The 57671-nt window shown below is 65.6% G+C and carries 51 protein-coding genes (1 of these 51 only partly in view); 16 read left to right on the top strand and 35 right to left on the bottom strand.

The features are described from left to right. From I55_RS23245 to I55_RS23230, 4 genes are all read right to left on the bottom strand, one after another. Positions 1-1500, bottom strand: the 5' portion of a protein-coding gene (locus tag I55_RS23245) for a TonB-dependent receptor (RefSeq protein WP_252181280.1). 861 nt of this gene lie to the left of the window's left edge; the window shows 1500 of its 2361 coding nt (coding positions 1-1500); the start codon lies at positions 1498-1500; the stop codon falls past the left edge of the window. Between the two features lie 195 nt (positions 1501-1695). Further along, positions 1696-2982, bottom strand: coding sequence for a CynX/NimT family MFS transporter (locus I55_RS23240; RefSeq protein ID WP_083901360.1), 1287 nt, complete (start codon positions 2980-2982; stop codon positions 1696-1698). 203 nt (positions 2983-3185) lie between these two features. Next, entirely contained in the window at positions 3186-4568 is a 1383-nt protein-coding gene (locus I55_RS23235) for an amidohydrolase family protein (protein ID WP_044563030.1), read from the bottom strand. Between the two features lie 2 nt (positions 4569-4570). Continuing rightward, positions 4571-5869: a peptidase M20 gene (locus I55_RS23230; RefSeq protein WP_044562961.1), complete on the bottom strand. Its 1299-nt coding sequence runs from the start codon at positions 5867-5869 to the stop codon at positions 4571-4573. Positions 5870-6128: 259 nt separating this feature from the next. On the opposite strand from I55_RS23230, the gene I55_RS23225 reads away from it, so the two are divergent. The 4 genes from I55_RS23225 to I55_RS23210 all read left to right on the top strand — a co-directional run bounded on the left by I55_RS23225 (position 6129) and on the right by I55_RS23210 (position 10418). Beyond that, positions 6129-7208 (top strand): acetamidase/formamidase family protein, encoded by a 1080-nt coding sequence (locus I55_RS23225; protein ID WP_044562960.1) that lies wholly within the window; start codon positions 6129-6131, stop codon positions 7206-7208. Positions 7209-7308: 100 nt separating this feature from the next. Beyond that, positions 7309-8496 carry an aromatic ring-hydroxylating dioxygenase subunit alpha gene (locus I55_RS23220; protein WP_044562958.1) on the top strand — a complete coding sequence of 396 codons (1188 nt, stop codon included), beginning with the start codon at positions 7309-7311 and terminating at the stop codon, positions 8494-8496. A 160-nt stretch (positions 8497-8656) separates the two neighbouring features. Then, positions 8657-9442, top strand: a complete 786-nt coding sequence (ygiD, locus tag I55_RS23215; RefSeq protein WP_044562957.1) for a 4,5-DOPA dioxygenase extradiol — start codon at positions 8657-8659, stop codon at positions 9440-9442. 13 nt (positions 9443-9455) lie between these two features. Continuing rightward, positions 9456-10418, top strand: a complete 963-nt coding sequence (locus I55_RS23210; RefSeq protein ID WP_044563029.1) for a PDR/VanB family oxidoreductase — start codon at positions 9456-9458, stop codon at positions 10416-10418. 88 nt (positions 10419-10506) lie between these two features. Here the strand turns inward: I55_RS23210 and I55_RS23205 are convergent, their stop codons facing one another. The 12 genes from I55_RS23205 to I55_RS23150 form a co-directional block, all read right to left on the bottom strand. Beyond that, a complete protein-coding gene (locus tag I55_RS23205; RefSeq protein ID WP_049974415.1) occupies positions 10507-11517 on the bottom strand; it encodes an AraC family transcriptional regulator in 1011 nt (336 codons plus the stop codon). Positions 11518-11796: 279 nt separating this feature from the next. Continuing rightward, the gene (locus I55_RS23200) at positions 11797-12639 is read right to left on the bottom strand and encodes a hypothetical protein (protein WP_044562955.1); all 843 of its coding nucleotides are present in this window, start codon (positions 12637-12639) and stop codon (positions 11797-11799) included. Beyond that, the gene (gene gspD / locus I55_RS23195) at positions 12636-14879 is read right to left on the bottom strand and encodes a type II secretion system secretin GspD (protein ID WP_049974414.1); all 2244 of its coding nucleotides are present in this window, start codon (positions 14877-14879) and stop codon (positions 12636-12638) included. The genes I55_RS23200 and gspD overlap by 4 nt, the downstream gene beginning before the upstream one ends. Beyond that, positions 14876-15601 carry a hypothetical protein gene (locus I55_RS23190; RefSeq protein ID WP_044562954.1) on the bottom strand — a complete coding sequence of 242 codons (726 nt, stop codon included), beginning with the start codon at positions 15599-15601 and terminating at the stop codon, positions 14876-14878. The genes gspD and I55_RS23190 overlap by 4 nt, the downstream gene beginning before the upstream one ends. Further along, positions 15579-16193, bottom strand: coding sequence for a GspMb/PilO family protein (locus tag I55_RS23185; RefSeq protein WP_044562952.1), 615 nt, complete (start codon positions 16191-16193; stop codon positions 15579-15581). Before I55_RS23185 ends, I55_RS23190 begins: the two co-directional genes overlap by 23 nt. Further along, entirely contained in the window at positions 16190-17197 is a 1008-nt protein-coding gene (locus I55_RS23180) for a PilN domain-containing protein (RefSeq protein WP_148293922.1), read from the bottom strand. Before I55_RS23180 ends, I55_RS23185 begins: the two co-directional genes overlap by 4 nt. Next, positions 17194-17862, bottom strand: a complete 669-nt coding sequence (locus I55_RS23175) for a prepilin-type N-terminal cleavage/methylation domain-containing protein (RefSeq protein WP_083901359.1) — start codon at positions 17860-17862, stop codon at positions 17194-17196. The genes I55_RS23180 and I55_RS23175 overlap by 4 nt, the downstream gene beginning before the upstream one ends. Next, positions 17859-18272, bottom strand: a complete 414-nt coding sequence (locus I55_RS23170; protein ID WP_044562949.1) for a type II secretion system protein — start codon at positions 18270-18272, stop codon at positions 17859-17861. The genes I55_RS23175 and I55_RS23170 overlap by 4 nt, the downstream gene beginning before the upstream one ends. An 11-nt stretch (positions 18273-18283) precedes the next feature. Then, the gene (locus tag I55_RS23165) at positions 18284-18730 is read right to left on the bottom strand and encodes a prepilin-type N-terminal cleavage/methylation domain-containing protein (protein ID WP_044562948.1); all 447 of its coding nucleotides are present in this window, start codon (positions 18728-18730) and stop codon (positions 18284-18286) included. A 9-nt stretch (positions 18731-18739) separates the two neighbouring features. Then, complete coding sequence (gspG, locus tag I55_RS23160; RefSeq protein ID WP_083901358.1) at positions 18740-19201, bottom strand: type II secretion system major pseudopilin GspG; 462 nt, start codon at positions 19199-19201, stop codon at positions 18740-18742. Next, positions 19185-20414, bottom strand: coding sequence for a type II secretion system F family protein (locus I55_RS23155; RefSeq protein WP_083901357.1), 1230 nt, complete (start codon positions 20412-20414; stop codon positions 19185-19187). Before I55_RS23155 ends, gspG begins: the two co-directional genes overlap by 17 nt. 58 nt (positions 20415-20472) lie before the next feature. Then, entirely contained in the window at positions 20473-22164 is a 1692-nt protein-coding gene (locus I55_RS23150; protein ID WP_049974413.1) for a GspE/PulE family protein, read from the bottom strand. A 461-nt stretch (positions 22165-22625) separates the two neighbouring features. Between I55_RS23150 and I55_RS39135 the strand changes: the two genes are divergently transcribed. Beyond that, on the top strand, positions 22626-23024 hold the full coding sequence (locus I55_RS39135) for an integrase core domain-containing protein (protein WP_083901356.1): 399 nt from the start codon (positions 22626-22628) through the stop codon (positions 23022-23024). 37 nt (positions 23025-23061) lie between these two features. Here I55_RS39135 and I55_RS23140 read toward each other — a convergent pair whose 3' ends face one another. The 10 genes from I55_RS23140 to I55_RS23090 form a co-directional block, all read right to left on the bottom strand. After that, positions 23062-24510: an NAD-dependent succinate-semialdehyde dehydrogenase gene (locus I55_RS23140; protein WP_252181278.1), complete on the bottom strand. Its 1449-nt coding sequence runs from the start codon at positions 24508-24510 to the stop codon at positions 23062-23064. Positions 24511-24550: 40 nt separating this feature from the next. Continuing rightward, positions 24551-25066: a cytochrome b gene (locus I55_RS23135; RefSeq protein WP_252181284.1), complete on the bottom strand. Its 516-nt coding sequence runs from the start codon at positions 25064-25066 to the stop codon at positions 24551-24553. Positions 25067-25177: 111 nt separating this feature from the next. Further along, on the bottom strand, positions 25178-26044 hold the full coding sequence (locus I55_RS35020) for a TonB-dependent receptor domain-containing protein (protein ID WP_159107260.1): 867 nt from the start codon (positions 26042-26044) through the stop codon (positions 25178-25180). Continuing rightward, positions 25989-27437: a TonB-dependent receptor gene (locus I55_RS23125; RefSeq protein WP_159107259.1), complete on the bottom strand. Its 1449-nt coding sequence runs from the start codon at positions 27435-27437 to the stop codon at positions 25989-25991. Before I55_RS23125 ends, I55_RS35020 begins: the two co-directional genes overlap by 56 nt. Before the next feature lie 279 nt (positions 27438-27716). Continuing rightward, positions 27717-29288, bottom strand: coding sequence for an acetolactate synthase large subunit (locus I55_RS23115; protein ID WP_044562940.1), 1572 nt, complete (start codon positions 29286-29288; stop codon positions 27717-27719). After that, complete coding sequence (locus I55_RS23110; RefSeq protein WP_044563020.1) at positions 29285-30655, bottom strand: aminotransferase; 1371 nt, start codon at positions 30653-30655, stop codon at positions 29285-29287. Before I55_RS23110 ends, I55_RS23115 begins: the two co-directional genes overlap by 4 nt. Positions 30656-30667: 12 nt before the next feature. Beyond that, complete coding sequence (locus I55_RS23105) at positions 30668-31585, bottom strand: alpha/beta fold hydrolase (protein ID WP_083901352.1); 918 nt, start codon at positions 31583-31585, stop codon at positions 30668-30670. 12 nt (positions 31586-31597) lie between these two features. Continuing rightward, positions 31598-32206, bottom strand: coding sequence for an amino acid synthesis family protein (locus I55_RS23100; protein ID WP_044562938.1), 609 nt, complete (start codon positions 32204-32206; stop codon positions 31598-31600). A gap of 114 nt (positions 32207-32320) precedes the next feature. Beyond that, on the bottom strand, positions 32321-33124 hold the full coding sequence (locus tag I55_RS23095; protein ID WP_083901351.1) for an SDR family NAD(P)-dependent oxidoreductase: 804 nt from the start codon (positions 33122-33124) through the stop codon (positions 32321-32323). Next, the gene (locus I55_RS23090) at positions 33121-33927 is read right to left on the bottom strand and encodes a 2-keto-4-pentenoate hydratase (protein ID WP_044562937.1); all 807 of its coding nucleotides are present in this window, start codon (positions 33925-33927) and stop codon (positions 33121-33123) included. The genes I55_RS23095 and I55_RS23090 overlap by 4 nt, the downstream gene beginning before the upstream one ends. Positions 33928-34094: 167 nt before the next feature. Between I55_RS23090 and I55_RS23085 the strand changes: the two genes are divergently transcribed. The 4 genes from I55_RS23085 (at position 34095) to I55_RS23070 (ending at position 38288) form a co-directional block, all read left to right on the top strand. Beyond that, positions 34095-35600: an aldehyde dehydrogenase gene (locus I55_RS23085; RefSeq protein ID WP_044562936.1), complete on the top strand. Its 1506-nt coding sequence runs from the start codon at positions 34095-34097 to the stop codon at positions 35598-35600. 44 nt (positions 35601-35644) lie between these two features. After that, on the top strand, positions 35645-36673 hold the full coding sequence (locus tag I55_RS23080; RefSeq protein ID WP_186455684.1) for a glycosyl hydrolase: 1029 nt from the start codon (positions 35645-35647) through the stop codon (positions 36671-36673). Further along, the gene (locus I55_RS23075; RefSeq protein ID WP_044562935.1) at positions 36657-37133 is read left to right on the top strand and encodes a VOC family protein; all 477 of its coding nucleotides are present in this window, start codon (positions 36657-36659) and stop codon (positions 37131-37133) included. The genes I55_RS23080 and I55_RS23075 overlap by 17 nt, the downstream gene beginning before the upstream one ends. A 213-nt stretch (positions 37134-37346) precedes the next feature. Beyond that, positions 37347-38288 (top strand): LysR family transcriptional regulator, encoded by a 942-nt coding sequence (locus I55_RS23070; RefSeq protein WP_044562934.1) that lies wholly within the window; start codon positions 37347-37349, stop codon positions 38286-38288. A 42-nt stretch (positions 38289-38330) separates the two neighbouring features. Here I55_RS23070 and I55_RS23065 read toward each other — a convergent pair whose 3' ends face one another. From I55_RS23065 to I55_RS23055, 3 genes are read right to left on the bottom strand one after another with little or no spacing between them, the layout of a single operon-like run. Next, positions 38331-39575 (bottom strand): acyl-CoA dehydrogenase family protein, encoded by a 1245-nt coding sequence (locus I55_RS23065; protein ID WP_083901350.1) that lies wholly within the window; start codon positions 39573-39575, stop codon positions 38331-38333. Positions 39576-39586: 11 nt separating this feature from the next. Then, positions 39587-40381 (bottom strand): SDR family oxidoreductase, encoded by a 795-nt coding sequence (locus tag I55_RS23060; protein ID WP_044562931.1) that lies wholly within the window; start codon positions 40379-40381, stop codon positions 39587-39589. 26 nt (positions 40382-40407) lie between these two features. Next, positions 40408-41574 carry an MFS transporter gene (locus I55_RS23055; protein ID WP_148293921.1) on the bottom strand — a complete coding sequence of 389 codons (1167 nt, stop codon included), beginning with the start codon at positions 41572-41574 and terminating at the stop codon, positions 40408-40410. A 228-nt stretch (positions 41575-41802) separates the two neighbouring features. Between I55_RS23055 and I55_RS23050 the strand changes: the two genes are divergently transcribed. Then, the gene (locus I55_RS23050; RefSeq protein ID WP_049974412.1) at positions 41803-42321 is read left to right on the top strand and encodes a flavin reductase; all 519 of its coding nucleotides are present in this window, start codon (positions 41803-41805) and stop codon (positions 42319-42321) included. Between the two features lie 12 nt (positions 42322-42333). Here the strand turns inward: I55_RS23050 and I55_RS23045 are convergent, their stop codons facing one another. The 3 genes from I55_RS23045 to I55_RS23035 form a co-directional block, all read right to left on the bottom strand. Continuing rightward, complete coding sequence (locus I55_RS23045; RefSeq protein WP_049974411.1) at positions 42334-42993, bottom strand: hypothetical protein; 660 nt, start codon at positions 42991-42993, stop codon at positions 42334-42336. Positions 42994-43261: 268 nt separating this feature from the next. Continuing rightward, positions 43262-45667: a TonB-dependent receptor gene (locus I55_RS23040; RefSeq protein ID WP_044562928.1), complete on the bottom strand. Its 2406-nt coding sequence runs from the start codon at positions 45665-45667 to the stop codon at positions 43262-43264. 502 nt (positions 45668-46169) lie between these two features. Continuing rightward, positions 46170-47108, bottom strand: coding sequence for a carbon-nitrogen hydrolase family protein (locus I55_RS23035; RefSeq protein WP_044562927.1), 939 nt, complete (start codon positions 47106-47108; stop codon positions 46170-46172). 387 nt (positions 47109-47495) lie between these two features. On the opposite strand from I55_RS23035, the gene I55_RS23030 reads away from it, so the two are divergent. Both I55_RS23030 and I55_RS23025 read left to right on the top strand, forming a co-directional pair. Next, positions 47496-48986, top strand: a complete 1491-nt coding sequence (locus tag I55_RS23030; protein WP_044562926.1) for an APC family permease — start codon at positions 47496-47498, stop codon at positions 48984-48986. 61 nt (positions 48987-49047) lie between these two features. Continuing rightward, the gene (locus tag I55_RS23025; protein WP_049974428.1) at positions 49048-50586 is read left to right on the top strand and encodes an aldehyde dehydrogenase; all 1539 of its coding nucleotides are present in this window, start codon (positions 49048-49050) and stop codon (positions 50584-50586) included. Positions 50587-50701: 115 nt separating this feature from the next. On the opposite strand, the gene I55_RS23020 is transcribed toward I55_RS23025, so the two are convergent. From I55_RS23020 to I55_RS23010, 3 genes are read right to left on the bottom strand one after another with little or no spacing between them, the layout of a single operon-like run. Further along, positions 50702-51994: an FAD-binding oxidoreductase gene (locus I55_RS23020; protein ID WP_044562925.1), complete on the bottom strand. Its 1293-nt coding sequence runs from the start codon at positions 51992-51994 to the stop codon at positions 50702-50704. Positions 51995-52029: 35 nt separating this feature from the next. Beyond that, positions 52030-52452: a Rid family hydrolase gene (locus I55_RS23015; protein ID WP_044562924.1), complete on the bottom strand. Its 423-nt coding sequence runs from the start codon at positions 52450-52452 to the stop codon at positions 52030-52032. 50 nt (positions 52453-52502) lie between these two features. After that, positions 52503-53642, bottom strand: coding sequence for a tyramine oxidase subunit B (locus tag I55_RS23010; RefSeq protein ID WP_044562923.1), 1140 nt, complete (start codon positions 53640-53642; stop codon positions 52503-52505). 279 nt (positions 53643-53921) lie between these two features. On the opposite strand from I55_RS23010, the gene I55_RS23005 reads away from it, so the two are divergent. The 4 genes from I55_RS23005 (at position 53922) to I55_RS22990 (ending at position 57598) form a co-directional block, all read left to right on the top strand. Then, positions 53922-54989 carry an AraC family transcriptional regulator gene (locus I55_RS23005; protein WP_049974410.1) on the top strand — a complete coding sequence of 356 codons (1068 nt, stop codon included), beginning with the start codon at positions 53922-53924 and terminating at the stop codon, positions 54987-54989. A gap of 225 nt (positions 54990-55214) precedes the next feature. Further along, entirely contained in the window at positions 55215-56501 is a 1287-nt protein-coding gene (locus tag I55_RS23000; RefSeq protein WP_148293920.1) for a hypothetical protein, read from the top strand. A gap of 196 nt (positions 56502-56697) precedes the next feature. Further along, a complete protein-coding gene (locus tag I55_RS22995) occupies positions 56698-57180 on the top strand; it encodes a MarR family winged helix-turn-helix transcriptional regulator (protein ID WP_044562921.1) in 483 nt (160 codons plus the stop codon). A 1-nt stretch (position 57181) separates the two neighbouring features. After that, the gene (locus I55_RS22990; protein WP_044562920.1) at positions 57182-57598 is read left to right on the top strand and encodes a thioesterase family protein; all 417 of its coding nucleotides are present in this window, start codon (positions 57182-57184) and stop codon (positions 57596-57598) included. Positions 57599-57671: the final 73 nt, after the last annotated feature.

The following is a 57671-nucleotide window of genomic DNA, read 5'->3' as shown; positions in this document are numbered from 1 at the left end:
CTCGGCCTTGCCGGTCAGGGCGTAGACGTTGGTGGAGCGGGGCGAGGGCGTGCCGTAGTAGTCGGAGCCCCAGCCGTCATATTGGTCGACGTTATAGCGGACGCCGCCGGTGAGGCGCAGCCGGTCGCTCAGGTGATAGGTGCCCTGGATGAAGGGCGCCACGCTGTCGCGGTCGACCGAGGACAGGTTCTCATAGCTGAGGTTGCTGGGGATGGCGGAGGGCGAGGTGCTGGTGGGCAGCACCGGTGTCGGGTCGCTGCCGTCGGTGCCCTTGTACTCCACCACGTACTGGCTGCTATGGCTGTGCATGTAGAAGACGCCGGCGATCCAGTCCAGGTCCGTGCCGGGGTTGGAGCTCAGCGTCACCTCCTCCATCAGCGCGCGGCTCTTGGTGTTCCAGGCGGCCACGGTGTCATAGCCGCCGAATAGCGCCACGGTGCTGCGGTCGCTGTCGAAAGATTGCTTGGCGTCCATGTACTGGTAGCTGCTGATGGACTTCAGGTTGCCGAACGGCAGCGAATAGTTGACCGTCAGCGTATCGACATCCATGGCCAGCTTGAACTTGGCCGGATAATCCTGGGTCACCTGGCGCGGATCGGGGTTGGGATCGTCCAGCGCCTTCAGGGCGGAGCCGTGGTGGTCGTCGTCGAAATGCTGGCCCGTCAGGGTGACGGTCAGGTTGTCGGTGGGCTGCCACAGGCCGGACAGCTTGTAATTGACGTTGTTGGCGTCATCCAGGGCATAACCGCCGGCCACCCCGGTGGCGGTGGAATAGCCGTCGTGGCTGGTCTTCTGCACCACGGCGCGGATGGCGGCGGTGTCGCCTACCGGCACGTTCAGCGCGGCCTTGCCCATGGCGTAGCTGTAGTTGCCGAAGGTGGCGGTGACGTCGCCCCCCAGCTTGCCCAGTTCCGGCTGCTTGCTGATCACATTGATGGCGCCGCCGGTGGAGCTCTGGCCGAACACGGTGCCCTGCGGCCCGCGCAGCACCTCGACATGGTCGACGTCCAGGAAGCCCAGGTTCAGGGCGATGTTGTTGGGGATGTAGACGTTGTCGATATGGAAGGACACGCCCGGCTGGGTGAAGAAGTTCTCCGGCGTCTGCGAACCCACGCCGCGGATGGAGACGATGACCTCCGCCCCGCCGCTGGGGGTGATCTGCAGGCCGGGGACATAACCGTTCAGACCCAGCGGCCCGGTGACGTTGCCCTTCTCCAGCGCGTCGGCGGAGATGGCGGTGACGGACAGGGCGGCCTTCTGCAGGTCCACCTGGCGCTTTTCCGCCGTGACGATGATCGGTTCCAGCGCGTCCAGGTCGGCGTCGCTGGCGGCGCCCGCCGGGGCGTCCACTGGCGCGGGTGGGGTCTGAGCGTAGGCGGACGCGGCCGTCATCATCGCCGCCGCCAGCGCGCCCTGCCAATACCGCAGCTTCATATCTCTCAACATGCCCGACCCCCATTCTTGGTAGATGACGATGTGCATCGTCTTGGGGGCAAGCATGCGGGCATCCGGTAAAGTATTCTTGTTATAGGACGCCCGGGAAATTGCCTGAATTCACCATTCCCCATGCCCACCATCACCCCTGCCAAAGCCCATTATTCATCTTGTCCGGGAAGGCATGAGGGCGCCACCCGCAGATACCCTGCGGATGGCGCCCTGATCGCCCCATTTGATATTTTTATTCTTTGAACGCGTTCAGCTCGCCTGCGCCTGCGGCACCACGCCTTCGGCCTCCGGGCCGCGCCGGACGAAAGGGCCGGCACCACTCAGCATCGGCCGTCCCAGCATCGCCAGGGGCACGATGGCCGCCACCATCAGCACGGCATAGAGGTAGAAGATGGGGGCGAAGGTGCCGATCTGGTCGGCAATGGCGCCGGCCGCCACCGGCCCCGCCGCCGCCACGGTGGTGATGGTCCACACCATGCCCAACACCTGCGACCCGATGTCCTTGCCGAAATACTCCAGCAGCAGGACGCTGGCGGCCAGATAGGCCAAGCCCCAGCCGATGCCGAAAGCCAGCGCGAAGGCGCCAATGCCGATCATCGTGCCGGCATGGGCGAACAGGGCGATACCCACCACCTGCAATGCCAGGCCGACCACCAGCAGCCGCCGGGTGGACATGATCTCGCACAAGGGGCCGGCCACCCCCTTGGCCACCGTCATGACCAGGGCCATGGCGGCCAGGGCGAAGGCCGCCGTGTCGGGCGCCACGCCCAGGATGCCCAGGTGGTTCAGCGCCACGCTGTTGATGGTGGTGACGCAGGCCATGGTCATGGTCATGGAAGCGGCGACGGCCAGGAACTGCGGTGTGGCGATGGCGGTGCGGTAGGTCCAGCCGGTGGCCGTCGCCTCCGCCGGGCTGGCGGCGGCGTCTCCCGCAGAGTCCCCCGCACAGTCCCCCACTGGGGCGTCGGCCTCGATGGCGCGGTCGCGCAGGCACAGCAGGTTGACCACGGTGACGGCCACGGCCACGCCGGCCATTTCCATCCAATAGACACGCCAGTCGGAACTGAAGGAAACGATGGCGCGGGCCAGCGGCGGGCCCACCACGCCACCAAAGGCGCCAATCATCAGGTACAGCCCGATCATGCGGGCCGAACGGCGCGGGAACCAACAAGCGATGGCATAGATGGCCGGCACGTTGCCGGTCAGCGAATAACCCAGGCCCAGCAGCAGCATGGCCGCGTAGAACGCCAGCAGGCCGTGGGTGTATGAGGCCAGCATGTAGGCCGCCACCAGCACGACACCGCCCAGCGCCATGGTGTAGCGGGGGCCGATGCGCTTCATCAGCGTGGTGGGGAAGACGCTGGACAAGCCGCAGGCGATGCCCAGCAGGGAAAAGCTGAAACCGGCCGCCTTGAAGGACCAGTGCAATTCGCCGACCATGGTGTAGAGCACCACGCCCAGCGAGGCGAACGTCGCGGCGTTGAGGAAAAAGAAGCTCAACGACACCGCCGCCAAGACCAACCACTCTCGCCGCATCAGGAAACTCCCGGGCCATGGTGTTAAGTCATCACCGAAACGCTATCAGCCGATGCGGTCGCCGCGCTTGCCAACAGGCGAACAAACTTATGCTGAAAACGTCCGCCCACTGTGATGATAGGCACACTTAATGGTTCTAGCGCCTAAAAAAACAGCGATATTAAAAATGCTCAATAATTAACCATGTCAGCGGGGTGTTTTGGTCAGCGGACCGGCCAGGCGCCACGCGGCGTCAGCCCCGCCCGGACCAGCAGGGCGGCCTGCGACGCCCGCGCCTCAAGCCTCAGCGCATCCTCGTCCACCGTCAGGCAGCGGCCCTCACGCACGACGACGCGCCCATCCACCACCACGTCACGGACCGATCGGCCATCCGTGCCCCACACCAGCTGCAGGGCAGGATCGCCGGCCACCATGAAGGGGGCGGCCTTGGGGTCGTGCACCACCAGGTCGGCGCGCTTGCCCACCTCCAGCGAGCCGATGCGGTCGGCCATGCCAATGGCCCGCGCACCGTCGACGGTGGCCAGGGCGAAGACCGTATCGGCGCCGAAACGATGAGCGTCCAGGCTCATGTCCCGGGCCAGGCCGGCGGCCAGGGCGGCAGCGCGGTGGATGTCCGGCAGGTCGCCGGCGTTGGGCGCGTCGCACCCCAGCGCCACCCGCCCGCCGCGCAGCACCATCTCCGCATGCCGCCCGGCCCGGCTGACGCCCTGGGCCAAGCGCAGGTAGGCCCAGGGGCAATAGGCCACCGCCGTGTCGCTGGCCAGCAGGGCGTCCATCTCCGCATCGTCCAGCCAGACGGCATGGGCCAGCAGCAGGTGCGGACCCAGCACGCCCAAGTCGGCCAGGTGCAGCAGCGGCCGCCGGCCCGACCGGCGCAGGTAGGCCGCCACGTCCGCCTCGGTGGGGGAGATGTGCATGGTCATCCCCACACCCCGCCGCCGCGCCAGGTCGGCGGCGCCGGCCAGCAGGACGTCGCTGGCCAGGTCGTGCCCCACCAGGGTGACCCAGCCTTCCACCAATCCCCCGCCCTTGGGCAGGCCGTCGAGCACGGCCGTCTGGCGGGCCAGCACCTCATCCGCCGGGGCGGCATAAGGGGCGTTGTCGACGTCCCAGCCCCAGCAACCGACGGCGCCCCGGATGCCCACCCCGGCCAAGCCGGCGGCGACACGGGATGGATGGGCCACGGTCCCGGCCTCCACCAGCGTGGTGGTACCGTATTTCAGGGATTCCACGGCGCTCAGCGTGGCCGACAGCTCATCATCATCAGCGGTGTGGGCGCCATGGATGGGCACGGCCCAGCCGAAGATGGACTCGTCCGACGACTGCCGGTCGGGGATCAGGCTGCGCACCAGCGGGTCGCCCGTCAGGTGCTGGTGCGCGTTGATCAGACCGGGGGTGATCAGTCCGCCGCCAGCCTCCAGCACCGGTGCGTAGGGCCAGCGCGCCCGCAAGGCCGCCGCCTTGTCCACCGCAATGATCGCGCCATCGGCGATGGCGACACCGCCGTCGCGCCACACCGCGCGGTCGGCATCCATGGTGACGACATCGCCACCCAGGACCAACAGGTCGGGGACGGTGCCCTCCATGCTCAGGCCCGGCCGCACAACGCCAGGGCCGCCAGGGCATACAGGCGGGTGCAGTCCACCAGGTCGTCGATGCTGGGCCGCCACCGCCGCGGGCCCATGGTCACCGAGGGAATGCGGTTCATGTTGAAGACGTTGTGGTCGCGCCACATGCTGGAATAGACGGAAGCGCTGATGGGCTGGGGCCCGCCCCGCACCCGGCCATGGGCGTGGTCCAGCGCCATCCGCAGGGGCTGCACCGCCTGCGGGTCGGCGGTATAGCCGTGGCGCACAGTGTAGGGCTGGATCTTGACGTCACCAAACCCGGCGTCACGGAAGGCGCGCTTCAGGTCGCGGTCCACGGCGGCGATGGTCTGCACCGGCGTCAGCGCCACCTGGACGTAGATGTTGCACACCTCGCTGGCGGCACCCATCGCCTGGGGCGTGCCGCCCCGGATGGCGCCGATCTGCACCTTGGGCACGGCGGTGCCGCCGGGGCCCTCATAGCGGTGCTTCACCTCATACTCCCGCGCCCAGCGCTGGATGATCTCAATGGCCGGGGCCACCTTGACCAGGGGGCTGGGGTGGTCGGCCAGCGACTCCGGGTGGGTCAGCAGGGGGGTGAACACCCCCTGGCCGTAGAGGGTGACGCGAAAGTCGGCGTAGCCGCAGGCCGTCCAGTTCACGCCGAAATCCGTGCCCTCGGCCGAAATGACGTAGTCCGGCGCCACCCCGCCGTGGGACATCAGATAGCAGGCGCCCAGTTCCTTGCCCAGGTAGTCGACACCGCCCCGCTCCTCCGCCGGTTCCGGCCCGATCTCCCCCGGGCACGCCGTCAGGTACATCAGACCGCTGAGGTCGATGCCGGCCTTTTTCAGCGCCTTCGCCGCCATCAGGAAACAGGCCATCGGGCCCCGGTCGTTGCCCACGGCGTGGCCGAAGAAGGTCTCCCCTTCCAGCCAGGCGCCCAGCCACTGGGGATCCTTCACCGTTTCCGGGCGGTAGGTGTACTGGTCCGTCTCATCATAGAACGGGCTCTCGGTATCAAGATGGCTGGTGAACAGCAGGTTGGGACCGTCGCCCTTGCCGCCATAGGTGCCGATGACGTTGAAGCGGTGCTCCACCAGCCCGGCCTTACGGGGCGCGAAGCCGTTCTCCGCCATCCAGTCATGGACGAACTCACCCGCCCGCCGCTCCTGCCGCATGGGCGAGGGGATGCCGCACAGGTCCAGCACCAGCTTCACCAGTTCATCCCGGTCGATGGCGGCGCCAATGGCGGCCGCGTCCTCATCGGAAACCGTCCACGGGACGTCATGCATCGTCATACCCAATCCCCTGCCCCTGTGTTGATACCCGCCTTCGCGTGCGGGTGCTTTCTACAGGGGATGATAGGTGCTGGCCCCGCCCCCGCTCTTGCCGATTAACGCATGAAAGCTTGCACGCGGGGAATGGGCCGGCGGGGCGTCGCCCCAGCGAAAGCGGCCATGCGCGTGCAGGCAAGATCGGCGCATCCGCCGGCCCTAAGGTTTCCCCCATGAGGCGCCCCGCCAGGGGCCGCCGGGACCGCATGAACCAGGGGGAACAATGACCGTGCAATTGGATCGCGCCGCTGCGGCGGAACGGCACAGGATCCGGCCCACGCTGCACCTGCTGCCGGCCACGCCGCGCACTGTGCACTGGGGCTACTTCACCCCCACCCAGGCGCCGGCCCTCACGGTCAAGAGTGGCGACATCATCCAGGCCGAAGCCATCACCCATCATGCCGGCGACGCGCCCGACCTGATGATGGATGAGGCGGTGACCCGCATCTTCACGGAAATCGCCGAGGCCGACCGCAACCCCGGCGTCCACATCATGACCGGCCCCATTTATGTCGAGGGCGCCAAGCCCGGCGACATGCTGGAGGTCCACTACCTGAAGATGACGCCCCGCACCCGCTACGGTTCGAACCTGGCGGCCAACTGGGGCCACCTGTTCAAGGAGATGGGGGAGAAGGAGCGGGTGACGATCTACGAGATCGACGCCATGAGCCAGCAGGCGCACGCCCTCTACGCCTATGACTTTCCCGGCCGCTACGACGTCCCGGGCAAGATCACCAACTGCCCGGAATGCGACCGGCAGTCGGCCCTGCCCGGCGTGCGCGTGCCGGTGCGGCCGCACCTGGGCACCGCCGGCGTGGCGCCGGACGTGGCCGGCCGGGTCAGCACCATCCCGCCGGGCCTGCATGGCGGCAACATCGACAACTGGCGCATCGGCGCCGGCGCCACGATGTATTACCCGGTGCAGGTGGATGGCGCCCTGTTCTCCATCGGCGACCCCCACGTCTCGCAAGGCGATGGGGAACTGAGCGGCACCGCCATCGAGGCGTCGCTGAACGTCATGTTCCAGGTCTTCCTACGCAAGGACTTCCAGTTCCCGTCGCCCCTGTTGGAGACGCCGGACTGCTGGATCGTCCACGGTTTCGACCCCGATCTGAACGTCGCCATGCGCAACGCCTCGGTCGACATGCTGAAGCTGCTGACCGAACAGCAGAATTTGAGCCGCGACGACGCCTACTCCTTGATGAGCATCGCGGCCGACTTCGGCGTCACCCAGGTGGTGGATGGCACGCAGGGCATCCATGTCCGCATCCCGCGCGGCATTTTCCCTCCGCGGGAAGACTGACACCGCGACGATCACACGAAAAACGAGGGGCCAGGTGGTTCCGGGCGGCAGAGCCCAGGGGCCCATACGGCCCGAGGGGCATGGCGTGGGGGTTCAAACGATGAAGCACTCTTTCCTGAATGACGCCTTTTTCAACGGCCTGGACAGCTCGGCCCTGGGCGTGGAGGCGGCGGAGACCTTGCCGCCGCTGTGCTACACCGACCGCGAATTCTATGAGTTCGAGAAAGAGGCGTTGTTCAATCACGAATGGCTGTGCGTCGGCCGCGAGTCCTGGGTGAAGGAAGCGGGCGACTACTTCACAACCAGTATCATCGACGAACCCATCGTGGTGGCGCGGGGCCGCGACGGCGCCATCCGCGCCATGTCCAGCGTCTGCCAGCACCGCGCCATGCTGGTGGCGGAGGGCCAAGGCAACACCCGCGCCTTCCTATGCCCCTATCACCACTGGTCCTACGGCCTGGACGGGCAGTTGATCGGCGCGCCGGCCATGGAGAAGACCTGCAACTTCGACAAGAAGGACATCAAGCTGCCCCAGTTCAAGGTGGAACTGTGGCACGGCTTCATCTTCGTGAATTTCGACCTGGACGCCGCCCCCCTGGCCCCGCGCCTGGCGGCGCTGGAGGGGGTGATGGCGCCCTATTCGATGGCTGGCCTGAACGGCCCCGCACCGGACCGGGACATCAAGTTCCCCTGGAACTGGAAGGTGATGTTCGAGAACAACAACGACGGCTATCACGCCAACCGCCTGCACGGCGGCGCCCTGCACGACTTCGTGCCGTCGCGCCTGGCGGCCTTCCCCGACGACCTGCCGGCGGATACGGCGGGGTACTACCGCACCAACGGCACCCTGCACGCCGACGCCAGCTTCAACCCCACGCAGAAGGCCATCTTGCCGGTCTTCCCCGCGCTGGGCGAGGCGGAGCGCAACCGCATGCTGTTCGTCAACGTGCCGCCCACCCTGTCGCTGGTCATCACCAGCGACATGATCATCTACCTGATCCTGCGGGCCGACGGGGCGGAGACGCACCTGATGGACCAGGGCTATCTGGTGGCACCGGGCGCGCTGGAGGACCCACTGTTCGACGACAAGCTGGCGATGAACAAACACTCCACCGCCGCCATCATCGCCCAGGATCTGCACGTGGATGAGATGGTGCAGGTAGGCCTGCGCTCCCGCCATGCCATCCGCGGCCGCTATTCCTGGCAGGAACAGGCGCAGCGGGAGTTCAATGGCTGGCTGGTGCGTCGGTATAAGGACACCTGGACCCGTGTGAAGCCCACCGCCTGAGCCTGAAAAAGCGCGGCGCGAGGGTCACCTCGTGCCGCGCCATCGTGAACAGCTTTAGGACCCGACCGGGTCCGCCGGAACTTTTCGGGGAGCGTCAGCGGACCGAAAAGTGAGGTAGCCAAGGCGGCGGATGCCGCCGCCCGGCGTTTGAGGGGAAAAAATGACCCGTTTACCCACCATCTTCTTCGGCCATGGCAGCCCCATGAACGCGCTGGAGGACAATGTCTGCACCCGGGAATGGGTGCGCCTGGGAACCAGGCTGGGGACTCCCAAGGCCATCCTGGTCATCTCCGCCCACTGGTACACCCGGGGCACGGCGGTGACGGCGATGGAGCGGCCGCCGACCATCCATGACTTCGGCGCCTTTCCCCAGGCCCTGTTCGACGTCCGCTATCCGGCGCCGGGCAGCCCGGACCTGGCCCGGCGGGTAGCAGAGGTGCTGGCGCCCCTGCCCGTGATCCAGGACCAGAAATGGGGCCTGGACCACGGCACCTGGTCCGTGCTGGTCAAGGCCTTCCCCAAGGCCGATATCCCGGTGGTGCAGCTGAGCATGGACGGGACGCAACCAGCCGCCCACCATTTCGAGGTCGGGCGGCGGCTGGCCAAGCTGCGGGATGAGGGTGTGCTGATCGTGGGCACCGGCAACGTGGTCCACAACCTGGGCCGCATGAACTGGGACCCCAGCACCCCGCCCTATCCCTGGGCGGCGCGTTTCAACGACCTGGTGAAGAACTGCATCGCAACCGACACGCCCCAGCCCATGATCGATTTCCAGAAGGCGGGGCCGGACGCGGCGGCCAGCATACCATCCCCCGATCATTTCCTGCCTTTCCTCTACGTCTTGGGCACCCGCCAGCCGGGCGATGCGGTCACCCTGGTCAACGACCGGGTGGAGCATGGCTCGCTCAGCATGCTGAGCGTCGCCTTTGGCGACCTGGCCGCCTGAGGGAACGCTGATCATGTCCGGTGCCGACGACTGGTTCCCCGTGCGCGTGGCCGCCAAGGTGCGGGATGGGCAGGACGTCTTCCTGTTCGACCTGGCCGACCCGGCGGGCGCCCCCCTGCCCACTTTCCCACCAGGGGCGCACATCGACGTGGCGGTGGGGGAGCTGACGCGCCAGTACTCCCTCTACAGCGCGCCGGCGCAGGGTACCTGTTACAGCATCGCCGTGCAGCGCGAAGCGGAGGGCCGGGGCGGTTCACGGGCCCTCTGCGACGGGGTGGTGGTGGGCGACACCCTGCGCATCCGCCGCCCCCGCGCCCTGTTCGCCCTGGCGGACGATGCCACCTCGCACGTCATGATCGCCGGGGGCATCGGCATCACGCCGCTGCTGTCCATGGCGTCCCATCTGGCAGGGAATGTCAGCGTCACGCTGCATTACCTGGTGCGCCGGCGCGAGCGCGCGGCCCTGCTGGACGCGGCGGCCCAGGCGGTGGGGCAGGGGAACCTGCACCTGCACGTGACGGCGGAAACGGGGCGGCCGGACCTGGCCTCGCTGATCGGCCCGCCGGCACCCGGCCGCCATCTTTATCTCTGCGGCCCCGCCGCCCTGCTGGACGCGGCCACCGCCACGGCCGAAGGATTGGGTTGGCCGGCGAACCATATCCATCTGGAACGCTTCGCCGCCGAGCCCGTGGCCAATGCCGGCGCCAACCGGCCCTTCCTGCTGCGCCTGCGGTCCACCGGCGCCGTCATCCCGGTCATGGCCGACCAGACGGCGGCCGAGGCCCTGGCCGCCGCCAAGGTGGAACTGCCCATTTCCTGCGCCGAGGGCGTGTGCGGCGCCTGCATCACCGGTGTGCTGGACGGCACGCCGGACCATCGCGACTGTGTCCTGACGGACGCGGAGCATGCCGGCAACCGGCTGTTCACCCCCTGCTGTTCCCGCGCCCATAGCGAGATGCTGGTGCTGGACCTGTGACGGCAGCCTGAAGGGCGGTTGGCGGGAGAATCCCCCATTTGCAGAAATGAAAAAGACGGCCGCTCATGATGAGCGGCCGTCTTTTTCATTATTCAGCGAACTGGCGAACGGCGACGCCCTCGGCAGCGATACTGGCGGGCACCAGGAAATCGCCGTTGTCGTTGTCCGCCACGCCGGCGGACTGGCGGTAGGCGCGCGGCGTGGTGCCGTAGCGATCGCGGAAGGCGCGGCTGAAGTGCGCCGCCTCGTTGAAGCCCCAGCGGAAGCAGATCTGGGAAATGCCCAGATGCGCGAAGGTGGGGTTGATCAGGTCGTGACGGCAGCGCTCCAGCCGCCGGTTGCGGACATAGCCGCTGAAGGTCTGGTCGACCTCCTTGAACAGCTTCTGCAGATAGCGGGCGGACCCGCCATATTCATTGGCCACGTCCTCCAGCGTCAGGTCGGGATCGGTCAGCCGCGTCTCGATGATCTGGCAGATGCGCTGCAAGGCCATGGAGCGGATGCCGGCCGCGCCGCGCGCCGTCTGCACCTGCGGATTGTCGGCCAGGGCCGTCATCAGGAACTCCGACAGTGCCATGTCGATGGGCCGCAGCGGGCCTTCGGTCAGCGTGCCGAATGTTTCTGCCAAAGCCTTGAGCATTCCCGAAAGCACGTGCCCAATTCCTGACCGCCCCGGTAAATGCAGAACGCCGAAAGAGAGTGGCGTTATCAATCTTGGGTTGACCGCTGACTTGGGAATTAAAGCGTAAAGCACCTGGAATTTAGTGCTGAAGGACAACGACGCGGGGATTCCCGTCTGTCCATAGATGATATCCTGCGGCGCCAATTCCAGTTTACCGCCCGGGTGGGTCAAGGTGGCGCCGCCCTCGATCAAGACGATCAGCCAGACGGCGTCCACCTTCTTCATCAACCGGCCGGATATTTCCTGCGGCGAGGAAGTGATGCGGGCGAATTCAATGCCCAAAGGGGACTTTAGACAAAACAATTTGGCGAAGAAGTCTTCGTCCTCCGGCAGATGGTCCAGCGGAAGCTTCAGTTTCTCCAGCGCGTCGCGCCATACGTCACGACGTTGTTCGACGGGGAACTGATCGGTGATCAAGTGCCATGCGGTCATCGGAACCCTCGCGCCCCCCTGGTTGCCAGGCGACTGGCCGCCCCTGTCCGGCGGCCACGACTACGGGAATAAGCGCAACTTCCGTACCGTTAAGAATCGAAATCATTTGGCCGCCGGACGCTTGACTGGGCTTCACAGGCTGAGGCAGGCCGGGACGTAGAGGGCCAGCGCGATGGCCGGGCCGAAGGGCATCGCCATCGCGTCCGCACCGCCCCGCCGCCATCAGGGAAAGCCCCATCCACAGGCTGTCGTCGGCCATGCCCATCAGCCGCCGTCCCCGCCGGTGGCGGCACAAGCATCGCGACCGGCCAGGACCGGCCGTTGCCATTCCAGGGGCAGCCAGGGCGATTCCGCGCCGGTGGCGGCACCCGCCGCCTGCCGCCCCACACCGCGATAGAGCAGAACGTTGCGCCGCAGCTGGGCGCGCCCCTCCTCCGCCACCACCACGCGCAGCATGCCGCCGGCGACCAGGCCCAGGGGGCCGTCACCGCCCTCCCCCCCCTCCCGCTTGGCACCGGGCCGGCGGATCAGCGGGGCCAGACCGCGGAAGGGACCCCGGGCATAAACCGTGCCCCAGCGGCGCAGGCAGGCGGCGATATCGGGATCCAGACCAGGAATGGCGTCCAGGTCTTCCAGGGACCACAGGGCGCGCAGGGGATCGATGGTGAGATCCAGGCCATCGGCCCCCGGCGGGTCCATGCCCCGCCACAGGGCGATGGCGTCGGCCGCCTTGACCGCCCGGCTTTCTGGGAAGCCCAGGACGCGGATAGCCTGACCCAGCGCCGTGCGCGACAGGCCGTTCAGGTCGATGCGGCCGCTTTCCGGCATGACCGTGACGGTCAGCGTCTGGCCGTCCACCACCAGGCGGCGCGGCGGCGGAATGTCCGTGCCCCCGTCCCGCGCCAACGCGTCCAGGGCTGCCCAGGTGGCCATCGCCGCCCGCTGGTCCTGCCCGGCGGCGATGGAGGCGACGCGCGCCAGCTTGCGGGCGGACAGGCCATTGCCCATGACCACCAGCCCCACCGCCGTGGCCATGGCCAGCAGGAACAGCACCAGCAGCAGGGCATAGCCATCTTGGGGGCCCTGCCTGTCCGCCAGATGTTTCATTGACCGGATGGCCTGATGGGAACGGGGGTGGCGGCCACCGGCGGCGCCAAGGGGCCGCCGGTGGCGCCGGCGAAGATCTCCAACCGGCCCATGCTGGCGCGCAACGCGTCCGTCACCTCGCGCGCCCGGGTGGCGTCACGCACGATGACCGGCCGCAGGAACACCAGCAGTTCCGTCCGGCCCTTGGAGTGGGCGTCGGTGCCGAACAGCTTACCCAGCACCGGGATGTCCCGCAGGTAGGGGATGCCGGACCCGTTGCGGCTGGAAGTGTCGCTGATCAGGCCGCCCAGGGCCACCGTCTCGCCATCCTGCACGTTCACCACGCTGGTGATCTTGCGCTGCTGGATGGTCGGGCTGTCGATGCCGGACGTGGTGGTGGTGGCGACGGTGCTGACCTCCTGGTTCACGTCCAGCACCACGGCACCGCTGCGGTTGATGCGGGGCGTCACCTCCAGGATCACGCCGGTATCGTGATATTCGACGGAGTTCACCACGGCGCTGTCGCTGGTCAGCGTGCTGGTGGCCGACTGCACCACCACCGGCACCTCGTCACCCACCTGCAGGCGCGCCGTTTCGTTGTTCAGCACCATCAGGCGCGGCGCCGACAGCACCTGCACGTCCGTGACGCTGGACAGCGCGTTCAGCACCACCCGGGTGTTGGGCGTCAGGAAGGTGTAGTTGAAGTTGGGATACGTGGCCCCCACCGTGGCGCCATTGGTGGTGGAAAAGCCCGCCGTGCTGCTGCCCCGGTCCAGGAACCACTGGACGCCGAAGTTCAGGTCGTCGTTCAGCGTCACCTCGGCGATCGTCGCCTCGATCAGAACCTGCTCACGCGGGGCGTCCAGGCGGGTCAGCACCTGTTCCAGCAGGGCGTATTGGGCGCCAGAGCCGAAGATCAGCAGGGCGTTGCGCCGTTCATCCGCCACCACGCGCACACCCTTCAGTTCCGACAGACCCTCATCTCCGCCGCCCTCACCGCCGCTGGACAGAGGCGTGGGCGCGCTCGCCACCGGGCTGACCGGCGCGCTGGCGGCGGAGCCGGAGGCGCCGACGGCCGTGCTGCCGCTGGGCGGGCCGCTGGTGCTGGCGGTGCCGCCGGTCCGGCCCATGGCGGTCGTGGTGGTGGTCGTGCGTGCGCCGCCCCGCCCCCGTTGCTGGTCCGCCGGGATCTGCTGTTCGTTCCCGCCCGACCGGCCGACCAGGCGGTTGAGCGCGTTGGCCAGTTCCACGGCTGACCCGTTCTGCACCTCATAGAAATGCACGACCTTACCCCCGTCCGGCCCGGGCCGATCCAGCCGTTCGATCCAGGTGCCGACGGTGGGCAGCAGCTCCGGCCGCTTGGCCACCACCAGCAGGGCGTTCAGGCGGCTGATGGGCACGAAATCGACCATGCCCTGCAAGGGGCCGGTGTCCAGCTGCAGCACCCGGCGCAACTCCGCCTCCAGGCGGGCAGGCTCCACCGACTGCAGAGTGTGCAGGGAGAAGGACAGGCCGGCCAGCCAGTCGACATCGAAGCTGGCCACCAGTTGGGTGAAGGATTCGATTTCATGCGCCGTGCCGTTGACGATGAAGATGTTACGGCCGGCATCCGCGCTCTGGATGAAGCCCTGGCGGGTCAGGGGGTGGACGATCTTGTCCAGCTCGGCGGCGGAGACATGGCGCACCGGCACGATGGCGGTGCTGAACCCCGCCGCCCGCTCCGCCGCTGCCGTGGTCTGCAGGGGCGCCTGGCCGGCGGCCTCCGTCGCCGGCACCACCTGGTAAAAGCCGTCGCCGCCGATGATGGCGAAGCCCTGGGTGCGCAAGGCCGCGTCCACCGCCGCCAGGGCCTGGGCGCGGGGAAGCGGCCGGGTGGTGCGGATGGTGACCTGGCCCTGCACCTTGGGATCGATGGTGTAATTCAGGCCCAACATGCCGCCCAGCACCGCGTCCAGGACGGAACGGACGTCGGCGTTGACGAAGTTCATCTCCACCGGCCCCCCGTCCCCCGCCGCCGGCGTCATGCCCGTCACCGATCGGGCGGGGCGCACCAGTTGCCCCGTTCCGGGCAGGGTCTGCGCCGCCGCGCGCGGGGGCGGTGCGGCGGGGCCGATGACGGTGCTGGCGGGGGCCGGCGCCGCCGGCGCGGTGGGCAGCGGCGTGCCCGGCCCATGCGTCACCGCCGTTTCCGAGCAGCCGGACAGGATCAGGCAGGCGGTGACCAGCAGGCGAAGGGGAACGCTGGGGCGGGGTTTGTTCATGGAAGCTGCCTGGGCGGTCGGGAGGGCGGATGGTTCGGTTGCGTGTCCAGTTGCTGAGGATCCGGCGGCGGCTGGGGATTGGGACTGGGCGTGGGCGGCTGGGCCGCCGCCGGGGGCTTAGTCGCCGGCGCCAGAGGGTTGGGAACCTTTCCGGAAGGCACCTCCCCCGGTAAAGGCCCAGGAGACGGCGGCGGCGCTGTGCTGGCGGGCGGGATGACGGGGGCGCCGGCTGTGGGCGGCGGCGGCAGGGACAGGGGATAGTCGCGCACGGCCGCCCCCCGGCGCAGGCGGATGCCAATGCGGCCGATGCTTTCCACCGTCCAGCCCTGCACGTCGTCACCCAGGCGCACGCTGAACGGCTTCTGCGCCTTGCGATCCAGACCGGTCGCGGCCCCGCCGCCGGGACCGGTGACGACGCCGGTCACCTGCACATCCGGCCCATCCGACGCCCCCGCCCCGCCGGTCGTCGTCGGGGGGCGCCGGTCAGGGGTGAACAGGGGACGCCGCATCGCCTCCCCCGGTTCGGCGGACAAGCCCATGGGGGTCGGACCAGCCAGGGGCGGTACCGCCGGCAGGGGCGCCAAAACGCGCACCGGGCGGTCGGACGCGTCCAGCGCCACGGCCAGCGCGATGCCGGCGCCGACCGCCAGCCCGGCCGCCGCCAACACCAGGGCGGTACGGTCAAGGGGGGCGGCACGGTCAAGGGGCGGCCAGGTCGGCATAGACGTCGATCTCCAGCTCCAGGGTTGCGGGGGCGGACGCGGCGTCGGCGGGCAGGCCGCCATGTTGCGCACGACCGAAGGACGGGCCGCTTGGCCCGGCCGCCGCCGGTGGGGCATCGGCATGGATGCGCACCCCGCGCAGCAAAAGCCGGGGACGGACCGCGTCCAGCGCCGCCACGGCGTTGGTCACGCTGACGGCGTCCCCCTCGGCCCGGACGGTCAGGTGGATGCGCCGGTATGGACCCCGGCCGGCGGCGACGGCCGCCGCCAGGTCGCGGACGGTGACCCCGGCCTGGCGCAGGGCCTGGCGCACGTCGTCCTCCGCCGCCGCCTGCACCGCCGCCATATCGGGCCCTGTCCGCAAAAGGGTATGGACGCCCAGCGCCCGGTCGAACAAGGCGGCGCGGCGGTCAAGGTCGTCGTGCTGCGCCAGCAAGGTGCGCGCGGCCTCCAGCTGGGTCAGGCGGGCGACGCGGCGGGCGGCCGCCGCCTCCACCGCGTCCACCAGGGATGGCAGGTAGAAGCAGGGCGGCAGGGCCAGCAGGCACAGGGCGATGGCCAGGATGAAGCCGGGGCGCGGCGCCGTCATCATGGCCGGCCCACGGCCAGCGACACCGCCAGGGTGAAGTCGCGCACGGGGCCGGGCGGTGGTAGCACGGCCGGCAGGATGCCGGCAGGATCGGTATAGCGGACATCGGTGAAGGGGCCGGCGGCGCGGACGCGGGCCAGCACGTCGGCCAGGTCGGGTGCGCGGCCCTGCAGCACGACGGCGTCGGGCCGCAGCGTCACATCGGTCAGCCAGACGGTGTCGGGCAGGGTCAGCGCCAGTTCATCCAGCACCTGCGCCCGGCCCGGCTGGGCCAGCAGCAGGGCGGTCGACGCCGCGTCGGGACTAAGGAACAGGATGCGGTCACGCATGTCCTGCACGGCCCGCGCCTCCTTGGCCACGGCCCCCAGCTTCTGTTCGACGTTGGCGGTCTGCTGGTCCAGGATCCAGACGGCAATGGCGAAGGGGACGGGCAGGGCCAGCCAGAACAAGCCGGCGACGGCCGCCATGGCCGTCGCCCGCCGCCGCACCCGCCCCGCATCGAAGCGCAGGAATTCCGGGGTCGTGCCGGCACCCACCACCGGCGCCGTGACCCCGGCCAGGGTCAGCCCGGCCCGCGCCGCCGTGGCCAGGGCCGCCGACAGGACCGTGCGGCGCACCATGTAGACACGGGCGATGCCCGAAGGCAGCGTCACCACGTCCCAGTCCAGCAAATCGGGGCGCAACGGCATGAAGCGATGGGCCTGCATGGCGACGAAGCCACGGGCATCCACGAAACCGCCCATGAGGCCGCCCAAGGGACCGCCCGTCAGCCCCCCCTTGGGCAAAGGCACGTCCACGGTGTGGACGTCGGCGGGGTCCAGCATCAAACGGACGGGACCACGCTCCGCCGGCACCGCCGGGCCGCCCCCTCCCGGCGGCAGGGCCAGGACAGGCACCACCAGCCCCAGCGGGCGGCGCCAGCGGCGCGGCAGGGCGGCGATGACGCCATCGGCCAGGCCGTCCATGGCCAGCACGGCCAGTCGTCGCAGGCGGCGGAAGGGTGTCATCCCGCCCCCCCCGACCGGCAGCCGCCCTGCACCGGGTCGAAGGCGCACAGCACCCCTCCGCGCACCAGCGGGCCGGCGATCATCGGCGGCCAGGGCGCCTGTCCCGCCAGCGCCACGTCCAGGCGCACCAGGGCCGGGCTGGCGGCGCCATCCGTCCAGCGGTCGGTCCAGGCGTGGGCCTTGGCGTCGAAATAGGACCAGGCGATGCGCGTCGCCCCGCCGATCAGCACGCCATCGGCCGGCGCCGGCCCGTCGGGACGCAGGGGTTGCACGTGCAGGCGCAGCGCCAATTGGCCAGGCGTCCCTTCCACCGTCAGCGCCATGCGGTAGAGCCCGCCCTTGCCCAGACCGGCGGGAAGGGGCGCCACCACGTCGAAATGGCCGGCGTCGCGCCGCAGGGGCGCCATATCGGCGCCCGCTGTTCCCAGGTCGCCCGGGGTCAGGGCGCTGGCCACGATGACACGGGTGAAGTCATGGACGCGGCCCAGGTCGGCGGCGGCGCGCTGCAAGGCGCCGCTGCGGTCGGCCATGCGGTTCATCAGAGGAAGAAGGCCCACGGCCGCCACCGCCAGCATACCCAGCAAGGCCAGGGCCACCAGGGCCTCCACCAGGGTCATCCCCCGGCGGGCCGCTGTCGCCGCCACGAACCGGGCGGGTACCGTCATCGCGTATCGTCCGTCACGGAGCGGTTGGTCACGACCGCCAGCACGGGACCCTCCGTCCCCCGCGCCGTCCCGGGCGCGCCGGTCTCGGCCGCCTCGGGGGCCACGCCCCGGACTTCTATCCGATAGTCCCGATCACCGGTTGGTGAAACGGCCAGAGGCACAATTTTGACACGGAAGGGTAGTTCCGCCCCACCCACCGGCACTTCCGCCGGCTGATCGCCCAGAGGCAAGGCCACCCCGACCTCCGCCGCCACCGACTGGGCCAGGCGGAGAGCCGCCGTTTCGCCCCAGGCCTGCCGCGCCGCCCAGGCGCCGGACCAGGCGGACTGCATCAGCAAGGCCGTGCCCAGGCCGAAGATGGCCAGCGCGATCAGCATTTCCAGCAGGGTGAATCCGGCCAGGCGGCGCATGGATGCCTTTCCTACTCCCGATGGACCGTGCCCAGCGGCCAGTCCACGGCGACCGTTGCGGCGCGATCGCCCTCGCTGAGGCGGATCCGGGCACCGGGTGACCAACCGCCGGGCAGGAAGACCACGGCATCGGGATGGCTGGCATCGGCGCCGACGATGGCCAGGCCCACGGCCGCGATGCGTCGCAGCCGCCGCCCGGCGGCACCGCCCGAAGGATGGGCGAGATCGTCCGGTGAAAAGACCACCGGCCGACCGGAGACCATGGCCTCCACCTGGCGGCTGCGCAGTTCCTCCTCCAGGGCCGAAACGGCGGCGCTGAAGCGCAGACCGGGCAGGCGATCCTGGATGCCCAGGGCCAGGGCACTCCCGAGGGTACCGAGGATGACCAGCACCACCAGAACCTCGACCAGGGTGAACCCGGCCGTCATCAACCGTGGACGGATGCTGGCGACGACCATGGGCGCGCCCTACCAGCTGTTGACGTCCCGGGCGTCGCCGTCGCCGCCCGGGGCGTTGTCACTGCCGAGGGAAAAGATGTCGTAAGCGCCGTGGTCCCCCGGCACCTTGTAGTGATAGGCGTTGCCCCAGGGATCGACCAGGGCCTGGCGCTTGCGCAGGTAGGGGCCGCGCCAGTTGGCGTCGCCGGCCGGCGCGGTCAGCAGCGCCTCCAGCCCCTCGTTCGCCGTGGGATAACGGCCGACATCGACGTAGAACAGGTCGACCGCAGACACCAGGGTATTGATCTGGGCCTGCGCCGCCTCGCCCTTCGCCTTGCCCAGCCGGGCCACCAGGTTGGGGGCGACCAGTAGGCCCAGAAGGCCGATGATCACCAGCACCACCAACACCTCGACCAGGGTGAACCCTTCCCGCCCGCCGCGTCGCGGTCGAAAAGAGGATGCCGGGTCCAGGGTGTCAGATGGCGATGTCATTCAGGCTGAGGATCCCCGCGATAAGGGCGGCGAAGATGCCGCCGACCATGCCGCCGAGAACAAGGGTTAGGACGGGCGTCACCAAAGACAAGGCCCTATCCAGCGCTACGCCCCTTTCGCGCTCCAACACTTTCGACAGATCCAGCAGTCCCTGGGGCAGGCTGGCGGTCTGTTCCGCCATGGCCAGCATGCGCGACAGACGGCGGGGAAACAGGGGCTCCGCCTGCACGGCGCGGCTGAGATCGGAACCGCCGCGCACGGCGACGCGCACCCGGTCGGCGGCCCCCGCCAGCGCCCGGTTGGCGATGCAGCCGCCAGCCGTGGCCAGGGCGGAAGCCAACGGCACACCGCCGCTGAGCAGGCTGGCCAGGGTGCGGGTGTAGAGCGCCAATTGGGCGTCGCCGAGCAACCGGCCCAGGGGGCCAGTCGCCACCAGCAGCACGCGATCCATACGCAGCCGCACGTCAGGCTGGCGATAAGCCCGCACCGTCACCAGGGCGGCCAGGCCAAGCCCCGCCAGCAGACCAGGGCCGAAGCGGCCCAACAGGTCACCGATCATCAATACCGCCGCGGTGGCGGCGGGCAGCCTGGCCTTGCTGCCGGCGAACAGGTCCTGGAACTGCGGCAGAACGTAGCCGGCCATCAACGCCAGCGCCGCCAGGGTCAGCAGCCCGATCAGCGCGGGATAGGTCAGGGCGCTGACCAGGCGCTGGCGGAACTGGGCGCGATCCTCTTCAAGGGCGGCCAAATGGCCCAGCGCGGCAGCCAGGGAACCGCCCTGCTCCCCCGCCGCGACCAGGCCGACGAATTCCGGCGGGAACAGGGAGCCCTGCGCCGACAGCGCCGCCGCCAGGCTGTCGCCAGCGCGCACCCGAGCACGGATCCGGCCCACCAGCGCGCCGGCCGCCGGGCGCTGCATCTGGTCGCCCACCAGGCCCAAGGCGGGTTCCAGTGCGAAGCCGGCGGAAACCAGGTTGGCAAGGTCACGGACGAAGGACAGGCGTTCCGCCCGCCTCAGGCCGCCGGCGCGGCCACCGGAGAGGGCACGCTTGGCACCCGCCGCCTTCACCGACAGCGGGGTCAGGCCACGCTGCATCAACTGGTCGACGGCGGCGTGGCGGTCCGCCGCCTCGATGGTGCCGCGGCTGGCGCGACCGTCGGCATCGACGGATCGGTAGGAAAAGCTGGTCATGCCCATCGTCGTCATCGTCATAATCCGTCACCCCCGGTGTGGCCGGAATCCCCCGCCGGCCGCACGAATATCGAAAAGATCAGTCCGCCTTGGTCACGCGCAGGATTTCCTCAGGCGTGGTGACGCCGTCCAGGACCCGCTGCAAACCGTCCTGGTAGAGGGGCACCATGCCGCCGCCCTCCACCGCCGCCGCCTCGATCTCCGCCGACGACGCCCCCTGGCGGATCAGCGTCCGCACCGCGTCGGTGACCGGCAGCCATTCGGCGATGGCCAGGCGGCCGCGATAGCCCGTGCCGGAGCAGGCCGGGCAGCCCACGGCCCGATAGACGGTGGTCACGCGCGCGGGCAGGCCCAGGGCCGCCGCCGCGTCCGCCGACAGGGGGTAGGGCTGCCGGCAGTGCGGGCACAGCGTGCGCACCAGGCGCTGGGCCAGCACCCCGTTCAGGGTGGAGGCCAGCAGATAGGGGTCCACCCCCATGTCCATCAGGCGCGGCACCGCCCCGGCGGCATCGTTGGTGTGTAGGGTCGACAGCACCAGGTGGCCGGTCAGCGCCGCCTGCACCGCCACCTTGGTCGTCTCCCCATCGCGCATCTCACCCACCAGGATCACGTCGGGGTCCTGGCGCAGGAAGCTGCGCAGGGCATGGGCGAAGGTCAGGCCGATGGCCGGCTTCACCTGGGTCTGGTTGATGCCGTCCAGCATGTATTCCACCGGATCCTCGACGGTCAGGATCTTGCGGCGGGCGGAATCCATGCCGCGCAGGCCGGCGTAGAGGGTGGTGGTCTTGCCGCTGCCCGTCGGGCCGGTCACCAGCACGATGCCGTGCGGCCGGTCCAGCTCCGCCGCCAGCGGGCCGGACACCCAGGCGGGCAGGCCCAGGTTGTCCAGCGTCCCGCCCGCCGTCTGCTGGTCCAGGATGCGCATCACCACGTCCTCGCCATGCACGGTGGGGGTGGTGGAAACGCGGAAATCGATCTCGCGGCCCTGCAGGGTCTGGCGGATGCGGCCGTCCTGGGGCAGCCGGCGCTCGCCGATGTCCAGGCCGGCCATGACCTTGATGCGGGTGATCAGGCCGGCGGCCATGCGGCGGGGCAGCACCTCGGCCTCGCGCAGGATGCCGTCGATGCGGTGGCGGATAACCAGGCGGTCGGCCATGGGCTCGACATGGATGTCGGTGGCGCCGGCGGCCAGCGCCGCCTGGATGGCGTTGCCCACCAGGCGCACCACCGGCCCTTCGCTGGCCAGATCCCGCAGACGCTCGGCATCGCCCTCCAGCAGGTCGGGCATCTCATCCTGGTTGGCGGCGGGCGACGCCGTCTCGTACAGCCGGTCCAGCGCGGCGGCGATGGCGGTGCCGGTCATGACCACCGGGCGCACCGGCCGGCCGGCCAGGAAGGCGGCGGCCTTCAGCGCCTGGTCGTCCAGCGGGTCGGCCACGGCGAACACCGCCTGCGCCCCATCGCTGGCGGCGCCGCCAGCGGTCAGCGGCAGCATCAGCTTGGTCTTCAGGAAGGCCAGGTTGGCCGTCTCCATCATCACCGGCGCCTCGGGCAGGTGGTCGGCCGGCCACAGCGCCAGGCCCAGGGCCCGGGCGTAGGCCGCCGCCATGTGTTCCTCCGACACCAGGCCCAGGTCCACCAGCCGCCGGTCCACCCGGCCACCGGCCGCCTGCGCCCGCCCCAGGGCGCCGGCGGCCAACTGCCCCGCCGCCGCCAGCGCGGTCAGTACACTTTCCAGCTCTGCCTCAACAGCCTGGACGGTGGGAATCACTGCAGAATGAGCGTGGTTGGAATGAAGCATGAGTTATATCGAATGGGGAGGCTCTTCTCCTAAAGAGGGCGCAACTCTACCCTACTTCGTCCGAACGGCACTAGCCAGTTGGTGAAGCGGACACTCACGACGGAAATAATTTCCCCTGCTATGGAGTGCGCCCCTTGGGGTGGACAGCTTCAAGCCGCGGAATTGATCGGTGATCGGGCGTGTTGTTCTTCGAATGCAATAGGGCTGAGATAGCCCAGCGCTGGCTGCGCGCCCATTGACAGCGGCGCTTCGTCGCCACGACCGACAGCGACCATGACGAGCCGATTTTCCCGAACCGGGCGGCGGACATGACCCTTACCGGGCCCGACCAGCTCTGGGTCGGCGACATCACTTATGTGGCCGTGACGGCCGGCTTCGTCTACGTGGCCGTGATCCTGGACGCTTGGTCCCGCCCTGTCGTGGGCTAAGCGATCAGCCGCTCCATCGACACCCGGCTTACGATCGCAGCCCTGAAGGCCGCCATCGCCGCACGAAGCCCACCCGCCGGCTGTGTCCATCACACCGACCGTGGCAGTCAGTATGCCAACGCCGCCTATCGCCGGATCTTGGCAGACAACGGCTTGGTCGGCTCCATGAGCCGGCGTCGCAATCCCTACGACAACGCCAAGGCCGAAAGCTTCATGAAAACCCTGAAGGTCGAGGCCGTTTATCCCATGGCGTACGAGACCTTCGACGACGTCGTGGCCGATCTGCCGCGTTTCATCGATCTGGTTTACAATGCCCGGCGTCTTCATTCAGCGCTGGGCTATTTCAGCCCTATTGCATTCGAAGAACAACACGCCCGATCATTGGTCAATTCCGCAGCTTGAAGCTGTCCACCCCAAGGGGCGCACTCCAAACCCTATCTTATTCGCCCAATCCGCCCAGGCAGACGTATTTCATATCTAGGTAGTCATCAATCCCCTGGCGCCCCCCCTCCTTGCCAATTCCGGACTCCTTAACACCGCCAAAAGGCCCCTCAACGGTGGTGATCAGTCCTTCATTGACGCCAACCATGCCGTATTTGAGCCGCTCCATGATACGGAAAGCTCGGGCAAGGTCGGCCGTGTAGAAATAGGCGGCCAAGCCGAACTCGGTATCATTGGCGCGCGCGATCGCCTCTTCTTCGGTTTCAAAGCGCGACACGGGCGCAATGGGCCCAAAAATCTCCTCCTTCATGCACAGCATGTCGGAGGTGGCGCCGGCGATGACGGTGGGCTCGAAGAAGCTGCCGCCCAGCGTATGACGCTTGCCGCCGGTGGCGATACGCGCCCCATTGCTAACGGCGTCCGTGATCAAGGCCTCAACCCGGCTCACCGCCTTGGCGTCGATGAGGGGGCCCTGCTGCGTCTGCGGGTCCAGGCCGGAACCGACCTTCAGCTTCCCTGTTGCCACCGCCAGCTTATCAACGAACCGGTCGTAGACGCCCGACTGCACCAGGAAGCGATTGGTGCAAACGCACGTCTGCCCCGAGTTCCGGTATTTCGACGTGATGGCTCCTTCCACGGCACGATCAATATCGGCATCGTCAAAGACGATGAAGGGCGCGTTGCCGCCCAATTCCATGGACACCTTCTTCACGGTGGCGGCGCATTTCGCCAGAAGGACCTTCCCTATTTCCGTTGAACCGGTGAATGTCAGTTTGCGCACGGTGGGGTTGAGGCAAAGCTCGTCGCCGATTTCGCCGGCATTGCCCGTCAGAATGTTTACAACGCCCTTGGGAAAGCCGGCCTCCTCGCACAGTGCCCCCCAGGCCAGTCCTGAATAGGGCGTCTGCGTCGCCGGCTTCGCAACGACCGTGCACCCCGCCGCAAGGGCGGGAGCGAGCTTGCGGGCAAGCATCGACGAAGGGAAATTCCAGGGCGTGATCGCCGCGACCACCCCGACCGGTTCCCGGGTGACAAGAATGCGCCGGTCAGCCCAGGGGGATGGAACCATTTCTCCATATGTCCGCCGCGCTTCCTCGGCGAACCAAAGGACATAGCCGGCGGATGCACGGATTTCGCCCACCGCCTCGGCCAAAGGCTTTCCCTGTTCCAAGGTCAGCAGTTCAGCCAATGCCTGCTGGTTTCGCACGATCAGATCATGCAGCGTGCGCAGCAGTTGAGACCGCTCTAGCGCGGTCGTCCGGCGCCAGGTCTGAAACGCGGCATCAGCCGCCACTATGGCCCGCCGCGTCTCCGCCTGGCCGGACCGTGGAACGACGCCGATGCGTGCCGAAGTCGCGGGATCGGTGACGTCTATCGTGGCTCCCGAATCCGCGTGCACCCACATACCGCCGATATAGTTCTGCTCACGCAGATAGCGATTCACCACGGCACATCTCCAGCCATTTTCAATGCAGAACCCAATGCCATCAGATCATCCGCGACAGCGGATCGTTCTTTTTGTCTTTGTCGAACAGTCGGTGCTTCAGCGCGCCCAACACATGGATAGCGATCACGGCCAACAGGGTGTACGCCAGCACCGCATGAATGGAACTCAGCCTCTCGGAAAGGGCGTCGTTCTTCCCCAGAAGCTCAGGAATCTTGAGCCCAAACAACGTGACACCATCACTTTCCGAGAAGGTGCTGGACCGGGAATATCCAATCACAGGCACCAGGATCATCAGTCCATAAAGCGCCACATGGGCGATTTTGGCGGCAACGGCTTCGATCCGGGAAAGGCCGGTGCTCAGCACCGGGGTTGGCATGACTGTCCGTAGTGTCAATTGAAGGACGACAAGGATGATCACCACAAGGCCAAACGACTTGTGAAGGGGGTAGAATCCCTCAAATTTCTGGGGAATATTGTCACCGAGAGACACCATCTTCCAGCCCAGCCAAATCATTCCCAAGATGATGGCGGCGCGGGCCCAATGAATGATCCGCATAGCCAAGGGATATTTTCTCACTGAACTCAAGGTATCCTCCGGAAGATGATGAAAACCGGGCATGCGGCCCAGGCCGGCACCCCAGCCGTCCCGGGCCGCCGCAGCGAACGCTCAGAATTCCGTCTCCGCCGTGACCCCGATGGTCCGAGGCCGGTTTATGAACACGCGGGCATAATAAGGGTTGTTCTGGGCGACGTTACGATTGATGCCGGTGACCGCGCGGCGGTCGAACAGGTTGTCGACATAAAGCGACGTCGTCCAACTGCCGCCGGCCAACCCGATGCGCATATCGACCAGATCATACGCCGGCTTTTGTGTATAGCTGGCCGGCACGGCGTTATAGTCGTACTCGGAATCGACGAAGCGGTTCGTCACCAGCGCGTTGAAGGTCAGATCGCCCGTTATGTCACGCGAATACTCCAGGGAGGTCGTCGCCGTCCAACGCGGCACATCGGGAAGCTGCTGACCGATCGGGGAGTTCCCGGGCAAGGCCGCATCCGTCAGCGCCGACCGCGTCGTCCCCAGCGACTGGTTGAGGCGGAAGCCACCCCCCAGTTTCACGCTGGCCTCGACCTCAGCGCCCTCTGAATAAGCCTTGCCCGAGTTGGCGGTGAAGAAATACCCGCATGCGAGCGTGGTCTGGAGTTGGATGCGCTGCCAGTCGATATAATAGAAGGACGAATTGAGAGTCATCCGGCCATCCAGGAGTTTCGCCTTCTCGCCGATCTCATAGTTCCAGACCGCATCCGGGCCGAAGGTCGACGGCTCCGACTTGATACCCAGCTGCTGGTATGAGGAGGAGCAATCGACGACCCCGCTGGTCGGGATGGGCAGGTTGGGACCGCCAGGGCGATAGCCTTTTGAGGCCGTGGCATAAAAAGAAAGTTCTTGTCCGGCGTATAGGTCAGGGTGAATTTTGGCGTCAGGCCATAGGCGCCGGCGGCGCCGCTGAACGTCCCCGTCTGGGCGGCCAGACAATCGGCGTCTGCTGATATTCGAACCGGTAGTGGAAGTAACGCAAGCCAACCGTCGCCTTCCAGTCCGGCAGGAACTGATAGTTGACCTCGCCGAAAAGCGCCTGTTGCGTCAGGCTGTCGGGCTCGACGTCGGTGAACGCATTGGCGGTGCCATAGATCGGAACCAGGTCGTTCACCGTGTTGCGCACCAGGAGGTGGTCGGAGAAGCGGCTGTAAAAGCCGCCCGCCACCCATTGCAGGATGGAGTCATCGTTCGAGGATACGCGCAGCTCCTGATTGAACTGGTGTGAGGAATGCCGTTCGGTCGTGCTGTTGTCCGTGGGCAATCCCGTCGGCCCCATGGGACCGAACGCGAAATACTGGCTTTCGGCATCATCCTCTTTGACGTAGGAACTTCCCCGGAGCAAAGACGTGATCGACTGCAACGATATATTGCTCAAATCATACTTGATCCGCAGGCTGTAGTCGTCGAACGCCTGCAAGGAGGACTCCGGCACGTCATAAGGCTGGTAATGCGCCATGGTGCCGGGCGGCATGTCGATGGCCGACAATGCGCCGGTGGTGAGCCGCTGATGGAATATCGCCGGCTCGATGCTCAGATCCTCGGTGGGCTTGAAAAGCAAGGTCGCGCGGAAGCCGGTTGTCCTATCGTCATTATCATTGGAATGGACCTTCGCCACCGGCGCGCCGGCGACGTCGCCGCGCATCGTGCCGTTCGGCAGCGGGAAATCGTTGGTCACGATACGGTCGATGAAGCCTGAATTGTACTTTTCCGTTCCAACCAGGCGTAGCGCCAGCTTGTCACTGACGATCGGGACGTTCAGCATGAAATTCCCGCTGTAATTGACGCCGCCGCCGTCGGTGCCGGATACACCCGCCTGGACGCGCCCGGAGAAATGTTCGAGATCGGGATCGTTGGTGATCAGACGAATGGTGCCGCCCATCGAACTGGCACCGTACAAGGTGCCTTGGGGTCCCCTGAGTATTTCCACGCGCGCCAGATCATACAAATCTGGATCGATCATGACCTTCCCGGCCGACGCCAGTTGCGATGTCGGCGGCGTGACCGGCACGTCATCCAAGTAAAAGCCCACCGTCGGCGATGACCCGCCGGAACTGGACAGTCCGCGAATGTTGAACTGCGTCCGCCCCGGGCCCTCGGATGCCATGGCGATACCTGGAACCTGGGACGCTAGGCGCCCCACGTCAGTGATCCCTTCCTTCGATAACTGGTCGCCACTGACAGCGGTGATGCTGATCGGCGTCTGTTGAACCGTGGACACACGCTTTTCAGCTGTGATCACGATTTCCGTCAGTTGATCCCCGTCGGTCGATGGTCCTTGCTGTTGCGCCCACGCCCCGCCAGGCAACCCAGCCAAGATGACCGGCAGCATGATGGGAAGGAGTCGTGACGGCTTGCCCGAGCCGCCCCTGCTGGATAATTCCATAAGACAACCCTCTCTGTTCACGGCCATCGAGTTTTTTCGACGGCATGTTATTTTCGTCTGGATTGCATTGTTTTTTCTTATGGGGGCCTTTGATTGGACCCATCACTTGGTGGCGGGCAAAAGGACATACCCGGACGTTTTTTTTCTTAAAACTGAGACTCCGCCGCTTTCCATCTCCCAGCATCAGGCGGAGTCAATAACGTGATCGGCATTTGGCCGCGAAGGTCAGGGCAGATCGACCTGGATCAGGAAGGGCCCCTCCTCATCAAAGCCCTGCTCCAACGCCTGCTGAAGGTCGCGGCGGCTGGCCACACGGATGGCGGGAACGCCATATCCCTGCGCCAACGCCGTCCAATCCACCCGGGGATTGTCCAGCCGGGTCAAGCGGCCCGTCACATCGCCATCGATGGAAGCGTCCGCCCGCTTCAACTCGGTCTGCAATATTCCATACCGGTGATTGGCCGCGATGATAACGGTGACCGGCAGCTTCTCGCGGGCGATCGTCCAGAGGGACTGCACGGTGTATTGGGCGCTGCCATCGGATTGCAGCGACACGACGCGCACACCCGGCGCCGCCAGGGCAGCCCCGGTGGCACAGGGCAAGCCCTGGCCGATCGCGCCACCCGTATTCGTCATCACGCGGTGCTTGCGGGCACGGTAGGCGCGTTGCAGAAAGGGGCCACCGAGGGTGGAGCCCTCCAGGGAAATGATCGCCCCCTCCGGTAGGCGGTCGATGAGATCATCGACGACATCCACCGGGGAGAGAGGCCCGGCGCCGCCCGCGTCGGATGGCACCGCTGGCGTGGCAGCGGTTTCCGCAGCCAGCGCCGGCGCCTCCATCCGGGCCGCCAGGGCTTCCAGCGCCGCAACGCTATCCTCATCCGGCCGCGACAGTTCGATGATGCGGTCCGATTGAACCAGCGCGCTGGGTTGCCCTTCGTATCCGAAGTAGCTCACCGGCGCTTTCGCCCCCACCAGAACCACCGTGGCCTCCCCCACCTGCTTCAGGACATCCTGCGGGAAGTAGGCCAAGCGTTCGAGACGCGGGAGATCGCCGCCCAGACTGACGATCGCCGGATAGGATTCCATGAGCAGCCGTGCGGACACGGCACCGGCGACGCGCGCCGCCGCGCGCTGCCCCCGCTCGGTCAGCGCATCGGCGCCAAGCAGCAGGATAAGAGGCCGCTTGCGCGACAGCGCCGCCGCGACGGCGGCGATATCGCCATCCGGGACAGCGTCCTTCCCCGGCGCCTGCGCCGGCAGGGCCGGCGCGGCGTCCGCCACCTTGGCGTCCATCACGTCCGTCGGGGCGATCACGGTGACCACCGCGCCATTCGGCCCCGACGCGATGTCGAACGCCTCCTGCAACTGGGCCGGCAGGCTGGCCGCGTCCCGCAAATAGATGACGGCCTTTGACACCGGCTTGGCGAAGGAGTCGATATCGGACGTCAGCGGCGCATCGAACGGCAGATGCCAGGTGGCATGGTCGCCCACGATGTTCACTACCGGCGACCGGGCGCGGCGCGCGTTATGCAAATTGGCGAGGCCATTCGCCAAACCCGGGCCAAGGTGCAGCAGGGTGAGCGCTGGCTTGCCTGAGACACGGGCATAGCCATCGGCCGCGCCCGTGCACACCCCCTCGAACAACCCCAGGACGGGCCTGATGCCGGGCACGTCGTCAAGGGCGCTGACCAAGGTCAGTTCCGTCGTTCCCGGATTGGCGAAGCAGATGTCTATCCCCCGCGCCCGGGCCGCCTGCAACAGACGATGGGCCCCGTTCCAAGTGGTGGTCGTCATGAAACCTCCTTGGCGACGGCGTCCAGCCCCGCCTTGAAGAGGGTGATGATCTCATCGAGATCCGCCTTGGTCGCCACCAGCGGCGGCGCGAACACCATGGTGTCGCCGAGGGCCCGGGAGATCAGGCCACGACCGAAGAGATCCTTCAGCAGCTTCCGTCCTACCCGCAATTCGGGAGCGAAGGGCGTCTTCGCCGCCCGGTCACGCACCAATTCGATGCCCATCATGAACCCGAGGCCGCGGACTTCTCCAACCAGCGGATGATCCCCGATGGCCTCGCGCATGGCCGCATGGAAATAGGGGCCCAACCGCGCCACGTTTTCCACCACCCCCTCCTGGTCGATGGCCTTGAGGGTGGCCAATGCCGCCGCCGCCGCGACCGGATGGGCTGAATAGGTGTAGCCATGGCCGAACAGGCCGGCCTTCTCGGACCCCGCTTCGATCACGTCCCAGACCTTCGACGACACGAAGCAGACGGACATGGGGAAGTAGCCGCTGGTCACGCCCTTGGCCGCCGTGATGAGATCCGGTTCCAGGCCGAAACGCTGGCTGCCCCAGTAGGTGCCCAGGCGGCCGAAGCCCGACACCACCTCGTCCAGCACCAGCAGGATGTCGTGCTTGCGCAGTATGGGAACGATTTCTTCGAAATACCCTTCGGGGGGAGGAATGAGGCCGCCGGCGCCCATGACGGGTTCGGCGAAGAAGGCGGCGATGGTCTCCGCCCCCTCACGTGCGATCAAAGCCTCAAGTTCGGCGGCAAGCTGGCGCGAGAACTCCCGCTCCGACACGCCCTCCGGCGCCTTGCGATAATGATGGGGATTGGAAATGTGCAGGATGGGACCTTGCGGCAGATCGAACAGCCCATGCATGCCCGGCAGTCCCGTCAGGCTGGCGGTGGCCACACCCGACCCGTGATAACTGTTCCAGCGCGCGATGACCTTCTTCTTCTTCGGCAGGCCACGCAGATTGTTGTAGTACCAAATCAGCTTGAGTTGGGTCTCATTGGCATCACTGCCCGACGCCCCGAAGAAGACGCGGGCCATGGAAACCGGCGCCCGCTTCAACAGGGCTTCGGCGCATTCGATCGCCACGTCCGTCGATAGGCCATTGAAGGTGTGGAAGAAGGACAGCTTGGTGCTCTGCGCGGCGATGGCGCCGCTGATGTCCTCGCGCCCATATCCCAGGTTGACACACCAGAGGCCCGCCATGCCGTCGAGGTAGCTTCGCCCCTCGATATCCTTCAGGCGCACCCCCTTCCCTTCCGCCATGATCAGGGGCCCGTCGCGCATCAGGTCGGCCACGGAGGTGAAGGGATGGAAAAGAGAGGCGCGATCGATTTGGCCGGCGCGTTGGATGTCGAACGTCATCATTGTTTCCTGTCAGCTTGAACCGAGCGGATGTCCGGCCAGGAACCGGCCGACATGCTGGGCGTAAGGGATCGGGGCGTCGTCGTGCACGTAGTGGCTGGCGCCGGCGACCGTGACCGAAGAAATGTTGGAATTGCGCCGGGTCATCTCGCGAACGGTATCGGCGGCGCAAAAGTCGGAACGCTCCCCCCGGATGACGAGGGTTGGAACACGCAGCGCCTCCACGGCCGGCCACAGATCGACAATCCGCTGCGGGTTGGGGACGATCCGTGTGTGGCTGATCCCCTCAGCGTCGTAACGCCAGGTGATGCGGCCTTTGGCGTCCTCTCTCAGGCTCTCGGCCATGCGCTGCTCAATGGCGGCCCCGCTCAGCGTCGGCCGGCTTTTATGCCAATAGGCCCGCGCCTCCCCCCAAGTGGCGAACTCCCGGGGGAGCGATGCCATCTCCGCGACGATGCGCTCGGCACCCGCCCCGCGCACCGAAGAACCGGGGGCGATATCCTCGATGATCAGCGCCGCCAAGCGCGAGGGATGCTTGGCGGCATAGACGTACGAGGTCGTGCCGCCCATGGAATGGCCGATCAGGTGGAACCGCGTCAGCCCAAGACCGTCGACGAAGCCCTCAAGGTCGGCCAGGTAGCTGTCTGTGTAATAGTTGCGGCCCGGGTCCCAATCGCTGTCGCCGCGACCACGCTGATCAAGGGCGATGAGCCGGTGGGACGGGGCAAGCGTTCGCGCCAAGGTCCGCCACGTGCTTGAATATCCACGGAGCCCGTGGAGAAGCACGACCGGCGGCGCGTCCGGCGGACCCCACTCACGAAACGCCAGCCGCAAGCCGTTGATTTCCCGGACGCCCAGACGCTCATCGGGAAGCAACTCCTCCGCGACGGGGCGGCCGTTATCCAGGGCCGGGGGGGTGGGGTCCGTCATCGCCGCCCGCCCTCAGCGCAGCCCGTCTTCGCCGACGATCTCGTCCACCGAGATGCCGCCCAGACGGGCATGCAGGCGCCCACGTGTCGCAACCGCCATGGCGATGACGACCTCGTCCGGGCCGGGGGAGTCGGTGAAGGTCACGGAGAAAGTGTCGTAATGGGAACGAACGTAAAGGGCGTCCTTGTGCGCCAGCGGAATATCGATCTCCGTCCCCGGCCCGCCGCGCTTGCCGGTAGACGGGACCCAGGCCTTGCCTCCGCCGACAGCTTCGCGAATGGGCTCGGCGAAGGCCGTGGTCAGGAAGGCGTTGCCATGCTCGTACTCGCCGTTGGCGCCGACCAGGGCCGCCTTGCCGTAGCTCTGCACCGCGCGGCCGGCAAGCCGGGTGGTCAAGCGCCGCGCGAACTCGATACCGAGATGTTCGGACGCGGCGATGACCTCGTCAAACGAGGCGACGAAGCGCCCGGCGTTGGGATTGGCGATGGCGGCCGCCACCACCAGTTTCACGACCGGTTCGCCATCGGCCAGCGGCCCGGTCTCAATGGCAAGGGTCTCCTCCTGGAACTCATACCACTTGCGGATATGCAGGCCGTGGAAGTTGGCGGGGCGGCTGGACATGGGAACTCCCGTTCGGTGGGTTGTCAGTTTCTTGAAGGAACTTTTTCACAACAATATGGCTATATCAAGTCAATAGTTCCTTTTTCGGAACAATCACTCTGGACGCGGGCGGCATCAGAGGAACACCGCCCGGGATAGCCCCCCGTCCACCGCGATGGACTCGCCCGTAAGGCCGCTGGCAAGCGAGGACGCCAGGAACACAATGGCGTTCGCCACCTCATCGGCTTCCAGCATCCGCCGGATCGCCGCCGGGTCCGCCGCTTCACGCTTGACGATGGCGTCGACGCTGGTGCCTTCCGCCCGTGCCATGTCGGCAAACCAGGCCTCGATGTGCTCGGTCCGCGTCACACCGGGATGGACGATGTTGACCGTGATGCCATCGACACCCAGTTGATCGGACAAGGTCTTGGTCAGGTGGACCAAGGCCGCGTTACGCATGCCGCTAAGGGCTTCGGTGGAACGCGCGGTAAGGCCGCCCACATTGACGATGCGTCCCCAGCCCGCCTGGCGCATATGGGGAACGCACGCCTTGCACATTCTGAAATAGCCGACCAGCTTGGTGTTCAGGTCCGCGATCAGGCCGTCTTCGTCCGCCTTTTCAATCTCGTTGCGGACCAGCCCACCGGGCGCCGCCGCGCAATTGACCAGGATGTGGACGCCGCCGAACCGCCGGGCCGTTTCCGACACCAAATTCTCGACCGACGTCCGCTGGGTCGTGTCCACCGGAACGGCGACGACCTCCCCCCCGGTTTCAAGGCGCAGCGCCTCGGCCGCGGTTTCCAGGGCTTCGCGCGTGCGGGCGGCGATGACCACCTTGGCGCCTTGCCGGGCCAACTGCCGTGCGGTCTCCTTGCCGATACCGACGCTTCCCCCGGTTACGATCGCCACCTTGCCGGCAAGGCCGTAATCCACACTCATACCCTCTCCTCCTTCATCCCGAATGCCTGAACAAATCTCATCGACACGCTCCCGAGAGAGCCGAAGGTCGCGGTCACCTCTTCATCAGGCCCGAGCACCGTCATTCCAGTGCAGCTGCCGCTGGCGACAAGCTGGCCTGATCGTATCCCTTCCCCCCTCGCCGCCAGCCAATTGGCCAGCCAGGTCGCCGCCTCCAGCGGGTGGCCAAGAACTTTCGCGGTGGAGCCGCGTACATCGGGCTGCGCCTTTCTCATCAGCGTGACCGAAAGCCCCCGCAGCGCGTCTTCCGACCAATCACGCAAAGGCTCTCCCACGACCAGAAGATCGGCATTGCCGTTATCCGCCACGATACGCGGAAGGGTGTCGTCATCGCCCATGAACCGCGTGTCGCACACCTCGATGCCCGCGAAGGCGCAACCGATGCCGCGCATGATATCGGCTTTCGAGAATGGCGCCGCCTCGGGCCGGAGATCCTCCTCGATGCGGAAGATGACCTCCGCCTCGACGATGCGCAGATGGGTGCTCACCTCTATCCGCGCCGGGGAGAACCGGATGTCCTGCCGCGTCAGCCGCCCTGCGATCGGCTCTGTCGCACCCAGCCCTTCCTGCGCCGCCGTGCTGGTGAGGCCTATCTTGTATGCCGCCACCTCGGCGCCCCGGAGCGCTGTGGTCGCCGCCTGCACGTCATAGGCCTCCACCAAATTTGCCGGCATGTAAGCCGCCGTAGCGGGATCGATGGGCCGCCCCGCGCGGCGGGCCGCCAGCAGTTCCCTGGCGAGTTCGATGAGGGGGGACGGAACCATGAGATCACCTTGCCTGGGGTGCACGTCTGGTTCTATGCCCGAATTGTCCCGATTACGCAACAGTTCATCGATATAGCGCTTATTGTTTATTTTTATGGACCATGCTATCAACGCTCCATCACAAGCCATTCAGGGCATCGCCCAACGTCGGGACCGGGAGCGAATACGTGACGACAACGACCTCTATCGAAAGAGCTGAACACCTGAAGGCGGCCTTGAAGGCCCAGCCGCAGCGCCTGTTGATCGGGGGCGCATGGGTCGAGGCCGTATCAGGCCGCACGTTTGAAACCATCAACCCCGCCACGGGGGAGGTGCTGGCCCACATCGCGCACGGCGCGACGGCGGACGTGGATCTGGCGGTGCGCGCCGCCCGGAAGGCCCTCAGCGATCCCGCCTGGTCCCGCATGAGCGCTGTGGATCGGTCGCGCGTGCTGTTGCGTCTGGCGGATCTTGTGGAGCGCGACGCCGAGAACCTTGCCGTTCTGGAATGTCTCGACAACGGCAAACCGGCGACGCTGACGCGCGCCGTCGAGGTTGAGGGAACCATCAGGACATTCCGCTACTTCGCGGGATGGCCAACGAAGTTCGGTGGCGAGACGCTGCCGGTCTCGCCGCGCAGCGGCGCGCAGATCCTGAACTACACGACGCGCGAGCCCGTTGGCGTGGCGGGTCTCATCGTTCCTTGGAATTATCCCCTGTCGATGGCGGCCTGGAAGGTGGCGCCGGCCCTTGCGGCTGGATGCACGGTTATTCTTAAGCCCGCCGAACAGACGCCCCTGACAGCCCTGCGCCTGGGTGAGCTGGCGCTTGAGGCCGGCGTTCCGCCAGGAGTGTTCAACATCATCACGGGCTTCGGCGATGCCGGCGCGGCCTTGGTGGAACACGACGGCGTCGACAAGGTGGCCTTCACCGGTTCCACCGCGGTCGGCAAGGCCATCGTGCGGGCCTCTTCCGGCAACTTGAAAAAGGTGTCCTTGGAGCTGGGCGGCAAGTCGCCGCAAATCGTGTTCCCGGACGCGGACGTCAAGGTGGCGGCCGCCTCGATCGCCCAGGGCATCTTCTTCAACCAGGGGCAGACCTGCACCGCCGGATCACGCCTTTACGTCCACAAGAGCCGCGCCGATGAACTGCTGGACGCCATTGCCGGCGCCGCGGCCCGGCTGAAAATCGGCGATGGCTTGCAGCCCGATGTCGATTTCGGCCCGCTGATCTCCCAAGAGCAGTGGGACAGGGTCAATCATTATGTCGAGGTGGGATCGGCGGAAGGCGCCACGCTGGCCGCCGGCGGGCAACGCCCCGCCAACCTCGCAAATGGATTCTTTTTTGAGCCCACCATCTTCGTCAACGCGGCACCGACGATGCGTATCGTCCGGGAGGAGATCTTCGGGCCCGTCCTGGCGGCGTTGACCTGGTCCGATCAGGACGAGCTGGTGGCTCAGGCCAACGATTCCGAATACGGCCTGTCCGCCGGAATCTGGACCAACGACATCAAGGCGGCCCACCGCACCGCCGCCGCCATCAAGGCCGGCACGGTTTGGGTGAACTGCTTCAACATGATCGACCCCGCCAGCCCGTTCGGTGGCTTCAGGCAATCGGGATGGGGGCGGGAGCATGGCCGGCAGGCCATGGAACTCTACAGCGAGACCAAGAGCGTCTGGGTGAACCTCTCCTGACGCCACGCCAATGATTTGCACTCCGCGACAACGAGGCAACCGACATGAACAAGACATTGATCGTTTCGACCGACGGCCAGGCGGTCCTGCGCAGCCATGACAATGGCGCGACGTGGCGCCGGCTGACCATCAATCAGGAACTGGAATATGACGACTGCGTCCGCTGCCTGCTGGCCGATCCACGGCATCCGGAAGCGCTGTTCGCCGGCACCGAGAAGGGCCTGTTTTACAGCGGCGACTGCGGCGCCAACTGGACCCGTATCGACAGCGTCCTGAACGACTTCACCATCTGGAAGCTGGCGGTGCATCCGGACCATCCCGACATCATGTACGCCGGGACCGGTTCCCCGTCGCTCGCCATCCTGTTCCGCTCCCGCGATGGCGGTAAGACCTGGAGCCGCACGGGGCTGGAGATGCCGCCGAAATGCGCCGGCGTGAGCCGCCCCCGCATGCTGGCCCTGGCCGTCGACCCCGATGACCCGTTGGGCGTGTGGGCCGGGGTGGAAGAGGGCGGGCTCTACCGATCCCGGGATGGCGGCGATTCCTGGCAGCGCGTCGACACCGACTGGGCGCCCAGTCGCGGCAACTCGGACCTGCATGATATCGTCGTGTTCCCGGGCGCGCCCAAGACGATCCTGGCGCTTGTCGTGAATGGCATTTACAAGTCGACTGACGATGGCGTTACCTGGAACCGGTTGGATGCAAAAGAAACCTGGGGCCTTTATTATACCCGTGTTTTACGCCGGCGCCCCCGGAACGGCGAGTTGATCCTGGGAATTGGTGACGGCACCCCGGGGTCGACAGGGGTCATCCTGCGGTCGGAAGACCGGGGCGGCACATGGAAGGAAATGCCCCTGCCCAATCAGCCGAACTCCTGCTTCTGGGCGGTCGGCACGAACTCGGCCGATCCGGACTTCATCCTGGCCGGCACCAAGTTCGGCCATCTTTACCGGAGCGAGGACGGCGGCCTGACGTGGCGCAAGGAATGGCGTGAGTTCAGCGAGATCACCGACATCGTGTGGCTGCCGGCCGTGCCCGGCAAGGAGGCGGACGATCATGCCCATCACCCCTAAGGTCAAGCGTATTGGACATGTCGTCCTTTATGTCCGCGACCCGGAAAGATCCGCCGAGTGGTATGGCAAAATCCTGGGCATGCAAATCAGCGCCCGCGTCGCTGAGGGCCCCTATGCCGGGGGGATTTTCCTGAGCTTCGGCCATTACGATCACGACATCGCCTTGTTCCCGGGCGGCACCGATGCCCCCAAGGGGCGGGAGTTCGAGCATATCGGCCTGGAGATCGACGTCGGCGGCGACATCAGCAAGCTCAAGGACATATACGCCACCTTCCTCGAGAACGGCGTCGAGATCCATGAGGTCCTGGATCACGGCGTATCCAACGGGATCTATTTCTATGATCCCGATGGGCACCAGCTGGAGGTATTCGCCCAGATCATCCCCCCCGACAATGGGGCCGCCATCGCGGAATTGGGCGCGAACCAGGGCCAGGCTGACCTGATCACGTTCGACAGCTGACGTGGTCCATTACCCACGGTCCGAGCATGCGCAACCACGCCCGCCTCACCGGCGGGCGTGAGTGCCATTGGCTCCCCTCCCCGCGCCTCATGGCCAATCCGGCGTATCCATCACAAGAAAATCATCATCAACGGGTAAAATCGAATTGTTGACCTTCGGGTCAGGTTTGGCGCTATTGTTCACTTAATGCAAAAATAACGATACATACGTGCCATGGATGAAAAGATTGAAGTCGGGAACGCTGTCGCCCTGATGTCGTTCGCGGCGGTGGTCAGCACGGGAAGTTTTTCGGCCGCCGCGAAGTGGTTGAACTGCTCAAAGGCGGCGGTCAGCCGTCAGATCGCCCAGTTGGAGACGGATGCCGGAACCAAACTTCTGGACCGGACGACGCGCAGCATCTCGGTCACGCCGGCTGGCCAGCAAATCTATGATCGCTGCGCCCGCATCATTGACGAGGTCAACGAAGCCAACCAGGTCATGGCGGGCATGCTGACGACGCCCCGCGGCGACCTGAAGATCAACGCCCCCGTCGTGGCGTCCCTGTTCCGAGTGACCGAGTTCATTCCCCAGTTCCTGACACAGCATCCGGACGTCCGGATCCACCTGAACCTTTCCGACAGTCAGGTCGATCTGCTGCGCGGCCATTTCGATGCGGCGTTCTGGGTTGGCGAGCCCTACGATTCCGCCCTCGACGCCGTCAAGTTGTGCGAATACGACATGGTGCTGGCGGGATCGCCAGACTATTTCGCCAAACACGGCACGCCCTCCTCCCCGGCGGAGTTGAAGGAACACGACTGCGTTGTGGAAACCCATCTCTCGCGTCCCGGGGAATGGCAACTTTCCAAGGATCTGGTCGTCCCGGTGGTGCGCGGGCAGTTGACCTCAAACAGCGTGCGCATGACCCGCCAGGCCATCCTCGCCGGCATGGGCATCGCCTTCCTGCCCCGTTTCCTGCTGGAACAGGACATCGCCGGCAACCGGCTGGAGGTGATCCTTTCAAACCACGTCTCGGCCAAGGTGCCTTTGTACCTGATCTTCCCCCGGGGCAATTACCTGCTGGCGAAGGTCAAAGCCTTTGTCGACTTCCTGTCCGTGAACCTTCCCTCCGCCAAGGCCCGCAGCGAAGAGGCCTTCGGATATGCCGACGCCTCCTGAAGCCGGTGGAGGCGGGCGTCACGCGGACGCCCGCCCACACGCTCAAATGTCCAGGGAGTCGTTTTCAAATCCAAAACGCACGGCGCCTAGGTTACGGGCGTAGGGATAAGGGTTGTTGGCCACGTGGGCCCGCGCCGTGTGGATGTCCAGGAATGCCTGCTGGACGGGGTTGCCCCGGAATACGGCCTTGGCGCCACTGAACGTCATCAAGGTGTCGATGGCATCGACACATCGCTCCACCATGCCCGTGGTCGATGCCCCCAGGGCCGCCCGCCGCGCGATCGGCCAGTCGCCGCCGATGGCCCTTTCCATCAATTCGCGGCAATCCCGGTCAAGCACGAGGGAGAGTTCGTCCAGCGTCCTCTCTACCTGGACCACCGCATGCTGGATGGTCGTGTCCCGGGCCAGGCGGTCACCCGTGTAGGTGGCGCGCTTCTCCCTCGTGGTCTCGATGAAGACATCCAGGGCGGATTTCAGCGCCCCCAGGGAAGTGGTTGACACCGTCCTGTTGAAGATCTGGGCGAACGGCATCTTGTAGAGGGCTGACGTGTTGTTGGCGTGCCCCGGACAATCCATGGCGAACATGTCCAATTCCCGGATGGTCCGATGCTCTGGCACGAAGGCGTCGTTGACGACGATGTCGTTGCTGCCGGTCGCGCGCAGTCCCATGACGTCCCAGTTGTCGACGATCCGATAGTCGGCGCGGGGGATGAGAAAGTTGCGTGGATCGGGCTTGGCGTTCGCTTCCGTGGTGGGAACCATCGCACCGAGGATGACCCAGTCGCAATGCGCGGACCCGCTGGAGAACGCCCATCGCCCCGACAGGCGGTAGCCGCCGGGCACCACCGTCACCTTTCCCACCGGCATGTAAGAGGAGCTGATGCGCACGGCGGGGTCCTCGCCCCACACCTCCTGCGCGGCGCGATCGTCGAACAGTGCCAATTGCCAGTTATGGACGGCAATCACGGCATAGACCCACGCGCTGCTCATGCAGCCTTCGGCCAGGGTGCGGGCGATGGCGCAGTACACCTGCGGCGGCAGTTCGTATCCACCGTAGCGCGCGGGCTGCAGAACTTTGAAAAAGCCGGCATCCGTGAATTCCTGGATGGTTTCCGCGGGGATTTGCCCCGCCTCGATGGCCGCCCGGGACCGGGACTTCAGTACCGGGATCATCGCCTCAGCCTGCCGAAGCAACTGATCGGCCAAATCCGACGCGTCGTTGGCGGCCTGGCCGGCCCCGGATATGGGTGTATATGAGGGCTGTGCCCACGCCTCCTCTGCCTGCATGATTCTTCTCCTTACAAGTAAATACCCCGCGTGATGCCGCCATCGACCGCCAGGGATTCCCCCGTTATGGCCGCGGCCAGCGGCGACGCGAGAAAGGCGACGGCGTACCCCACCTCCTCCGCCAGGATGACCCGACGAATGGGGGTCGCCGCCGAGAACTCCGCCTCGATCTCAGCGGGGGTCACCCCGCGCTTGGCCGCCTCGGTCTCAAAAAGCTCAACGATGTGTTCGGTCTGGGTGACGCCGGGATGCAGGGCGTTCACCGTCACGCCCTCAGGGCCCAATTGATCCGACAGGGTCTTGGTCAAGTGGCAGACGGCAACGTTGCGCATGCCGCTAAGCAGGTTGGACGATCGGCCCGTCAATCCGCCGATGTTGATGATCCTACCCCAGCGGCGTCTCACCATGTGCGGGGCCACGGCTTTCGCGCAGCGGGCATAGCCCACCACCTTCGTGTCCAGATCGCCCAGCAGCGCGCCATCGTCCAGATGCCGAATCTCGCCATGCGCCGGGCTGGACGGGTTGGCTGCACAGTTGACGAGGATGTCGATGCGGCCGAAGGCGTCGATGGCGGCCGTCACCATGCTGTCGACCCGGGCTTGGTCGGTCGTGTCCGAAGGAATGGGCAGGACTGTCCCTTCCGTCTCCGCCTCCAGTTCCGCCGCCGCCCTGCTCAACTTGTCGCCGCGCCGGGCGGTGATGACCACCCGGGCGCCCTCTTGCGCCAGCACCTTGGCCACGGCCCGGCCAATGCCGGAACTGCCGCCCGTGACGATGGCGACGCGCTCATTCAATTCCAGCTTCATTTTCTTCTCAACATGTGCGGCCGCGTTCACGGCACAGCGGAATTGCGGGGCATGGATTGCAGGCCGCGAGCCCGCAAACCGCCAAGGACGATGGCAAGGCTGCAGATCAGGACCGCCGTGCTCATCCACGCCGCCGGGACGAAGTTGTGACCCGTCAGCAAGGCCGCCGCCAGGGCGGGCCCGACACCGAAGCCCACGGTCTGGATGCATCCCATGGCGACGACAACGCGCCCCCTCGCATCCGCCTCGGCGCAGACGCCGGAAAGCAGGGGTTGGGCCAGGTTCCATCCGAAATTGAAGAGTATGCCGGCGACGAACAGTTGCGCGGCCGATACGGTCCCCATCAACAGCCAAAAACTCAGCAAGGAGATCGCGCCGCTGCCAGCCAGCAACCAGGCGCGGCTGACCCGGCTCGTCAGAAGAACGGCGACCAGCGCCCCACCCGTGCCGGAAAAGGACGAGACCCCCATGGCTTGGCCGATAACGTCCGGATCAATGCCGTTGCTCGCACCAATCCGCTCAAAATAGCTCCACATGGCCCCTTGAGCGATGAAATACAGGAACACGCCTGTGAGCCCGGCGACCGTCATGACCTTCTGAATGGAAACACCGTCCAGGGCGTTCACGGCGGACATGGAACTGTGGGTCGGCAGCCATTTTACGATGGCGGCGGCAGACACGGCAATCAACGCCAGCCCGATGAACATCGCTGACGGACCGATCAACACCTGGAGGGCCGGCAGGACCACCAGGATCCCTGCGCTGACGGTCAAACCGACCACCAGATAAATGCCGAAAGCACGATCGGGATTGGACGCGCTTCCCAAGGCGGCGAACGACACCGCGATCGCCAGCCCCTCGCCGCATCCCGCGAGCACGCGCGCGGCAACAACGGCGGGGTAGGTCACGCACGTGGCGGTCCAGAGATTGCCGATACCGATGATCGCCAGGGCGAGAAGCGCCAGATGACGCCAGTTGAACCGCGAGATCAGGAACGTGCCGGCGCCGATTGCGACAGCCATGGCGTTGATGTCCCAGGATGCCACGTACCCAAGTGATTGATCGTCCAGTCCGGTGAGGCTGCCGACCAAGCCGACAAAGCCCGGCACGATCATGATCGTCAAACCGCCCAGGGTCCCAAGCACCACGGCGGCGAGCAGCCCCGGCGTATCGAGCCGGGTGGGGTGCGCCATCACCATGTCCACACGACGACGGCCGGGCCCTCAGGCCAGGACACGGGCATGCTCTCTGCAATCATTCTGGATAGCCCCCCAACAGATTATATGGCCCTGTGAGCATGCCCCAATTGTCTCTCTTTAGCAACGTTTGTCTTGTTAACTGATGATTGTTCCAATTATGATCCAAAGACAGCCGGCGCGGCATGGGGCCGCAGCCCGGGCATATGCATCGGGGGAAACGCCATGTCGGTGGAAAAAGACCAATTCCGTGCGGCCATGGCGCGGATGGGTGCCGCTGTCTGCATCGTCACGTCCGATGGCCCCGCCGGGCGTCATGGCATGACGGTCTCGGCCGTCTGCAGCGTCACCGATCAACCGGCGACCTTGCTAGCCTGCATCAATCGGTCATCCCGGGGCTACCAAACCCTGAAAACAAACGGCGTCGTCTGCGTCAATGTCCTGGCCGCACAGCATGAAGGCCTCTGCAGGCTGTTCGCGACACCGGGATCCCCAGCCGCCGAGCGATTTGCCAACGAATTGGAGTGGGACACCCTCCACACTGGGGCACCGGTTTTGCGCGACGCCGCGGTCGCCCTGGATTGCACGGTAGATGCCATAAACGACGTGGGTACCCACGGCGTTCTGTTCGCCCGGGTGCAGGCCATCCGCATCAATGAACGCGCCGACGGCCTCATTTACTTCGCCCGGGCGTTTCACCACCTGTCTCCGCCCGCGGCCTTGCGCGCGCCAGCCGCGGACTGAGCCAACCTTGAATCACCGGGGTTTCGCTGACCCCGGATACCAGAAGGTCACGTGACAGGACTCACAGGCCTGATCAAGATTACCGCCGGCGACAACCAGCGCCTTGACGTCCCGCTTGTCGATGGCCGCCAGCGCCTCCAGCGTCCTGTTTCTGACGTCGTCGGCGAAGGCGGCGAAAGCGGGCCGGTTCGCCTGGATCATGGCGTCGATCTGTTTGGGGGCGAGTTCGCCCAGCTTCGGCTGAGCGCCAGGCGGCGCGGCGTGGCGCCCCTCCATCACCACGAGGTTCATGGCTTCCAGGAGGGTGAGCGCATGGCGCCGGACCTCCTGCCATTCCTCGGGGGTCCGCGGTTCCCGCTTTTCGACACCGGCCTGGGTGCTGATGACCGCGACGGAATCCCAAACACCGTCCGCCGCCGGGTCAACCGTGCTGTCCATCAGTTCCTGGATGGTCGCATACACCCGAAATGGCGATCCGGACTTCGCCGCCTGCGTTGACACGACCGGGGCCGTTTCCGCGCGTGCGACGTACCAACGCCCTGCCCCGGCCACGGCACCGCAGATTAAGACGATGGCCACGGCGGCGCTGGGCAGGCGCCGGTGGGCTTTCCGCAGGCCGCCCGCCCCAGGTCCCTGGGCGTGGCCTGCCGTTTCAGCATCAGGCCCGATCATACGCGGCCCCTCGAAGCATGACACGTCTCCCCTTTTTCATAATTGAACCTCCGTATCTGGCCCGCGCCCGGTCGCGCCGGGGAGCGCTGGCACACATCGCGAAGTGCCGGCCACTCTGGCAGGGCGCGCCGCCCGAAGCATCGCCCGCCGGGCGCGTGATCATGATGGGTTAACGGTTCTGAAACCGTTGGCCCCCGGTTACGCGCCCGGGCTAGGCCGTGGCCGGCGCCCCGGCGACATGCCAGGAACGCCGGCCACGCCGCCGATTTCAGAAATCGACCCTGTATTGGATACCGAGTTGGCGCGGCCGGCTAACCGCGGCCATGGGCAGGGCCTGGGACGTTCCGTTCGGCAGAATCTCCTGACGAACGAAACCGGACGGATAAAGATTGCCATAGTTCAAACGTTCGTTGAGCAGGTTCTTGCCATAGATCGACAGCGTTGACCCGCCGAACCGCACACCGATATTGCCGTTGACGATGTTGAAGGGCTCGCGCCTCAGGAAGCCGCTGGCGCCGATATTCGGGACCAGAACCGCGCCCGTGTAACTGTAGTCGGCGGCGACAAACAGATCAGTGGAGGCGCTAATCGCTGTCTCATAATATCCGGATACCGTCCCTGTCCATCTCGGAACCTGGGTCAGACGGGTATCCGGCGCCTGGGGAATGAGGCCCGGATCCTGGAGCACAGCGTCGGTATACCCCAACCCGAATTGCAGGGTCAGCGGAACGTCCGCGAAGGGGCGCCCCGATACCTCCATCTCCCCGCCACGAATTTGTGCGCGACCCGCATTGGTCAGGAAACTGTATGAACAGCGGGGAAGCTGGACCTGCTGTTGTACCTGCGACCAGTCGATTTGGAATCCGGCGACAGAGACATTCAACCGCCCGCCGGCCAGCCGGTCTTTGGCTCCGATCTCGTAACTCCACAGAGAGTCGGGCTGGAAGCGCTGCGCCTTCTCCGCGCTTACGCCGATCGCGGCCAAATCGGCCGCGCAAAAGTCGGGCAAGGGCGCCTGGGCGCCACCGACGCGGAACCCTTTGGCCGCCGAGGCGTACACCATCGCGTCGTCATCGATCTTGTAGGATACTACCCCTTTGGGCACCAGGCCCGATTGGAAATTGTTCAGTTCGGGAGCGTAGGCGCCATCGGGGGGATTGACCACGCCCGTAGCCACGTGCGCGTCGCCATGCTGCGTTATCCAATACTGGCGCAAGCCTACGGTAAGGGTCAGCTTGGGCACGACCTCATAATACAGCTCACCGAATGCGGCGACATTCTCCTCCTGCGTCGGAATGGTATCGGAGTTTTGATAATCCTGTGGCAGTCCGGCAGTAATAAAGTCCGGCACATGGATTGGCGGCTGATGGAACGTCACATCTTTTTCTTGATAGAAGACACCTGCCACACCGGACAGATGCGGAAGTAGAGTGCCCTCATCAAAGGAAATTCGACTTTCTTGCGTGACCCTTTTGTCCTGCACGACATCAACGACATAAAGTGCGGGATCACTCGGCAGGTTGATACCCAGGCCGGATTGGAAATATTGGTTCGTACCCTCGGTATCATCCTCCAGTTCCCGGACCTTACGATCGAAATAGCTGGTGGAAGATACGACCGAGTAGCCATTGCCATTGTAGGTCAGCACCAGGGAGCCAAGCCCCCAGTGATCCTTGGAATATTCCTGAACGTCCCGGTCGCGATGAACGGTGTAGGAAACCGGCTTGAAGTCAGGCAGCGGAACGTAGGCAGCGGGGAAGCCATGGAGTTCCGAGACCTCTCCCATGGCCGTGAGGGATGCCTCCAGATCTTCGGTCAATTGGACACGCAGGGTGGTCATTCCCGAGAAGTCGTCTTGGCGCCCTTGCCCATCCCTGGTGACGGGGTTGCCGTTGGCATCCGGGAAAACCCGTTTGATGTAACCGGAGTCCCGTTGTGCCCCGGCGGCGAAATTCATCGCCACCTTGCCCGGCGTAATAACCACATTCGTCAGCGCATTGGCCCCAACGTCCATGCTGCCGCCATCCGTCCCGCCCGCCTGGAGTTGGACCGAGGACTCGTTGTTTATCAGGGATGGCTTCTTGGTGATGAAGCGTACGTTGCCGCCCATCGAACTGGCGCCGAACAGCGTCCCTTGCGGCCCCTTCAGAACCTCGATGCGCTCAAGACCAAGGGTCTGCGGACTCACCGTTGAAGGGATCGGCGTGTCATTGAGATAATAGGCCGTGGTGTTCGTCCCGGTAACGCCGCGTATCGTCGTTTGACGGCCGCCGCTGAAGCCCACCGCGGTCCCATCCGATCCTTGGCCGTACTGGAACGTCAGATTGGGGATTTTCGTCGCGTAGTCGGCAAAGCTCTGAATGTTCTGTTTTTCCAGAAAGTCCGAGGACAGCGCCGTAACGGAAACAGGAACATCGGTAAGCCGCTCGTCCTTCCGACGTGCCGAGATGACGATTTCCTGCAAGGTCTGCTGATCATCCCCAGCGGACGTGGATGCCGGATTACTTTGCTGGGCCACGGCCGCACCGGCATGGAGGGCCGCCAAGGCGAAGCCCGCCAACAAGGCGCAGGAGGACGCCCGCCGCATGAACCGGCGCTTATCAAATGCAAACCGCTTGCCGACCGCCACCTGGGCCACCATCGCCAGCGGCCTTGGCTCACTGTTGAAAACCATGTCTCGTAACTCCCTGCTTTATCATTTTTCCCTGTCCCACGGCCGCGCCTGCGGTCCTAATCCGCGGGGAGCGCGAACGCTCGGAACCGTCTCGCCGGCCCGTCACCGAAGCGGGTTCATGACGGACGCGGCAAATATCCAAGGCGGAATGACCAAGTCGGTCAGGCTTGCCCGAGCCACCGGTTGATCAACGGGAATGGGCGTCCCTAAAGCACCATCACGGGTGCGGCCACGCCCATCCCAGCGCCTATACTTTTTTCCTTCGTCCTCTCTTGCGGACCAGCGCCGTAACAAGGTGCCCATCGGGTCAAATAAAGACAGGCGACCGCCCTGTTACGGTTAAGTTAACGGTTGCGAAACCGTTTGATGGGTGAACAAGGCCGCCGTTTTCCCTAGCGTCCCGGATCAAGGACACAGCCCCGCCCGCAAGGCGGCCGCTTCGAGTGTCGAACCAGGAATGGAGGACGTCATCATTTCCGCTGACGCCGGTCGCGGTGATGTTTCATGCCTGCCCCGCGCGCCTCACCGCGCATTGGGCCGCGACATTGACGGTGAGGGTGAAGATGTCGGGCCGCGCGTAGTGACCCGCGACATCAAAATCGTATTTGCCACGCACCACGTCGGCCGGATCGATATCGGCATAAAGGATGATTTCGCCGCCAAAGTGCGGCCCGGCCAATACGGTCCCAAGGGGTGCCACGATCATCGAACCGCCGCGCAACAGGACGGTGTCGGGATCGTCCCCCAGCGCGCAGTCGAAATCGGCGGGGTAAGCCCCCCGCGTAATGTGCTGGCACGCCGACAGGACGAAGCAGCGCCCCTCCAGGGCGATATGCCGCATGGTGGCGGCCCAGCTGTCGCGGTCATCGGCGGTGGGCGCGCAATAGAGTGTGACGCCTTGATCGTACATCGCCATGCGCATCATCGGCATATAGTTCTCCCAACAGATGACGGCGCCGATCCGCCCCAGCGGTGTCTCGATGACCGGCATCGTCGATCCATCGCCGAAGCCCCAGATCAGCCGTTCCGCCCCCGTAGGCATCAGCTTGCGATGCTTAGCGACCAAGCCTTTTTCCCCGTCGAGGAACAGGGCGGTGCAATAGACCGTTCCGCCATCGCGCTCGATCACCCCGATAACGACAAATGCCCCTGTCGCCGCCGTCGCTTCGGCCAACAACCCGACCTCGGGCCCGTCCAACGCGATGGCCGCCTCATGATACCGGCGATACTCTTCGCGCCCTTCGGGCTTGCGCATGCCGACGGGTGTGCCGAACGAGGCCCCCTTGGGGTATCCACCCAGGAAGGCTTCCGGAAAAACCACCAGGCGCGCGCCGTTTGCCGCCGCCTCACGAATGAGGTCCGCCGCCTTGCGCGCCGATGCCGGCGCATCGTGCGGCAGGGACGCCGCCTGCACGACGGCGGCACGAAACTGCGAGGACATTTCGATCCCTTCCACGCTGAAAGCGCCCTGCGGCGCTGGTATGCCCGCCAAGATACTTGCATCCGGCCGTTAGGCAAGATATTTTAAGCCTATAATAAATGCCATCGAACAGGGGCGCCCGTCTGCCCCGCCACGAAGGTCGGCACAAGGGTCCCGCAACGGCGCCGTCTCACATCATTATATTGATTATAAATGGGAATTGCCGGCCACCGCCGTTATGACCGCCCGCTGGAAATAGCGCATATGAGGCCACCGCCGCAAGCTGGCAGGCCGCATAATCAGAGGCCTGAGCACGCCGCGAAAACAACCTCATGCCTAAAATAAAATGGCGCGCCCACACGTCCCCTTTCCTTCCCTGGCCCTCCCACCTTGGACCGCATCCTCGTCATGACCCGTTCCGAATCCAATCCCGCCCCTCGAACCGGCCTCCTTCCCGGCATGCTGGGAACCGGCGACATCATTTTCATGATCCTCGCCTGCGCGGCCCCGATGGGCGTGCTGGCGGGGATCATCCCGTTGGCCTTCGCTTTCGGGAACGGCGCCGGCATGCCGGGAACCCAGCTCGGAATTTGTGCCGTCATGCTGCTCTTCGCGGTGGGATATGTCCGCATGATCCCGCATGTGAGAAACGCGGGCGCGTTCTATGCCTACATCGCAGCCAGCCTGAACAAAGAGGCGGGGATTGCCGCGGCCTATACCGCCGTCCTGGCCTACATCTGCGCCGGCACCTCCACCCTGGGCGCCATGGCCTTCTTCGCCGCGGATTTCCTGCGCGGCACCTTCGGCATTGAAAGCCGGTGGGAACTGTGGGCTGCGGCCGGCATCGCCATCATCGCCTGGCTGGGCTACCGCAAGATTACGATGGCGGCAAAAGTCCTGACGGTGGCGTTGCTGCTGGAAGTGGGCCTCATTCTCCTGATTGACGGCCTGATCCTGTATGAGAAGGGCCTCTCGGGACTGGATTTCAACAGCTTCACGCCATCTACCGTATTCGCGCCTGGGCTGGGCATCTCGGTGATTTACGCCATCAACGGCTGTATCGGCTTCGAGGCCACCGCGATCTATCAGGAGGAGGCCAAGGACCGGCAGGTCACCATTCCGCGTGCCACCTACGGCGCGGTGCTGATACTCGGCACCTTCTACGTGCTTTCCACCTGGTGCCTGGTTCTGGCCGCCGCGCCCGACGATATCAAGGTGGTCGCGCAGGCCGATCCAGGCCGCCTCGTCAGCGGCATCGCCGCCCGCTATCTTGGGGAGGTAGGACGGGATGCCCTCAACCTTCTCACCGTGACCAGCCTGTTCGCGGCGGCGCTCGGCTTCTTCAACAACATCACCCGCTACATGTTCGCGCTGTCGCGCGACGGGCTCTTGCCATCCCCCTTGGGCAAGGCGCATTCCGTCCACGGGTCGCCCTACGTGGCGTGCGGGTTACTGACCGGCATCTTTTCCGCCATTGTCGCCCTCTTCGCCCTGGCCGGCCTTGACCCGCTGCTGAACCTGGCCGCCAGCCTATCCTCCATGGGCGCGGTGGGGCTTGAGATATTGCTGACGGCGACGTCGCTTTCCATACCCTTGTATTTCGCCCGCCGGAATGAGTTCTCGCCAGGCAAGACCGTCGCGCCCTTGGCGGGTGGAATCCTGATCGCCGTCGCCACCTACCTATCCCTGCGGAACTATTCCGCTCTGACCGGCACGACCCTTCTGGCCATCAACTGCCTGCCCGTTCTTTTCCTGGCGGTAGCAGCGCTTGGCCTCATCCATGGCGTCTACCTCCGTAAATGCCGTCCCGGCATTTACGCGAAGGTCGGGGCGACCCAGGTCGAAGAGGGACTGTCCACCGGGAATGTCCACGCGGCGGTGGCCAAGGCAACCGCATAAAGCCCGTCCCCATCGGAACGGCCATAGAACCGGGTCGTGGGTGAACCTTCTGGAGTGCACCATGATGTCGAGCGAAACCGAACGCGCGCCCTGCGGCAAGGCGGCGTCCCCCCCTTCTCCACAGCTGCCGCGAGGCTTGCCGCTGATCGATGGGCAATTGGCGGAGCCCCTAAGTCCGGGGCGGCTGATCGACGCCATCGATCCATCCACCGGCCGCACGATCACCCAGGTCCACACCTGCGGGCGCGCGGATGTGGACCGGGCCGTGATGGCGGCGCAGCGCTGTTTTGAAAGCCGCGCCTGGCGCGCAATGCGCCCCCTGGACCGCGGCAGGCTGCTGGAACGGCTGGCCCTGCTGGTGGAAGAGCATAGGGAGGAACTGGCAGTCCTGGAATCGCTGGACAGCGGCAAGCTGCTGGGCATCACCCGGGCGATCGATCTTCAGTTCATCATCGATGGCTTACGGCATTACGCCGGCTGGGCATCAAAGATCGCGGGTGAATATATCCAACACTCGCCGTTGGTGCCGGAGGATGCGGTCTATCGCGCCTATACCCAGCGCCGCCCCCTGGGCGTCGTCGGTGGCATCACGCCCTGGAACTTTCCCTTGGGCCAGGCCATCCAAAAGATCGCGCCGGCCATCGCCTTCGGGTGCACCGTCGTCCTCAAGCCGTCACCGGAAACGTCCCTGACCACGTTGCGGCTGGGCGAATTGATCCTGGAGGCCGGCTTTCCCGCTGGCGCGGTGAACATCGTGACCGGCGACGGCGCGGAGGTTGGCGCCACCCTGGTCAACCATCCGGCCGTGCGCAAGATCGCCTTCACCGGCTCCACCGCCACCGGCCAGAGCATCCTGGCCGCCTCGGTTGGAACCATGAAACGGGTAACTCTGGAATTGGGGGGCAAGTCGCCGACCATCATCCTCGCTGATGCCGACCTGGATCGAGCCATCCCCGGGGCGGCGGCGGCCATCTTCGCCAACTCGGGTCAGATTTGCACCGCTGGCTCGCGGCTGCTGGTCGAGGCACCGATCTATGACACGGTGATCGAGGGGATCTGCGATATCGCGCGCGGCCTGAAGGTCGGCCCGGCATTCGATCCCGCCACCCAGATGGGTCCCCTCATTTCAGCGCAGCACCGCCGACGGGTTGACTCCATGGTGGGGAATGGCCTGGCCGAGGGCGCCGTGGCATTGGCCGGCGGCGGCGCGGCCGAGGGCGACGGCTGGTTCTACAAGCCCACGGTGCTCGGCGCTGTCTCGGCGCAGATGTCGGTCATGCGGGAGGAGATCTTCGGGCCGGTGGTTTGTGCGGTGCGCGTCGACGACCCTGGCGACATCGTCCGCATCGCCAACGACACGCCCTTCGGCCTGGCCGCCAGCATTTGGACACGCGACCTTGACCGGGCGCACCTGCTGGCGGACCGGATCGACGCCGGCACGGTGTGGCTGAACACGCACAATGTGCTGGACCTCGCCATGCCCTTCGGCGGCCACAAGCTGTCCGGCCTCGGCCATGAGTTCGGCAATGACGCGATGCAGGCATATACGGAACCCAAGGCCGTGTGCATGCGGCTTGATCCCGGTTCGATGCGCTACTGAGAACGTGTCGCTGGCGGCTGCCCCTCTCGGGCCGTCCGGCGACACCATCAAGGCCCGCCGCGTTTTGCCCGAAGCGCGGCGGGCCTTATTTTTGTCCCCCGGAACCGATCACCCTTTAAAATCGGTCCAATCGGTAAGGGGTCGGATCGACAAGGGGGGCCGATCCCATGACCAGGTCGGCCGCGAGTTGGCCGGCGGCCGGGCCCGTTCCAAAGCCGTGGCCGGAGAAGCCGGAGGCCAGGATCAGGCCCGGAATCCGGTCCACCGGGCCAATGACCGGCAGCGAGTCCGGCGTCACGTCGATCATCCCCCCCCAGGCTTGCGCCACCAAGGCCTTATGAAACGTGGGCCAGGCCGCCGCGAGGTTGATCATGGCCTCCTTGTTAAGGTGCGCGTTGACCGGCGGATCCATCGTGCGGATCCGTTCAAACGGGGAGACCGAACCCGGCCCCCAGCGCCGCGGTAGTGCCAGATCGCTCAAGAAGTCCTTGCCGAGGGTGACGCGCAGGTTCCGCCACTGCGCTATCAGCGTCGAAAGATACCGGGGGCCGATCAGCAGATGATCAAGCAGCAGCGGCGCGAACAGGGCGCCCCTTTGCGTGATGGTGTAGCCGCCATCGTGGCGCTTGCGGAAAGAAAAGTCGGGGCCGCCCACGGCGATATCGGTTGGCCCCGCCATGGGAGCGGTGCGCAACACGGACGCGACCAGGGGCAAGGTCAGCAGTTGGACCCCAAGATTGCCCAGGAAGCGCCGCGACCAGACGCCGCCAGCAAGAATGACCTGCCCGCAACGTATTTCCCCGCGCTCCGTCACGACGCCGCCGACCTTCCCCGCAACCATCGACAGTGTGCGGACGGCGCAATTCTCGACGATGACCGCGCCCTTCGCCATCGCCGCCCGGGCGATCACGCTGGACGCGATCGTGGGCTCGGCACGAGCGTCCGACGGGGTGTAAATTCCGCCGACGAACGGCTCCGCCCCGCCCGGCACCATCTCCGTGATCTCGCGCGGCGTCAGCAGCCGGCTGTCGAGAGAGACCCCTTTGACGGAGTCCAACCAGCGTTCATGGGCGGCCATCTCCGCCGGCGTGCGGGCGACGTACATGATGCCGGCTTGGCGATAGCCACAGTCGCTACCGACACGCCCCGGCATCTCCGCCCAAAGGTTTTCGGCGGCCAGCGCCATCGGCAGATCCGGCACCGACCGCAGCATCTTGCGCACCCAGCCGAGATTCCGGGACGATTGTTCGCCGGCAATGCGGCCCTTTTCCAGCACCACCACCGGAACACCCCGTTCCGCCAGCGTAAGCGCCGCCACCAACCCGACGATGCCTCCGCCAATGACGACGACCGTGGTTACCGATGGAAAATCTGATGAGGTTTCTACCGGAATTATATCAGGAGCCATGGTCCATTTCTTCGAACTGGATGGTGGCGTCACGGTCAGAGGGTGATCCGCATTTCCTTGACGGTCGCCTTCGACGCGCCGCGCCAGGCCGTCACCTCGATCTCCACCTTGTATTGAAGCGAGCCCAGCGGCGGGCACGTCATGGTCAATGTCGGGTTGATCCCCCGCATCCGGTTGCCGTACGCGGTCATGACGGTTTCCACGTCCTCGGGGAACTGCACGAAAACCCGCGCGGCGACCACGTCTTCCAGCGTCGCATCGACGGCGGCCAATGCGCCCTCGATGTTGCTCAGGGCCTGCAGGGCCTGCTCGGCCGGATCATCGGGCAGTACCTTGGTGCGCGGGTTGCGGCCGGCGGTGTTGGACACGAAGATCAGATCATCGACGGCGACCAGGCGCGAATAACTGCCATGGTCCTCGAATTTGTTTCCTGTCTTGATCTTGATGATATCGGGCATCTCATTCTCCCAGGCGGTAAGGGATGTATTGGTGGGCCGGGCCGGAGCCCTCATCGCAACGCGGGTTCGTCCCACAGGGGGAGGCGCATGCCGATCCCTTTGGCCAGGGCATTGCGATAAACCTGCGTGCCCCACGCGACGTCCTCCACCGCCATGCCGCCAACCGACAGGATGATGATCTCGTCATCGTTGCGGCGGCCGGGCGCGTCGCCAGCGGCAATCCGGCCAAGGTCTTCCAATTGCCCGCGCGCGACGCGGCCTTCGTCCACCAGATCGAAAAAGCGCACGCCGACCGCCGGGATGAGCTTATGGACAGGCTTGGGGTTTTCCGCCTGATAGGTTTCATAGAGGCCGGTAAAATCCAGCACCTTGCGGATTTCCGGCGCTTCCATGCCTTCATCGATATTGCAGGGCGCCGGCATCGACAGGAAGGTGCCGGGGCTGACCCAGTCGCGCCGCACCGTCGGGTACTTCGACGGGTCACCCGTCGCAACCGATGCGCAGAAGGTGGCGATGTCGGAACCGCGCACCACCTCCTCATCGGTATCAACCACCTTCACGGTGGTGATCTGCGGATAGGTCTGCTTCAGCCAGGCGAGGAAAGCGTCAACGTTCTTCCGGCCCCGCCCCTTCACCTTGATGGTGTCGATATGGGGACAGGTCGCCATGAACGCCGCAAGCGAGGTCCTGGCCATCACCCCCGGGCCCAAGATGCCAACCACGCGTGACTCCTTACGCGCCAGATGACGGGCCCCCACCCCGGGAACCGCGCCGGTGCGATAGGCCGAGAGCAGGTTGGCCGACATCACGGCCAAAGGCGCGCCCGTATCGGCATCATTGAGGATGAACATCAGGATTGATCGGGGCAGCCCCTTGTCCCGATTCTCAATGTTGGAGCCGTACCATTTCATACCGGCGGTGCGGAATTCCCCCCCCAGATACGCGGGCATGGCCATGAACCGGCGATCCGCCGTCGGCTTCGGCATGTCCGGAAAGGGGGAGTCTTCCGGAAAGACCACGATGGCGCCGTGCGAATTGCTGTCCGGTCCCGCCATGCGATAGTCGCCAGCGTGGAGCAAACGGAACATCTCCTCCATTGTGTCGACGCAGGCCGCCATATCGGTCACGCCGGCCCGGATCATGTCCGGTTCGGAAAGGTAGATGAAATCTATCTTAGGCAAGGTATTCATGGGTCCAGCTCGGCAAAGAGGCGATTACTGTTGACACGGGCACCCCCAAACGCCGCGCGCGGTTGCAACGGCGGGACTGGATGCCAGTTGATGGAACCGCTCAGGACAAAATGACCGTGGCGAACGTCTCCCTCTATCCTTGCGGCCATTGGGCGTTATCGCCGGGAAGGGGTCTTAGTCCTGTGCGGACGAAGAACAATTTCAATGAAGGGGGAGACTGTGTAAATTGCAGGGGTGGACCGCTGCTTTGCAGAATCGGTCAGGGGAGGTTTCCGCTGAATGTCGAAAAGCGCTGAGCCGCCGGATGAGGCCGTCGTCACAATGACCGATCAGCCAACGATCCGCGTGCTGTTCCTCCCCGCGTTGCTCAATGTCCTGTCCGACATGGACGACCGCATCGACCCCTTGTTGCGGGAGCACGGCTTCTTTCGGGCACAATTGGATAAACCCTACGAGCGCGTGCCCTTGCATCGCTATGTCGCGCTGCTGGAACAGGCGGCTGCGAAGCTCCAACGGCCGAACCTTGGCCTGGAGATGGGACGATCGTTCGGGCTTGCGGACCTGGGACCGTTCCATGCCCTGCTGCGCGCTTCCGGGACGCTGCGCGTCGCGCTGGACTATCTGGCGCTGTTCCAATCGCGCCTGCAGAGCAAGACCTCGTTCGACAGCCAAGTCGGCCCCGATTGCACCACCTACAGTTATCGCATCGAAGACGTGCGAATTTGGCCCCGGCAACAGGACGCGGAATTTGCGATATCGGGATATGCCAACCTGATACGGCAGCTCACCTCCGCCAAATGGTTCCCGGCCGAGGTCCATTTCGAACATCCGATCACCGGCCGCGAAGAGTTCCTTCCGCGCTTTTTCCGGGCCCCGGTGAGCGGCAACCAGGCGGCCAACGCCCTGGTCATACGCAACGAGGATCTGGACAGGCCGTTCATCAGCGCCCTGACTTCCGAGGACAAGAAGCTGAGGACGGTTCTGGAATCGCATCTGCTTGACCTGATGGGACCGGCGGCGACGTCAAGCGGCGGGTTGGCCGCCCAGACCAAGGACATCATCGCCCGCGGGCTGGGCCGCACACGGGTCGACTGCGCCCTGGCGGCGGCGGAATTGAATCTTTCCGAACGCTCCCTGCGCCGGCGGCTGATGGAGGAAGGCACCTCCTTCCGGACCCTGCTGCAGGAGGCGCGGCAGGAGCGGGCGAGGTCGATGCTGAAGACCGCCGACCTTCCACTCTCCGTCGCGGCGGAACAACTGGGGTATTCGGATACGGCAACGTTCTCGCGCGCCTTCAAGGATTGGACGGGCGTTTCACCTGGGCGCTATTCAAAGAACACGCGATAGCGCCTGAGCGGACATCGCATTCCCCTTTGTTCCCCTGATAATCCGACGTGTCATTAACAAAACCTTTTTGAAGGGCTGCGATCCTTACTGTTAGGCTAGGATATTGCAGCGTCCAACCGCCGATGCGGCGCAGCACTGGACAGCTTTCCGCGACACCAAGGGCATATGCGCGGTCTGGGCGGCCGATGACAGGCCGCGATTGAATCGGAACTTGACCGTTTCAGAATGGAGCAAGGCGTGAAGGTCCCACGGTCAGGTGATACCCCTGTTTCTGCATCCGCATTTGAAGAGGAGGTGGCGAAATTCAGGGTGGCGCTGACCGCCGCCCGTTCAGCGGCCTTGCTGCAGCTGTTCGATTTCCTGGTCGAACGATCCAATGACGATCGCGCACCGAAGGAAATTGAAATCGCCTTCGCGGTGTTCGGTCGCAACGGTGACCCCGGCGCCATGTCGCAGTCGCTGGATTCCGGCGTTCGCGTGTACGTTCACAGGCTGAGAAAGCGGCTCCATGACTTCTACGCGGATCAGCCGGGTCCGAAGCTGGAAATTCCCAAAGGGGAATACCGCATCGTCCTGGCCCTGCCCCCCGACGTGCCCGCTGGTCACCCGCCCCGTCTCACACCGGAAAACTGGACTTGGCCGAAACTAGGCACACGGCCGCTTATGGTCATGTTCGGTATGTTGCTGATCTCGATCGTCGCCGGTTTCGCGATCTGGTTCCTGGGTCAGGGGCATTGGGCCGCGCGCGAGACGCAAGAGCAATTGCGGGCAACGGCCTTCTGGCGGCCGCTCGCGGCCGACAAGGAAGCGGCCCGGCTGGTGGTGGGCGACGCTTTCCTGGTCGCCGAAACCGAAGACCAGCGGGATATACAGCGCATGATCCAAGAGCCTGGCATCCGCTCACGCGAGGACCTCGGGACTTATCTCAAGACGCATCCCGACGCCTTTTACCGGCTCTATGATCTGGATTTGAACCTCGCGCCTGCCGGCACGGTGATCGCCGCGTGGACGGTACAGAACGCCGTCACCCGGTTCTATCCCGGCAGCCCCGATCTGGTGCGGTTGGTGCCCGCCTCGAAGCTTGATGCCGATATGCTTGAAACCGGAAACCTGATCTATGTCGGGCGCTTTTCCGACCTGGGGCGCGTTGCGGCGCCATTATTCCAGGTGGCCCATCTGCGGCCCGGCACTTCTTATAAGGAACTGGTGGATTCAACGTCCGGCAACCGATTTGTCGCCGATCTGGACGCCAGCCAGGAAAACAAGCCGCTGGTAGACTATGGCTACATCGCCAGCCTGTCTGGTCCCATGGGTCAGCATATTTTCGTGGCGGCTGGTATTGGCGACACGGCAGTTCAGAACATGGCGAATCTCATTTCGAATCCGAAACAATTGCAGGCCCTCGAATCCCACGCCGACATTCATGGGGATTATGAAGCCCTTTTCGAGATTCGCGCCATCAATGGCGTCGCCCTGGACCAGCGCCCGGTATTCGTCCGACCGCTCCATTGAACCATCGGCGCCCGCTTGCCCCATCCTGGCGGGGTGATTGTCGGCCCGTGGAACCGCGGCCCCGGGTAATCCACTTGGACAAGCCGCCGTTTTGCTTTAAACCTAAAATAACCCGGGCGAGAGTCCGGGGCCCACACGCTTGCCGGCAAGCTGGCGCAAACGGGCCCGTTCCTTCCCTTCAGACGCTAGAGTTCACATGACCGCTGACAGCGACACGAGCGACGAGCGCTCCCCCATCGGGGCTGGTTCCACGGAACTGCGCATGTGGATCCGATTGCTCAGTTGCGCCAAGATTGGCGAAAAGCGCCTGAGGCGCAATTTCGAAGAACAATTCGACACCACACTGCCGCGTTTCGATGTCATGGCCGCGCTTTATCGCGTGCCGGAAGGTCTCAGCATGAGTGCCCTGTCCCGGGCGCTTCTGGTTTCAAACGGGAATGTGACCGCGATCGTGCGCCAGCTGCAGGCGCAGGGCTTGGTGCAGTCGGCGGTTGACCCGCAGGACGCGCGCTCCGCGATCGTGTCCCTGACCAAGGCCGGACGCACGCGGTTCCTCACCCTTGCCGAAGCGCATCACCAATGGATCGCGGATGCCTTCAGCAATTTCCCTGCGGAGCGAATGACGGCCCTGCTTGAGCTGCTGACAGACCTGCGGGCGCTTCTTTCCAAAGAGAACTGACATGCCTTTCGAAACCACCACCCAGGTCCGCTTCTCGCACATCGACGCGGCCGGCATTGTCTTTTATCCGCGCTATTTCGAGATGTTGAACGCGGCGGTCGAGGATTGGTGCGCGCAGGCACTGGGCCAGGACTTCAGGACCCTGCACCTTCATCGCGGCATCGGAGTGCCGACCGTCAAACTCGATGTCGAGTTCGTCTCCCCTAGCGAACTGGGCGACGTGCTGACGATCACCCTGTCGCCGCGCGAAGTCGGCCGCAGCAGTTGCCAACTGCATGTCGTGTTTGCCGGGGAGGAACGAGTTAGATTGCGGGCCAATGTCGTCCTGGTCTGCATGGACCTGGAAGCCCGGCGGGCGACGCCATGGCCGGAGGAGATGCGGACCCACATTCTGGAGGGGATTGCCCGCGCGATGTAAGCGGGCCGATGCCCGGCTTACCCATGCCCAACCGCCGCCCCCACAGCGTCAGGGGCGGCGGCGATAAGGATGA

Source organism: Azospirillum sp. B4 (assembly GCF_000333275.1).
Lineage (GTDB): Bacteria > Pseudomonadota > Alphaproteobacteria > Azospirillales > Azospirillaceae > Nitrospirillum.
This window is presented reverse-complemented; position numbering and strand designations above follow the sequence as displayed.

What these genes read in the sequence shown, in the direction of transcription:
- I55_RS23240 (WP_083901360.1), bottom strand. Translation starts at nt 2,982, where the DNA reads ATGCGGCGAGAGTGGTTGGTCTTGGCGGCGGTGTCGTTGAGCTTCTTT.
- I55_RS23235 (WP_044563030.1), bottom strand. Translation starts at nt 4,568, where the DNA reads ATGGAGGGCACCGTCCCCGACCTGTTGGTCCTGGGTGGCGATGTCGTC.
- I55_RS23230 (WP_044562961.1), bottom strand. Translation starts at nt 5,869, where the DNA reads ATGACGATGCATGACGTCCCGTGGACGGTTTCCGATGAGGACGCGGCC.
- I55_RS23225 (WP_044562960.1), top strand. Translation starts at nt 6,129, where the DNA reads ATGACCGTGCAATTGGATCGCGCCGCTGCGGCGGAACGGCACAGGATC.
- I55_RS23220 (WP_044562958.1), top strand. Translation starts at nt 7,309, where the DNA reads ATGAAGCACTCTTTCCTGAATGACGCCTTTTTCAACGGCCTGGACAGC.
- ygiD (WP_044562957.1), top strand. Translation starts at nt 8,657, where the DNA reads ATGACCCGTTTACCCACCATCTTCTTCGGCCATGGCAGCCCCATGAAC.
- I55_RS23210 (WP_044563029.1), top strand. Translation starts at nt 9,456, where the DNA reads ATGTCCGGTGCCGACGACTGGTTCCCCGTGCGCGTGGCCGCCAAGGTG.
- I55_RS23200 (WP_044562955.1), bottom strand. Translation starts at nt 12,639, where the DNA reads ATGAAACATCTGGCGGACAGGCAGGGCCCCCAAGATGGCTATGCCCTG.
- gspD (WP_049974414.1), bottom strand. Translation starts at nt 14,879, where the DNA reads ATGAACAAACCCCGCCCCAGCGTTCCCCTTCGCCTGCTGGTCACCGCC.
- I55_RS23190 (WP_044562954.1), bottom strand. Translation starts at nt 15,601, where the DNA reads ATGCCGACCTGGCCGCCCCTTGACCGTGCCGCCCCCCTTGACCGTACC.
- I55_RS23185 (WP_044562952.1), bottom strand. Translation starts at nt 16,193, where the DNA reads ATGATGACGGCGCCGCGCCCCGGCTTCATCCTGGCCATCGCCCTGTGC.
- I55_RS23180 (WP_148293922.1), bottom strand. Translation starts at nt 17,197, where the DNA reads ATGACACCCTTCCGCCGCCTGCGACGACTGGCCGTGCTGGCCATGGAC.
- I55_RS23175 (WP_083901359.1), bottom strand. Translation starts at nt 17,862, where the DNA reads ATGACGGTACCCGCCCGGTTCGTGGCGGCGACAGCGGCCCGCCGGGGG.
- I55_RS23170 (WP_044562949.1), bottom strand. Translation starts at nt 18,272, where the DNA reads ATGCGCCGCCTGGCCGGATTCACCCTGCTGGAAATGCTGATCGCGCTG.
- I55_RS23165 (WP_044562948.1), bottom strand. Translation starts at nt 18,730, where the DNA reads ATGGTCGTCGCCAGCATCCGTCCACGGTTGATGACGGCCGGGTTCACC.
- gspG (WP_083901358.1), bottom strand. Translation starts at nt 19,201, where the DNA reads ATGACATCGCCATCTGACACCCTGGACCCGGCATCCTCTTTTCGACCG.
- I55_RS23155 (WP_083901357.1), bottom strand. Translation starts at nt 20,414, where the DNA reads ATGACGATGACGACGATGGGCATGACCAGCTTTTCCTACCGATCCGTC.
- I55_RS23135 (WP_252181284.1), bottom strand. Translation starts at nt 25,066, where the DNA reads ATGCGGATCATTCATTGGGCCCGCGCCGCCATCATCTTGGGAATGATT.
- I55_RS23125 (WP_159107259.1), bottom strand. Translation starts at nt 27,437, where the DNA reads ATGCTGCCGGTCATCTTGGCTGGGTTGCCTGGCGGGGCGTGGGCGCAA.
- I55_RS23115 (WP_044562940.1), bottom strand. Translation starts at nt 29,288, where the DNA reads ATGACGACCACCACTTGGAACGGGGCCCATCGTCTGTTGCAGGCGGCC.
- I55_RS23110 (WP_044563020.1), bottom strand. Translation starts at nt 30,655, where the DNA reads ATGACGTTCGACATCCAACGCGCCGGCCAAATCGATCGCGCCTCTCTT.
- I55_RS23105 (WP_083901352.1), bottom strand. Translation starts at nt 31,585, where the DNA reads ATGACGGACCCCACCCCCCCGGCCCTGGATAACGGCCGCCCCGTCGCG.
- I55_RS23100 (WP_044562938.1), bottom strand. Translation starts at nt 32,206, where the DNA reads ATGTCCAGCCGCCCCGCCAACTTCCACGGCCTGCATATCCGCAAGTGG.
- I55_RS23095 (WP_083901351.1), bottom strand. Translation starts at nt 33,124, where the DNA reads ATGAGTGTGGATTACGGCCTTGCCGGCAAGGTGGCGATCGTAACCGGG.
- I55_RS23090 (WP_044562937.1), bottom strand. Translation starts at nt 33,927, where the DNA reads ATGGTTCCGTCCCCCCTCATCGAACTCGCCAGGGAACTGCTGGCGGCC.
- I55_RS23080 (WP_186455684.1), top strand. Translation starts at nt 35,645, where the DNA reads ATGAACAAGACATTGATCGTTTCGACCGACGGCCAGGCGGTCCTGCGC.
- I55_RS23075 (WP_044562935.1), top strand. Translation starts at nt 36,657, where the DNA reads ATGCCCATCACCCCTAAGGTCAAGCGTATTGGACATGTCGTCCTTTAT.
- I55_RS23070 (WP_044562934.1), top strand. Translation starts at nt 37,347, where the DNA reads ATGGATGAAAAGATTGAAGTCGGGAACGCTGTCGCCCTGATGTCGTTC.
- I55_RS23065 (WP_083901350.1), bottom strand. Translation starts at nt 39,575, where the DNA reads ATGCAGGCAGAGGAGGCGTGGGCACAGCCCTCATATACACCCATATCC.
- I55_RS23060 (WP_044562931.1), bottom strand. Translation starts at nt 40,381, where the DNA reads ATGAAGCTGGAATTGAATGAGCGCGTCGCCATCGTCACGGGCGGCAGT.
- I55_RS23055 (WP_148293921.1), bottom strand. Translation starts at nt 41,574, where the DNA reads ATGGCGCACCCCACCCGGCTCGATACGCCGGGGCTGCTCGCCGCCGTG.
- I55_RS23050 (WP_049974412.1), top strand. Translation starts at nt 41,803, where the DNA reads ATGTCGGTGGAAAAAGACCAATTCCGTGCGGCCATGGCGCGGATGGGT.
- I55_RS23045 (WP_049974411.1), bottom strand. Translation starts at nt 42,993, where the DNA reads ATGATCGGGCCTGATGCTGAAACGGCAGGCCACGCCCAGGGACCTGGG.
- I55_RS23040 (WP_044562928.1), bottom strand. Translation starts at nt 45,667, where the DNA reads ATGGTTTTCAACAGTGAGCCAAGGCCGCTGGCGATGGTGGCCCAGGTG.
- I55_RS23035 (WP_044562927.1), bottom strand. Translation starts at nt 47,108, where the DNA reads ATGTCCTCGCAGTTTCGTGCCGCCGTCGTGCAGGCGGCGTCCCTGCCG.
- I55_RS23030 (WP_044562926.1), top strand. Translation starts at nt 47,496, where the DNA reads ATGACCCGTTCCGAATCCAATCCCGCCCCTCGAACCGGCCTCCTTCCC.
- I55_RS23025 (WP_049974428.1), top strand. Translation starts at nt 49,048, where the DNA reads ATGATGTCGAGCGAAACCGAACGCGCGCCCTGCGGCAAGGCGGCGTCC.
- I55_RS23020 (WP_044562925.1), bottom strand. Translation starts at nt 51,994, where the DNA reads ATGGCTCCTGATATAATTCCGGTAGAAACCTCATCAGATTTTCCATCG.
- I55_RS23015 (WP_044562924.1), bottom strand. Translation starts at nt 52,452, where the DNA reads ATGCCCGATATCATCAAGATCAAGACAGGAAACAAATTCGAGGACCAT.
- I55_RS23010 (WP_044562923.1), bottom strand. Translation starts at nt 53,642, where the DNA reads ATGAATACCTTGCCTAAGATAGATTTCATCTACCTTTCCGAACCGGAC.
- I55_RS23005 (WP_049974410.1), top strand. Translation starts at nt 53,922, where the DNA reads ATGTCGAAAAGCGCTGAGCCGCCGGATGAGGCCGTCGTCACAATGACC.
- I55_RS23000 (WP_148293920.1), top strand. Translation starts at nt 55,215, where the DNA reads ATGGAGCAAGGCGTGAAGGTCCCACGGTCAGGTGATACCCCTGTTTCT.
- I55_RS22995 (WP_044562921.1), top strand. Translation starts at nt 56,698, where the DNA reads ATGACCGCTGACAGCGACACGAGCGACGAGCGCTCCCCCATCGGGGCT.
- I55_RS22990 (WP_044562920.1), top strand. Translation starts at nt 57,182, where the DNA reads ATGCCTTTCGAAACCACCACCCAGGTCCGCTTCTCGCACATCGACGCG.